The following is a 57671-nucleotide window of genomic DNA, read 5'->3' on the forward strand; positions in this document are numbered from 1 at the left end:
GTCCTCCACGCCCTCGGCGACGACGAGGAGGCCCAGCGAATGGGCGAGGTCGACGGTGCAGCGGACGATCTCCGCGTCCTCGTTGTCGACGGCCAGCCGGGCCACGAAGGAGCGGTCGATCTTCAGTTCGCTGACGGGCAGCCGCCGCAGATGGACCAGGGACGAATAGCCCGTGCCGAAGTCGTCGAGGGACATCTTCACGCCGTGCCCGGTGAGTCCGGCGAGGGTGTCGGCGGCCCGCTGGGGGTCCTCCAGCAGGACGTGTTCCGTTATCTCCAGCTGGAGCGCCCCGGCGGGCACCCCGTGCCGGGCGAGGCGCGCGGCGACCGAGCCGGCGAAACCGGGGGTGTGGACGTCGCGGGGGGAGACGTTGACGGCGACCGGGACCCGCAGCCCCTGGGCCCGCCAGCGGGCGACCTGGGCGAGCGCGGTGTCGAGGACGTACTCGGTCAGGTGGGGCATCAGCCCCGAGGACTCGGCGATCGCTATGAACTCGTCCGGCGGAACCTTCCCGCGCTCGGGATGCACCCACCGCACCAGCGCCTCCAGGCCGGCCACCTGTCCGTCGAAGCGGACCTTGGGCTGGTAGTGCAGCTGCACCTCGTGCGCGTCCAGGGCGCGGCGCAGATCGCCCAGCAGGCCGAGGCGGTCGGGGGTGTTGGAGTCACGCTTGGACTCGTACACCTCGACGCCCGTGCGGTCCCGCTTCGCCTGGTACATCGCCACGTCGGCCCGGCGCAGCAGGCCTTCGGCGTCCAGGGCGTGGTCGGGGTAGACGGCGACGCCGGCGCTGGCCTCCAGGACGAGGATGAGCCCGTCGAGGTCGAGCGGAGAGCTGAGGGCGCCGACGAGACCACGGGCGATCCGCGTGGCGGACGTCGTGGAGTCGGCGACGGGAAGTAAGACGGCGAACTCGTCACCGCCGAGCCGCGCGGCCTCCGCCCCGCGCGGCAGGGCGAGCCGCAGCCGGTCGGCGATCTGGAGCAGCAGCCGGTCCCCCGCCAGATGACCGAGGGTGTCGTTCACCGACCGGAACCGATCGAGGTCGATCAACATGAGGGCGGCGCGGGCGCCGATGCGCTCGGCGTCGTCGAGGGCGGTCCAGATCCGCTCCAGCAGCCACTGGCGGTTGGGCAGTCCGGTCAGCGGGTCGCGCAGCTGCTCCTCGGCACGGGCGCGGGCCATCCACAGGGTGGAGTCGAGGGCGATCAGCGGGATGGCGAACAGCGGGAGCAGGACCGGCTGGGCGTCGGCGACGACACACACCAGGGGTGCGATGCCGAGCAGCGCGACGGCGACCAGGCCCTGCCTGACCAGGGCGGTGCGCGCGACGGTGGGCACCCCGCCGCCGCGCGGGGCGTGCAGGTACCACAGCAGGCCGCGGCTGACGGCGAGATAGGCGACCGCGACGAGGACGACCTCGGGCACGGTGGTGGCGCTCCAGCCGGCGGGCCGCCAGGGCGTCTCGACACTCGGCACCCGGCCGAACGCGCCGAGCAGCAGGGCGCCGACGCCGATGCCGAGGATGTCCACCGCGCCGTGCAGTATGCCCTGGCGCCACCGGTGGCGCCGGGCGACGCCGACGAGGACGACGACCGTGAGGCTGACCATGCCGGCGGCCACCCAGCCGTAGAGCAGTAGTACGGCGAGGGTGAGGGCGGCGCCGGAGCCGGTGCCACCCCACCAGCGGGCGCGGCCCAGCATGACGAGGTGTCCGACGATGACGCCGGTGAGCAGGGCCAGCGACCAGCCGACGGTGCCGGACGGGAAGAGGGCGTGGTGGTCGGTGAAGGCGCGGTAGAAGCCGGCGCCGAGGGTGAGGGCGGCGGCGGCCACGACGGATGCGGGCAGCGCGGGCCAGGACGGGTGCCGTTCGGTGTCGGCGCCGGTCAGGCCGGGGGTGGGGTGGGCGGTCAGGGGTATGGGGGTGTGCGGCTCGGCGGCGGTGCGCGGTCCGGCCGGGCGCGGCTGTCCGCCCGTCCGTCCGTCGCCCCGCCCCGTCCACCGGTTTCCCCGCCACGCGACCGCACGGCGGCGCAGGCGCAGCCGTGAGTCCGGGGCGACGCTATCGGTCGGTTCCATTCCCGTCCCTCTCACAGCCGGCGGTGCCCACGCCACGCGGTCCGATGCCCGACGACCATCAGCGGCTCCGCGTCGAAGAGTCCTTCCCCGCCCTCGGCGGACAGGGGGATGCCCCGACCGCAGCTGGGCACGGCAGGCGCACCTCTCAACAGTAGGCCGCAGAAGGCTTTCTCGGGCACCGGTCGTCGACGGTTGCCCGAATGCGCCCGGGCCACCCGTATGCAACTGATATGCGCCGAACGGGTGGCCTTCAACCGCTACTCCCCGGTCGGAAGCGCGACTTCGGCCGCCGCTTCGGGCCCCTGCTCCAAAAGGACGCCGAAACCGTCCTCGTTCAGGACGGGGACCTTCAGTTGCATGGCCTTGTCGTACTTCGATCCGGGGTTGTCACCCACGACGACGAACGAGGTCTTCTTCGAGACCGATCCGGTCACCTTCGCGCCTCTGCTCTGGAGGGCGTCCTTGGCGCCGTCCCGGGTGAAGTTCTCCAGGGTGCCGGTCACGACGACGGTGAGCCCCTCCAGCGGGCGCGGGCCCTCGTCCTCGCCGGTCGACCGCTCCTCCAGCGGGACTCCGGCGGCCTTCCACTTGCGGACGATCTCGCGGTGCCAGTCCTCGGCGAACCATTCCTTGAGCGCGGCGGCGATGATCGGGCCGACACCGTCGGTGGCCGCCAGCTCCGCCTCGGTGGCCTGTTCGATGCGGTCGACGGAGCGGAACTCCCGGGCCAGGGCCTGCGCCGCGACCGGTCCCACGTGCCGGATGGACAGTCCGTTGAGGAATCGGGCCAACGGGCGCTGTTTGGCGGCCTCGATGTGCTCCAGCAGGGCGAGGGTGTTCTTCTTCGGCTCGCCCTTCTGGTTGGCGAAGACCGTGACGACCTTCTCCTCGCCCGTCTTGGGGTCGTGCTTGGGCAGACCGCTGTCCGGATCGAGGACATAGGCCTTGATGGGAAGCAGCTTGTCCACCGTCAGGTCGAACAGATCGCCCTCGTCGACCAGCGGCGGGTCGGCCGGCTCCAGCGGGCGGGTGAGCGCGGCGGCGGCCACCGCCCCGAAGTGCTCGATGTCCAGGCATTCGCGGCCCGCGAGGTAGGAGACGCGCTCCCGCAACTGGGCGGGGCAGGTGCGGGCGTTGGGGCAGCGGAGGTCGATGTCGCCCTCCTTCATGGGCCGCAGCGGTGTCCCGCACTCGGGGCACTTCGCCGGCATCACGAACTCCCGCTCGCCACCGTCGCGCAGGTCGACCACCGGGCCGAGGATCTCCGGGATGACGTCACCGGCCTTGCGGATCACCACGGTGTCCCCGATGAGCACGCCCTTGGCCTTGACGACCTCCTGGTTGTGCAGGGTGGCGAACTCGACCTCGCTGCCCGCGACCGTGACCGGCTCGACCTGGGCGTACGGCGTGACGCGGCCGGTGCGGCCGACGCCCACCTTGATGTCGATGAGTTTGGTGTTGACCTCTTCCGGCGCGTACTTGTAGGCGATCGCCCAGCGCGGCGCCCGCGCGGTGGACCCGAGGCGCCCCTGGAGACGGATCTCGTCCAGTTTGACGACGACACCGTCGATCTCGTGCTCCACGGAGTGCCGGTTCTCGCCGTAGTACGCGATGAACTCCCGGACGCCGTCGAGGTCGTCGACCACGCGGTTGTGCGGGGAGGTGGGCAGGCCCCAGGTCTTCAGCAGGTCGTACGCCTGGGAGAGGCGGGTCATGCCCGAGAAGCCCTCCAGGGCGCCGATGCCGTGGACGACCATGTGCAGCGGCCGGGTGGCGGTGACCCGCGGGTCCTTCTGGCGCAGCGAACCGGCCGCCGCGTTGCGCGGGTTGGCGAAGGGCTTGTCCCCGGCGGCGACCAGGCGCTCGTTGAGTTCGAGGAACCGCTCCATCGGGAAGTAGACCTCGCCGCGGATCTCCACCAGGTCGGGGACCTCGTCGCCGTGCAGGCGGTCCGGGATCTCCGTGATCGTGCGGACGTTCGGGGTGATGTCCTCGCCGGTGCGGCCGTCGCCGCGGGTCGCCGCCCGGGTGAGGCGGCCGTGCTCGTAGGTGAGGTTGACCGCGAGGCCGTCGACCTTCAGCTCGCACAGGAAGTGGTACTCCTGCTCGCCCAGTTCGCGCGCGATGCGGTCGACCCAGGCGGCGAGGTCGTCGTCGTTGAAGGTGTTGTCCAGGGAGAGCATCCGCTGGCGGTGCTCGACGGAGGTGAACTCCGTCTCGTAGGACCCCGCGACCTTCTGGGTCGGCGAGTCCGGGGTGCGCAGCTCCGGGTACTTCTCCTCCAGGGACTCCAGGGTCTTCAGGAGGCGGTCGAACTCCGCGTCGCTGACGACGGGGGCGTCCTTCACGTAGTACCGGAAGCGGTGCTCCTCGATCTGCTCCGCCAGCTGCGCGTGCTGCTCGCGGGCCTCCGCGGGCACCGCCGTGGTCTCCGCTTGCTTGTCGCCGGCCACCGTGTTGTCCTCCCGTTACTCTGGGTTGTCCGCGAGGGATCTCGCCGCCCGGACGCAGTGGGCCAGTGCCTGGCGCGCGTAGGCGGGTGAAGCTCCCGCCAGACCGCACGCCGGGGTGAGCGTGACCGCCTCCGCGAGCAGCTCCGGTCGCAGGCCCAGCCTGCGCCACAACGTCCTGACACCCATGACGCTACCGGCAGGGTCTGACAACGGGCCGTCCGTGCCGGGGACGACACCGGCGAACAGCCGCGTGCCGCCCTCGACCGCCTCCCCGATCACATCGTCGTCACGCTCGGTGAGCAGGGAGAAGTCGAAGGAGACACCGGCCGCGCCCGCCCGGCGCAGCAGGGCGAACGGGACGTCGGGGGCGCAGGAGTGGACCACGACGGGTCCGCCGTCGTTCACCCCGACCAGGTCGCGCAGGGTGGACTCGGCCACCTGCCGGTCCACGGCCCGGTGCGTGCGGTAGCCGCTGGCGCTGCGCACCTGTCCGCGCAGCACGGCGGTGAGGGAGGGCTCGTCCAGTTGCAGCACGAGCCGGGCGCCGGGTACGCGCCGGCGTACATCGGCGAGGTGCAGGCGCAGCCCCTCCCCCAGCGAGGCGGCGAGGTCACGGCAGGCGCCGGGGTCCGACAGGGCGACCTCGCCGTTCCTCAGCTCCAGGGTGGCGGCCAGCGTCCACGGGCCGACCGCCTGCACCTTCAGGTCGCCCTGGTAGCCCTGGGTGTACTCCTCCAGCGCGTCGAGGTCCTGTGTCAGCCAGGACCGGGCCCGGCGGGTGTCCCGGCCGGGCCGGTCCCCGATCCGCCAGCCGCTGGGCTCCACGCGCGCGTACAGCTCGACCAGCAGGCCGGTGGTGCGGCCGATCATGTCGGCGCCGGGGCCCCGGGCGGGCAGTTCGGCGAGGAAGGGGAAGTCCTCGAGGGATCCGGTGGCGGTCTTGGCGGCCTCGTGGGCATCACCGCCGGGCAGGGACCCGACCCCGGTGGCACCACCGAATCTGAACACGCTGTTTTCGCTCACCCGGGAAGCCTACGGAACCCGGGGGCCGAGGTCAGCGGCCCGGCCGTACCGTCAGGTCGTTGATCTCCGCGTCCCTCGGCAGATCCAGTGCCATCAGGATCGTCGTGGCGACCGACTCGGGGTCGATCCACCGGTCGGCGTCGTACTCCCTGCCCTCCTGCTGGTGGACCTTGGCCTGCATGGGGCTCGCCGTGCGGCCGGGGTAGACCGAGGTGACCCGGACGCCGCCGGCGTGCTCCTCCTGGCGCAGGGAGTCGGCGAGCGCCTTCAGACCGTGCTTGGAGGCCGCGTACGCGGACCAGCCGGCGGACGCGCTGAGTCCGGCACCGGAGTTGACGAAGATCACATGTCCGCGGGCCGCGCGCAGCTGCGGCAGGAAGTGCCGGGTCAGCTCGGCGGGGGCGATCAGGTTGACGTTGAGCTGGTGGCGCCAGGACTTCGGGGTCAGGTCGCCGACCGGGCCGAGGTCGACCACCCCGGCGATGTGCAGCAGGGAGTCCACCCGGTCCGGGAGCGTCTGGTGGGAGAACGCCCAGGACAGCTTGTCCGGGTCCGCGAGGTCGCCGACCAGGGTGCTCGCCCCGGGGAACCGCGCGGCCAGTTCCTTCGCCCGGCCGGCGTCGCGCGCGTGCAGCACGAGGTCGTCCCCGCGCGCGTGCAGCCGGCCGGCCACGGCGGCGCCGATGCCGGAACCGGCCCCGGTGATCAGATGAGTAGCCATGCCCGCCATGCTCGCATCAGTGGCGGCCGAGTCGCTCCTCCAGGTGGGCCAGGGCGGCGGCCGGCTTCGCGGCGAAGGTGACCAGCTCGGACAGCGGACGCGGCAGGAAGCCCTCGGCCTCCATGCGGCGGAACTGCTCCTCCAGGCCGTCGTAGAAGCCCGCGGTGTTGAGCAGCACGACCGGTTTGGTGGTGCGGCCGTGCTTCTTCAGCTCCAGGATCTCGGTCGCCTCGTCCAGCGTGCCGGTGCCGCCCACCATGATCACCACGGCGTCGGCCTTCTCCAGCAGCAGCTTCTTGCGCTCGCCGAGGTCGGCGGCGATGACCATCTCGTCCGCGCCGGGCCGGGCCTTGTTCGCGAGGAACTCCACGGAGACGCCCAGCAGTCGGCCGCCGGCCTCCTGCACACCGTCCGCGACGACCTTCATCAGGCCGCTGTCGGAGCCGCCCCAGACCAGGGTGTGGCCGGCCTTGCCGACGAGTTCGCCGAACTCGCGCGCGGGGCGCGTGTACCGCTCGTCGAGGTCGGCGGCGGACAGGAAGACGCAGATGTTCATGGCCTCCACGGTACGCGGGAAGAACCGCGGCCCTTGCGGTGCTGTGCTGGTATGGCCCAAGGACACACGATCATCATCGAAGACGGCGAGCGGCACGTGCGCGTGGTGCACGGCGACCAGGTGCTCGCCGAGAGCGACCGAGCCCTCGTGCTACGCGAGACGGGCTGTCCGGAGCGGTACTACATCCCCGCCGAGGACGTCCGCCTGGACTTGCTGACCCCGTCCGAGACCCACACCGTCTGCCCGTTCAAGGGCACCGCGTCCTACTGGTCGCTGCCGGACGCGCCCGACCTGGCCTGGGCGTACCCGGAACCGAAGGAGGACGTGGCCGCGATCAAGGATCACCTCTGCTTCTACCGGCCCGACGTGTCGTGACCGATGAGTCCCGTGCGGTAGGGCAGTCTGCACGGGCATGGACAAGAGGACGACTTCTCGCGACGGCACGTCCCTCGCGTACCAGGTGAGCGGCCAGGGGCCCACGGTGGTCCTGGTGAGCGGCGCGATGTCCACCGGTGGCACGGTGGCGCCCCTGGCCCAGCGGCTCGCGGAGCGCTGCACGGCCGTCGTGTACGACCGCCGGGGCCGTGGCGCGAGCGGTGACACACCGCCCTACGAGGTGGCCCGGGAGATCGAGGACCTGGCCGCGCTGATCGACGCGGTGGGCGGTGAGAGCGCGCTGTTCGGAGTGTCCTCCGGCGGCGCGCTGGTCCTGCGGGCGGCGGCGAGCGGTCTGCCGGTCGGCCGGGTCGCCGTCTACGAGGCGCCGTTCGCCGACTTCCTGCCGGGCGGCGCCGAGCGGGAGGCCGTGTACAAGGAGCGGTTGACCGAGGCGCTCGACGCGGGCCGGCGCGGGGACGCGGTGGCGCTGTTCCTGCGCCTGACCGGGCTGGGCGAGGAGATGATCGAGAGTGCCCGCCGGTCGCCGATGTGGGCCGGGATGGAGGCCGCCGCGCCGAGTCTCGCCTACGACGACGCCGTCATGGGCGACGGTCTGCTCCCCCGGGAGCGGCTCGCCGCGATCTCGGTGCCCGTGCTGTCCGTCGCGGGCGGGGCGAGCCCGGAGTGGATGCGCGAGGCGTCCCGCGCGGTCGCGCAGGCGGTTCCCCGGGGTCGGCACGAGGTCCTGGAGGGGCAGACCCACATGGTGGAACCGGACGTACTGGGACCGGTACTGGCAGACTTCGTCACCGGCTAGCCGGCACGGCCCGGGCCGCGCGGGGTCCGGGCCGGCGGCGTCCCCGGCGGCCCGCCTCGGACCGCGACCCGGCTCGGGCCGTCGGATCGGATCAGCCCGCGGCCCGGATCAGACGGCCGCCCGGATCAGACCGCCGCGGCCGTCGCGCGCGTGGTCGACGCGATCGTCGCCGCGGACTTCGCCGCCGGCTAGCCGGCACGGCCGGCACCGCGCGGGCCCCGGCCGGCGGCGTCCCCGGCGGCCCGCCTCGGACCGCCGCCCGGATCAGACGCGGCGGCCGTCGCACGCGTGGTCGATGCGATCGTCGCCGACCTCACCACGGCCGGCCCGGCCGCGGATGCCCCGGCCGGCGGCGTCCCCGGCGGCCCTCCTCGGACCCCGGCCCGCCTCGGACCGCGGCGGCCGTCGCGCGCGTGGTCAACCCCACCACGCGCGGCCCGGCCCGCGCGGGCCCCGGTCGGCGGCGTCCCTGGCGGCTCGCCTCGGACCCCGGCTCGCCTCGGACCCCGGCCCGCCTCGGACCGCGGCCCGGATCAGCCCGCGGCCCGGCTCGGACCGCCGCGGCCGTCGCGCGCGTGGTCGACGCGACCGTCGCCGCAGACTTCGCCGCCGGCTAGCCGGCACGGCCCACACCGCGCGGGCCCCGCCCGTCGGCGTCCCCGGCGACCCGCCTCGGACCGCGGCCCGGCTGGGACCGTCGCCCGGATCAGACCGCCGCCCGGATCAGACCGCCGCCCGGATCAGACCGCGGCGGCCGTCGCGCGCGTGGTCGATGCGATCGTCGCCGAGCCCACCACGCGCGTGCCGTCGTAGAGCACGATCGCCTGGCCGGGGGCGACTCCGCGGACCGGCTCGGTGAAGGTGACGCGCAGTTCGCCGTCGACCGTCTCGGCGGTCACCTCGGTCTCGCCGCCGTGCGCGCGCAGCTGGGCGGTGTAGGTGCCGGGTCCGGCCGGGGCGGTGCCGCACCAGCGGGGCTTGATCGCGGTGAGGGCGGTGACGTCCAGGGCGGCCGCGGGGCCGACGGTGACCGTGTTGGTGACCGGGGAGATGTCCAGGACGTAACGCGGCTTGCCGTCGGAGGCCGGGGTGCCGATGCGCAGGCCCTTGCGCTGGCCGATGGTGAAGCCGTACGCGCCCTCGTGCGTGCCCAGGCGGTTGCCGTCCTCGTCGACGATGTCGCCCTCGGCGCGGCCGAGCCGGTCGGCCAGGAAGCCCTGGGTGTCGCCGTCGGCGATGAAGCAGATGTCGTGCGAGTCCGGCTTCTTGGCCACCGCGAGGCCCCGGCGCTCGGCCTCGGCGCGGATCTCCTCCTTGGTGGTGACCGTGTCGCCGAGGGGGAACATCGCGTGGGCGAGCTGCCGGTCGTCCAGGACGCCGAGGACGTAGGACTGGTCCTTGGCCATGTCGGAGGCGCGGTGCAGCTCACGCGCGCCGTCCTCGCCGACGATCACCTTGGCGTAGTGGCCGGTGCAGACGGCGTCGAAGCCGAGGGCCAGCGCCTTGTCCAGCAGCGCGGCGAACTTGATCTTCTCGTTGCAGCGCAGGCACGGGTTCGGGGTGCGGCCGGCCTCGTACTCGGCGACGAAGTCCTCGACGACGTCCTCCCGGAAGCGGTCGGCGAGGTCCCAGACGTAGAACGGGATGCCGATGACGTCGGCCGCGCGGCGGGCGTCCCGCGAGTCCTCGATGGTGCAACAGCCCCGCGCGCCGGTGCGGAAGGACTGGGGGTTCGCGGAGAGCGCGAGGTGGACGCCGGTGACGTCATGGCCGGCTTCCGCCGCGCGCGCGGCGGCGACGGCGGAGTCGACCCCGCCGGACATGGCGGCGAGGACGCGGAGGGGACGGGTGCGCTGCGGGGTGTCAGTCATAGCCCTTCCAGGGTACGGGGGCGCGGGAACCGGGTCCGCCCGATATCCGTTGGGGGTGGCATGGGGGCGAGCGAGGACAGCGCGGGAGCGCCGGGAGGCGACACCGGCCGTCGGCTGGGGCGGCGCGCCCTGCTGGCCGGCGGGGCCGCGGCCGCCCTGGGCACGGCGGTGCTCGCCCGGGACGAGCTGTCCCGGCTGTGGTGGCGGCTGCCGGGGGTGGAGAGACCGCGCACGCCGGGCGCGGTGGACTTCCGGGGCGCGCGCTGGGTGGCGGCCTCGCCGGCGAACTACCGGCGCGCGGACCGGCCGGACGACTATCCGGTGGACCGGGTGGTCGTGCACGTCACGCAGGGCGGCTACGCGTCGGCGGTGAAGGTCTTCCAAGACCCGGCGCACGGCGCGGCCGCGCACTACATCGTGCGCGCGGACGGGCAGGTCACCCAGCTGATCCGGGAGCTGGACGTGGCGTTCCACGCGGGCAACCGGCAGTTCAACGAACGCAGCGTCGGCATCGAGCACGAGGGCTTCGTGGAGGACGCCTCCTCCTTCACGGACGCCCTGTACGCGGCGTCGGCGCGGCTGACGGCGGCGGTCTGCGAGCGGTATGGCATGCCCGTGGACCGCGAGCACGTCATCGGCCATGTGGAGGTGCCGGGCACGGACCACACGGATCCGGGGCCGCACTGGGACTGGGAGCGCTATCTGAGGCTGGTCAAACAGGCGCGGGCGGCCGGCGAAAAATCAAGAAGTTAGCCCTTTTTTGTCTGGTATGAGGGGTTTTATACTCAAGTCAGACCTGCGAGACGAGTGAGGGAGTCCAAGCGGAGTAGCCGACTTCAGCGACAGGCAGACGGTCTGCGCTGGTGCCGACGTCGACGCTCGGACTGAGAGGCCGACGGTTGCTGGTACAGAACCCGACGGCGACCCCCAGTCACCTGATCCGGACCATGCCGGCGAAGGGAACCCGCCTCGTAGGTCGTCGGCGTGGGGCGCGGCTTTCGCGTCCGCTTTCGCGTCTCAGCTGAGTCCGGCCGCGCGGGCCCGTTCCACCGCCGGGCCGATCGCCTTGGCGACCGCCTCGACGTCCGCCTCGGTGGAGGTGTGGCCGAGCGAGAAGCGCAGGGTGCCGCGGGCCAGTTCGGGATCCGTGCCGGTGGCGAGCAGCACATGGCTGGGCTGGGCGACGCCCGCGGTGCAGGCGGAGCCGGTGGAGCACTCGATGCCCTGGGCGTCCAGCAGGAGCAGCAGGGAGTCGCCCTCGCAGCCCGGGAAGGTGAAGTGCGCGTTGGCCGGGAGTCGGCCCTCGGGCGCGGGGTCGCCGCCGAGGATCGCGTCCGGTACGGCGCCGCGGACGGCGTCGACCAACCGGTCGCGCAGGGCACCGATCTCGCGCGCGAACCACGAACGCCGCTCGGCGGCGTGGCGCCCGGCGACGGCGAAGGACGCGATGGCCGGGACGTCCAGGGTGCCGGAGCGCACGTGCCGTTCCTGGCCGCCGCCGTGCAGGACCGGGACGGGGGTGTACTCGCGGCCCAGCAGCAGCGCGCCGATGCCGTACGGACCGCCGACCTTGTGGCCGGAGACGGTCATCGCGGCGAGGCCGGAGGCGGCGAAGTCGACCGGGAGCTGACCGAAGGCCTGGACCGCGTCGGAGTGCAACGGGACGCCGAACTCGGCGGCCACGTCGGCGAGTTCGCGGACCGCCATGACCGTGCCGATCTCGTTGTTGGCCCACATCACCGTGGCCAGGGCGACGTCCTTGGGGTTGCGGGCGATCGCCTCGCGCAGCGCTTCGGGGTGGACGCGGCCGTAGGAGTCGACGGGGAGGTACTCGACGGTGGCGCCCTCGTGTTCAGCGAGCCAGTGCACGGCGTCGAGGACCGCGTGGTGTTCGACGGGGCCGGACAGGACGCGGACGCGGGCCGGGTCGGCGGCCCGGCGGGACCAGAACAGGCCCTTCACGGCGAGGTTGTCGGCCTCGGTGCCGCCGGAGGTGAAGACGACCTCGCTGGGGCGCGCGCCCAGCGCTTCCGCGAGGGTTTCGCGGGACTCCTCGACCGTGCGGCGGGCCAGGCGGCCGGAGGCGTGCAGGGAGGACGCGTTGCCGGTGATGCTCAGCTGGGCGGTCAGTGCCTCCGCCGCCTCCGGGAGCATCGGGGTCGTGGCGGCGTGGTCGAGGTAAGCCATGGTGTGCCCGATTCTACGGGTCCCCCGCCCACCGGCTTCGGCCGCGTGGGGTGACGGGGGCGCGGGCCTCGCCGTTCCCCGGTGATCCGTGCGCGGCGGGCCCCGTCGTCCTCGGGGCTTCTCGCGCGCTCGGTGGTGGGTCACAGACTCCAGGACAGCGTGTGGGACGCCTGCATCACGGTCGCCAGGACCACCAGGTCGGCCACGCCCAGGGCCAGGCCGAGCCAGGCGCGCCCGCGGCGGACCGTCCCGCGCCTGAGGGCGACGGCGGCGAGCGCGATCGCGACGGGGCCGAGGAAGAGGTTGAGGACGAGCAGCCCGAGAAGGCCGAGAATGAAGGACGCGACGGCCATGCCGTCGGCGTCGCGGGTGCGCGGGCGAGTGCCGGTGCCCGTACGGGTGGTGTCGGTGCGGCTGGTCGCCGGTGCGGTGAGTTGCATGGTGCTCAGCTCCTTGAGGTCCTGTCCGACGGTCAGTTGGCCGGGGTGCGGCGGCGGGCGTGGCGCTCGCGGAGCGCGAAGACGCCGAGCCAGACGGCGATGACGGCGGCCATCACGGCGGTGACGGTCAGCGGCGCGTGGGCCACGGTGCCCATCACGACACCGAGCAGCATGAGTGCGGCGACGAGGAACAGCATGGGATGAGATCCCCCCTCCGGGATGCCTCGTGTTCAGCCGGTGTGAAGCTTGGGTGAACAGTTGTAGTAACAGTTGTTCACTGACTTCGAGTCTAGCGCGTCCGACGGCTTTTCAATTCCGGAGAACAGTTGTTAACTGGATGACATGAGTCACACCCTCGGTATCCGGCAGGCCCAGAAGCAGAAGACCCGGCAGGCGTTCCTCGACGCGGCACTCGCCCTGCTGGAGGAGCAGAGCCTGAGCAGCCTGGGACTGCGCGAGGTCACCCGGGCCGTCGGTGTCGCCCCCACCGCCTTCTATCGGCACTTCCGCTCGACCGCCGACCTCGGCGTCGCCCTGGTCGACGAGGCGCTGGGCAGTCTGCACCCGATGGTGCGGACAACGGTGTCCACCACCGGCGACAGCTCCGAACGCATCGTGGGCGCGGTGGAGTTGATCGCCCGTCATGTCGAGGCGTTCCCGGCGCACGTGCGGTTCATCGCCCGCGAGCGGCACGGCGGGGTGCAGCCGGTGCGCGAGGCCATCCGGGACCAACTGGCCCGGTTCGCCCAGGAGGTGAAGGCCGAGCTGGCCAAGGACCCCCAGGCGGCGGGCTGGAGCGACGACGACCTGCTGATGCTCGCACACCTCTACGTCGACCAGATGCTCATCACCGCCTCCCTGTTCCTGGAGACGCTGGAGGCTTCGCCGGAGGAGCGGGCGCGCGTGACGCGGCTCGCGACCAGGCAGCTGAGGCTCATCAGCATCGGCCGCGCCCACTGGCAGGACTGAGCCCGCCGACACGGCCGGGCCCGGGCCCGGCCGGCGGCCGGGCCCGGCGGGTTGCGCGCGCTCGGTGGAGGATCACCCGCGCGGGGCCGCCACGGCGCGACCCCGGACCGCGGCGCAGCTGTCGGTCAGCCGAGCCGGACGCGGGCCAGCTGGCGGGACTGGGCGACCAGGCGGTCGGCGCTGTCCCAGACCTCGGCGTCCTCCTCCAGGTAGCCGCCGGCCAGGTTGCGGGTGGTGATCGCCACCCGCAGCGGGCCGGGGGCCGGGCGGTGCCGGACATGGACGGTGAGTTCCACCGTGGGCACCCAGCCCATGATGCCGATCTCGAAGGCGGTGGGCGGCAGGGCGTCCACGGTGAGCAGCAGGGACAGCGGGTCGGCGTCACGGCCGTCGGCGAGGCCGAACCAGGCGCGCATCTCGCCCTTGCCCGAGGGGGCGCCCAGCGCCCAGCCGAGGGTGGCGGGGTCCAGCTTGAGCATCAGGCGGTCGGTGATCGCCGAGCTGCCCGGCACCGGGGCGGGGGCGTCGGCGGGGCCGAAGCACTGGTCCATGGGCGGGATCGCGGGCGGCGTCGCCGTCGTACGGACGTCGTCGGGCAGGGCCGACAGGTCGCCGTAGGAGGCGAGGACGCGGATCCGTTCGACCTCGTTGCCCTGGTCGTCGTACTGGAAGAGCGAGGCCTGGCCGGTGGAGAGGGTGCGACCGGTGCGGACCGTCTGGGTGCGGACGACCGCCGGGCCGGGCCGGGAGGCGGTGAGGTAGTGCGCGGAGACGGTGAAGGGGTCCGGGTGCGGCAGGGCGTCCGCGAGGGCCCGGCCGAGCACGGCCAGCAGATAGCCGCCGTTGACGGCGTTGATGATGGTCCAGCCGGCCGAGAGGTCGGTGTCGTAGACGTCGGCCTCGCGCCGGGTGACCGCGGTGTCGCGGTCGAACTCGCTGTCGCCGATCATGGCCCGCGGTGAGGAGGGGGCGGAAGCTGCTTCTGGCATGGATGAACGGTACAACAGGCAATTACTAAGCGGTAGCTTTCCCCGGCTCCGGACATGATCCGGCAATTTCTCGGTAAGTGTCCCGACACGTCCACAACCCGGAGCCGCGGATTCCCCTCTATGGGGGCATGAGCCTCACCGGGACTCCGTTCCTCTACACGATCGTCGTACTGGCGGTGGTCGCCCTCGTCCTGCCGCTCGTCCTGTGGTCGCGGATGCGCGGGCCCCGGCCCCTGCGGGCCGCGGCCCGGGTGCTGATGCTGCTGTTCGCCCAGGGCACGGCCGTCGCCCTGGTCTTCGTGCTGGTCAACAACCAGAACAATCTCTACGGCGACTGGGACGACCTGCTCGGTACCGGCAACCACGTCCAGCAGGCGGCGGACCTGGGGCGGGACGGCACCGGCGGGATAGCGGTCAGGCGCCTGCCCCGCGTCAAGCAGACCTTCTCCACGGCCGGCGGCCCCGGCATGCACGCGGCCGGCGGGGTGCGCGTCACCCAGCTCAAGGGCCGGGTCTCGGGCGTGAACGCCGAGGTCTACGTCTGGCTGCCGCCGCAGTACGGCGACCCGGCCCACCGGCACACCAGGTTCCCGGTGGTGGAGCTGCTGCCCGGCTACCCCGGTTCCGCGCAGGCCTGGTTCGGGGCGATGAGGGCGCACGAACAGCTGCTGCCGCTGATGCGGAGCGGGCGGGTGGCGCCGTTCATCCTGGTCGCCCCGCGCACCAATCTGCTGGCGGGCGTCGACACCGGCTGCGCCAACGTCCCCGGCCAGGTGAACGCCGACAGCTGGCTCAGCATCGACGTGCCGAAGATGGTCACGGACAACTTCCGGGCCCAGCCGGCGCCCCGCGGCTGGGCGGTGGCGGGCTACTCGGCGGGCGCGCACTGCGCGGCCAAGCTGGCCGTGGCCCACCCGGACCGCTACCGGGCCGCGGTGAGCATGTCCGGCTACAACGACCCGATCGGCGAACCCGGCTCGCTCACCGCCCAGAGCCCGGCCCTGCGCGCCGCGAACAACCCCTATCTGCTGCTGAAGAGGGCGCCCGTGCCGCCCCGGGTCGCGCTGTACCTCTCCGGCGAGTCCGGTGACGGCTACCAGGCGGGCGTGGCCCTGGAGTCGGTCGCCAAGGCGCCGACGACCGTACGCGTGGTGTTCCTGCCGCGCAGCGCGGGCGGCCACACCATGGAGCTGTGGCGTCCACAGGTCCCGGCCGCCTTCCGCTGGCTCACCCTTCAGCTGGGCCAGGGCCGTACCCCGGCGGGCCGGGACGGCGCCTCCACCGGGGCGAGCGGCGCCCTCACCGGGACGACCGCCTCCCTCACCGGGACGGCTGCCGGAGCCGGCGGTCCTACTCCTCCGTCACGGTCGAACGACGATTCCACGCGCGCGGCGCTCGCCAGTGGAACCGCATCGCGAGCAGCCGCAGCGCGAAGGCCGTGACGACCGCGAGCCCGCTGGTGAACGGGGTCAGCGCGCCGTAGTGGATGCACAGCGCGACCATCGTGGCGCCGACGATCGCCGGGACCGCGTACAGGTCGCGGTCCCAGCGCAGCAGGGACGGCACCTCGTTGGCGAGCACGTCCCGCAGCACGCCGCCGCCGACGGCGGTGGCCAGCCCCAGCGTCACCGACGCGGTCAGGCCGAGCCCGTAGCTGTACGCCTTCGTCGTACCGCTCACACAGAACAGGCCGAGGCCGGCCGCGTCGAAGACGAGCACCGCCGCCTGGATGCGCTCCACGTGCGGGTGCAGGAAGAAGACCACGAGCGTGGCGAGCAGCGGCGTGAGGAAGTACCCGAGGTCCGTGAACGCGGCCGGCGGCACGGCTCCGATGATCAGGTCACGGAAGAGCCCCCCGCCCAGCGCGGTGACCTCGGCGAGGACGGCGATGCCGAAGACGTCGAAGTTCTTGCGGACGGCCAGCAGCGCGCCGGAGATCGCGAACACGAAGATGCCGATGACATCGAGCGTGTGCTGGACGGAGGGACTGAAGAGTTGCTGGAGCTGCACCCTGACATTCTCACCCGCCGGAGCGCCTGAACCTTACAAAGCCAGGCCTACAGGGCGGGCTTCCCTGTCGAGAACAGCCAGGCGTCGAACAGGTCGTCCAGCTGACGGCCGCTGACGCGCTCGGCGAGCCGGATGAAGTCTGCGGTGCTCGCGTTGCCGTAGCGGTGCAGGCTGGTCCAGGCGGGCAGCAGCCGGAAGAAGGCAGTGTCGCCGATCCGCTCGCGCAGCGCCTGGAGCGTCATCGCGCCGCGCTGGTAGACGGCGGAGGCGAACATCGTGTCCCGCTGCGGGTCGGCCACCTCGGTCTGCCAGAAGGAGGAGTCGGCGGGCCGGGCGTCGTAGCCGGCGCGGAAGGAGTCGTGGGCGGAGCGGATGCCCTGGTGCTCGGCCCACAGCCACTGGGCGTAGGTGGCGAAGCCCTCGTTGAGCCAGACGTCCTTCCACCGGGCCACGCTCACCGAGTCGCCGAACCACTGGTGGGCCAGTTCGTGCACGATGGTCGTCTCATTGCGCACGGCCGAGTAGGCGGGCTTGCTCTGCACCTCCAGCGAGAACCCGGCCTCGGGCATGTCGTCGACGATCGCGCCGGTCTCCTCGAAGGGGTACGGCCCGAACACCCGCGACCAGTAGTCGGTGGCCGCGGCGGTGACCGCGTACACGTCCACGCTGTTGCCGTTCTTCAGCACGGGGTCGATGGCGACGTAGATCGGCGTGCCGCCGGGGGTGCGTCCGGTGCGCACGTCGAACTTCCCGATGGTGGCGGTGGCGAGGTACGTCGCCATCGGCCGGCTCTCGCGCCAGTGCGTGTACGTCGAGCCGTGCCGGTCGTACGTCGATATCAGCCGGCCGTTGGAGACCGCGGTCAGGCCCTTGGGCGCCTTGATCCGGATGTCGTAGGTGGCCTTGTCGGAGGGGTGGTCGCTCGACGGGAACCAGGTGGAGGCGGCGTTGGGTTCGCAGGCGACGAAGACGCCGTCGTTCGTCTTCATCCAGCCGTACTGGGAGCCGAACACGATGGGGCCGCTGAGGGGCTCGGGTACGCCGCCGTAGGTGACCGAGACGGTGAAGTCGCGTCCCTCGCCCAGGCTTTCGCGGGGCGTGACGGTGATCTCGTCGCCGTCGCGTGTGAACCGCGCCGTCCTGCCGTCGACCTCGATTCTCCGGATCGACAGCTGTTGCAGGTCGAGATCGAAAGTGGAGAGGTTCTGGGTGGCACGCGCGCGCAGGGTCGTACGGCCGTCCATACGGCCGGTGTCCGGGGCGTAGGCGATGTCCAGGTCGTAATGGCGGGCGTCGAAGCCGCCGTTGCCCAGCCGCGGGAAGTAGTCGTCGCCGATGCCGGGCGCGCCGGGGGTGGGGGCGGGGGCGGCGGCGATGACGAAGAAGGAGGCCGCCGCGGTGACGGCGGCCGCCAAACGTGCCGAACGGGAGAGTGCCATGGTCGTCCCTTTCGCGCGTGTACCGATCAGTGCTCGGACACGGACGACTCTGCACTCTCCCCTTCAGGCATGTACATGACTTTGCTCAGTCGTCATGTGGTGCCGCGGCGCTACTTGTCGGTCGGCTCCGGGGAGTCGGTCCCGGCCTCGCGCGCCGTCTCCTCGGCGATGGCCGCCGGCTCCTCGGAGGGAGCGTCGGTGGCGGCGCCGGTGGCGGAGGTGGGCTCCTCGGCAGCGCCGTCGGTGTCGGACACGGCCGGCTCCGGCGTGCTCTTCGCACCGGGACCGGTCTTCCCGGCGGAAGCCTTCGCCACGGAAGCCTTCTTGACGGCCTTCGCGGCGACCTCGCCCTCGGCCTTGTCGTCGGCCTCCACATCGGCCTTGTCGTCGGCCTTCGCGGCGTCCTTGTCGGCGGCCTTGGCCTCGTCGGTCGCGGCGGCCTTCTCCTCGGCCTTCGCGGCGACCTCGCCGTCGGCCTTGTCGTCGGCCTTTTCCTCGACCTTCACGTCGGCCTTCGCGGCGTCCTTGTCCTCGGCCTTCACGTCGACCTTCTCGGCAGCCTTCACGGCGTCCTTGGCGGCGTCCTTGTCGGCGACCTTGGCCTCGGCCTTCGCGGCGGCCTCGTCGGCGACGGCCTTATCCTCGGCCTTCGCGGGAGCCTCGGGCTCCGCGGCCTCGACCGTGCCCGAGACGAGCGCGTCCGGGACCAGCTCGGACGCCTCCTTCGCCGCCGAGAGCAGGACCGTGTCCTGCGGGGCCTGGTCGGCGAAGTTCTCCGGGTGGTGGCAGGCGACCCGCTGACCCGGCTTCAGCTCCACGAGCTGCGGCTCGGTGGTCTTGCAGATCTGCGTCGCCTTCCAGCACCGGGTGTGGAAGCGGCAGCCCGAGGGCGGCGCGATCGGCGAGGGGACGTCACCGCGGAGCAGGATGCGCTCGCTCTTCTGCCCCCGGCGCCGGGTGTCCGGCACCGGCACGGCCGACATCAGCGCCTTGGTGTACGGGTGCATCGGCGCCTCGTACAGCGCGTTGCGGTCCGCCAACTCGACGATCTTGCCCAGGTACATCACCGCGATCCGGTCCGAGACGTGCCGGACGACGGAGAGGTCGTGCGCGATGATGACGTAGGTCAGGCCCAGCTCCTGCTGGAGGTCGTCCATGAGGTTGACGACCTGCGCCTGGATCGAGACGTCCAGCGCCGACACCGGCTCGTCCGCCACGACCAGCTTCGGCTTCAGGGCGAGCGCGCGGGCGATGCCGATGCGCTGGCGCTGACCGCCGGAGAACTCGTGCGGATAGCGGTTGTAGTGCTCGGGGCTCAGACCGACCAGCTCCAGGAGCCGCTGGACCTCCTTCTTCACCCCGCCCTCGGGCTCGACGTTCTGCAGCCGGAAGGGCGCCGAGACGATCGAGCCGATGGTGTGGCGGGGGTTCAGGGAGCCGTAGGGGTCCTGGAAGATCATCTGAATGTCGCGGCGCAGCGGGCGCATCTGCCCGGTGCTGAGCCGCGTGATGTCCTGGCCCTCGAAGGTGATCTTGCCGCCGGTCGGGTCCTGCAACCGGGTGATGACCCGGCCCATGGTCGACTTGCCGCAGCCCGACTCGCCGACCACGCCAAGGGTCTCGCCCTTGCGCACCTCGAAGTCGATGCCGTCGACGGCCTTCACGGCGCCGACCTGGCGCTGCAGGATGCCCTTCTTGATCGGGAAGTGCTTGGTCAGGCCCTCGACCCGGAGCAGCACCTCGCGCTCCGCCGCGGCGTCGTCGGGAGCCGGCGCCTGCTGCGGGATCACGGCCTCGGCCTCGTCCGTCTTCTTGGTCTCACTCACAGCTTCGGCGCAATCTCTTCGGTCCAGATCCGCTGACGGTCCTCCGCCGGGAGGTGGCAGGCGGACCAGTGGCCGCCGTTCACCTGCTCCAGCTCGGGGCGCACCGTGCGGGTGACGTTCCCCTTGGGGATGTCCGCGTACGGGCAGCGCGGGTGGAAGGCGCAGCCCGAGGGGACGTTGATGAGGCTCGGCGGCTGGCCCTTGACCGGGATGAGCCGTTCGGAGGTCTCGCGGTCGATGCGGGGCATCGAGCCGAGCAGGCCCCAGGTGTAGGGGTGCTGCGGCTGCTCGAAGACCTCGTCGGCCGGACCACGCTCGATGCACCGGCCGCCGTACATCACGAGGACGTCGTCGGCGATCTCGGCCACCACACCCAGGTCGTGGGTGATCATGATGACCGCGGAGCCGAACTCCTTCTGCAGGTCCCGGATCAGGTCGAGGATCTGCGCCTGGACGGTCACGTCGAGGGCGGTGGTCGGCTCGTCCGCGATGAGCAGCTCGGGGTTGTTCACCAGCGCCATGGCGATCATGGCGCGCTGGCGCATACCGCCGGAGAACTCGTGCGGGTAGCCGTCGACACGCTTGGCGGGCTCGGGGATGCCGACCCGGTCGAGCATCTCGATGGCGCGCTTGCGGGCGACCTTCCTGCTGACGTCGTGGTGCACCCGGTAGGCCTCGACGATCTGGTCGCCGATCTTGTAGTAGGGGTGCATCGCGGACAGCGGGTCCTGGAAGATCATCGCCATCTCGCGGCCGCGGAGCTTGCGCACCTCGTCCGGGGCGGCGGAGACCAGTTCCTTGCCGTCCAGCCAGATCTCGCCGGTCATCCGCACGTTCTTGCCGCGGGTGCCGAGCCGGTGCAGGCCCATGATGGCCTGCGAGGTGACCGACTTGCCGGAGCCGGACTCACCGACGACGGCCAGGGTCCGGCCCTTCTCCAGCGAGAAGCTGAGCCCGTCGACGGACTTGACCACGCCGTCGTCGGTCGGGAAGTGCACCCTGAGGTCACGGACCTCGAGGAAGGCCTCGGGTGCCTTGCCGGGGGAGGCGGGCTCCCCCACGGCGGCACCGGTCTTGGAGAGTTCGGTCACGAGAGCCTCACCCGCGGGTCGGCGGCGGCGTAGAGCACGTCCACCAGGAGATTTGCTATGACGACGAAGAAGGCGGCGAGCAGGGTCACGCCGAGGATCTTGGGCAGGTCGTTGTCGGTGATGCCCTGCACCGCGTACTGGCCGATGCCGGGCAGCGAGAACACCGACTCGGTGATCACGGCACCGCCGAGCAGCAGGCCGATGTCCATGCCGAAGACGGTGATGATCGGCGTGAGCGCGGCGCGCAGTCCGTGCCGGGTGACGACGGTGCGCTCCCGCAGGCCCTTCGCCCGGGCCGTGCGGATGAAGTCCTCGTTCATCGTCTCCAGCATGCCCGAGCGGGTGAGCCGCGCGTAGATGGCGGAGTACAGCAGGGCGAGCGAACACCACGCAGGGAAGAGGGTGTTGGCCCACTGCGAGGGGTTGTCGGTGAACGGGACGTAGGTCTTGCCGAAGATCGGCCACTGGTATTCGAAGAGCAGGATCGCCAGGTTGCCCGTGAAGAACATGGGCAGCGAGACGCCGGTGAGCGCGATGCCCATGAAGCCCCGGTCGAGCACCGAGCGCGGCTTCAGTGCCGAGACGACACCGGCCACCACGCCCGAGAGCAGCCACAGCACGGCGGCACCCACGGCGAGCGAGAGGGTGATCGGAAGACGTGAGGTGAGCTCCGGCCAGACCGCCTGGTGGTTCTTGAAGGAGTAGCCGAAGCAGGGTGCGTCGCAGTGCACCGTGGTGGGGCCGAGGTCGTAGGTGGCGCCGGCCACGATCCCCTTGATGAAGTGCCAGTACTGGACGTAGACGGGCTGGTCCAGACCGAGGTTGTGCTTGACAGCGGCGATGTCCGCCGGTGACGGGCTCTTGCCGATGTACTGCTGCGCCAACTGGTCCGCTGTCTGGCCGACGAGCCGTGGCAGCAGGAAGAAGATGGCGAAGGTGACCGCGGAGACGACCAGCAGCAGGATCACTGCCGCGAACGTCCGGCGGAGGATGTACGAGATCACGGGGACCGGCGCTGGTGCCCGCGGGCCGCGAAGCCCGCGGGCACCAATGCCTTCACCTGCCTTCCGGGGCTGCTACTTCGACGCGACGCCGATGTTGAGGTAGTCGTACTGACCGCTGAAGGCCGCCGTGGAAACCAGGTTGGTGTAGTTCTGCGGGCGGGCAAGCAGGACCTTGAAGTAGGTCAGCGGGACGATGACGGCATCGTCCATGGTCTTCTTGTCGATCTGCGTGTAGAGGTTGTTGCGCTGGGTGTCGTCCTGGGTACCGATCGCCTTGCCCAGCAGGGCGTTGACGTCCTTGTTGTCGTACTGCGACAGGTTGGTGTTACCGGACTGGCTGATCGCCTTGCCGTTCAGGATCTGCTGCAGGAAGCCGTAGCCGGAGGGCCAGTCGGCACCCCACTGCATCATCTCCAGGCCGATGTTCTGCTTCTTGGTGAACTTCGGCACACCCGCGTAGTCGGTGAAGTACTTGCCGGACGGGTACTGCTTGAGGGTGGCGTTGACGCCGACCTTCTTCAGCGAGTTGATGATCGCCGTGGCGGCGTCGATCTCCTGCGGACGGTCCGAGCGGGCCGAGATGTTCGTCGAGATCGAGGACTTGCCACAGGCCTTCAGCTGGTCCTTGGCCTTGGCGACGTCACCCTTGCCACCGGCCGTGGCGTAGACGTCGGACTTGGCGTAGCCCGGGATGTCGGGCGGCAGGACGGTGGAGGCCACGTCACCGCGGATCGGGCCGCCCTCGGCGGTCTGCACCGAGACCTTGTCGATCGCGTACTGGACGGCCTTGCGGCACTCGACCTTGTCGAACGGCGCGACCTGGGTGTTGATCGCCACGTAGACCAGACGGCCACCGTAGGTGTTGTCCGTGTTGGCCTTCTTGGCGGTGTCGGTGAGCACCTTGGCCTGGGTGGAGGCCTGGACACCGGTACCGGCCAGGTCGATCGCGTCGCCGGCCAGGACGTCCTGGTCGATGGTGTCCGGGTTGACCTTCAGCTTGACGACGATCTTGTCCGGCAGCTGCTTGCGCAGCGGGTCCGTCTTGGCGTCCCAGTTCGGGTTGCGCACGAGGACGGCCTGCTTGCCGTCCTCGTAGCTCTGGAACTTGTACGAGCCCGAGGAGACGATGTGCTTGACGTAGTCGACGCCCGTGTCCTTCGCCTTGGGCACCGGAGCCGTCTGCGGGGCGGCGACCAGGTAGTCGAACTCCTGGAAGGCCTGCTTCAGGTGGAAGACGACCGTGGTGTCGTCCGGCGTCTCGATGGAGGACAGGCCCTTGGCGCTCTTGTCCTTGTAGGGGCCCTTGTACTTGTCGCCGCCGGCCATGAACTGCTGGAAGTAGTTCGGGCCGAGCGAGAGCACGTCACGCGCGAAGTTGGAGCGCTCGACGGCGTACTTGACGTCCTTCGAGGTGATCGGCGAGCCGTCCTCGTACTTCAGGCCCGAACGCAGCTTGTACGTCCAGGTCTTGCCGCCGTCGCTCGAGACACCCTTGCTCGCCGCGAGGTCCGGGACGAGGGTGTTGCCCTTCTGGCCCGCGCCGGGCTGGAAGGTCATCAGCGGGCGGGCCCACAGCCGGCTGAGGTTGTACATGTAGGCGTAGTACGTGTTGCCCGGGTCGAACGAGTCCGGGACGTCCGACAGCTCGTAGGTGAGCGTGCCGCCCTTCTTGTCCGACACGTTGACGACGCCCTTGGTCGCGGCGTTGGCCCCGGCCGACTTGGTGCCGTTCTCGTTCTTGTTGTCATCGGCCTTGCTGCAGCCTGCGAGAAGCAGACTGGCGGAGCCGATGGCCGCGATCGCGGCCAGCGCTGACCTTCGCATGATGGGCGCTTTCCCCTCCATTGTCGGAAACTTTTCGGACTCTCGGTGGCAGGCGTCAGCGACTGCGGGGGTCGAGAGCATCGCGGAGACCGTCGCCCAGCAGGTTGAAGGCCAGGACGGTCACGAAGATGGCGAGACCAGGGACGATCATGTACTGAGGGTCGACCTGGTAGTAGGTGACCGCTTCACGGAGCATGCCGCCCCAGGAGGCCTGCGGAGGCTGGATGCCGACGCCGAGGTAGCTCAGGGACGCCTCGAAGAGGATGTTGGTCGGGATGAGCAGCGTCGAGTAGACGATGATCGGGCCGACCAGGTTCGGCATCAGTTCCCGGAACAGGATGTAAGGGGCCTTGGCGCCCATGCCCCGGGAGGCGTCCACGAACTCGCGCTCGCGCAGGGCGAGGGTCTGGCCGCGGACGATCCGGCCCAGATAGGGCCAGTTGAAGAAGCCGATGACGAAGATCAGCACGCTCAGGTGCAGCGGCAGCCCGTTGAGGCCGAACGCGCCGCCCTGCAGCGTGGCGGAGATCGCGATGGCGAACAGCAGGAGGGGGAAGGCGAGGAACGTGTCCATCAGCCGGCTGATGATCGAGTCGACCCGTCCGCCGTAGTAGCCCGCGACGACGCCCATGATCGCGCCGATCACGTTCGACAGGATCGTCGCGCCGAAGGCGACCACCAGCGACACCCAGGAGCCCTCCAGGACACGGGTGGCGATGTCGCGGCCGAACTTCGGGTCCACACCGAGCGGGTGGTCGAGGCTCATGCCGCCCCAACTGCCCTTGGGCAGCGAGGTGTCAGGGGTGATCAGGTCCTGGTGGAACGCGTTCGGGTCCAGGCCGAGCAGAGCCTGGATCGGCCGCGAGAGGATCGCGAGGAGGATCAGCAGGATCACGATGACGCCACCGGCGACGGCGACCTTGTCCCTCTTGAAGCGGGTCCAGGCGATCCGGCCCAGGGAACGACCCTCGATCTGCCCCTTACCGGCACCCTCCAGCACAGCCTCCGGCTGTGTCTCGGCTGCCGCCCCGGTGGTCTCGATCGGTGCGGTCACGGTGAGCGACCCCTCTCGCCGGTGGTGACCGGCCTGCGCCTGCCGCGGATTGCGGCTTTGTCGACTTGCCATAGATCACGAGGTCTCGACCTCGTGTCTGAGTCGCGAGTCTTCAGCGTCGCTGTGATCACCCGCCAGATCTGACGGCGAAAGTATGCGCAACCGTGATGCAGTGCAGGGGATTCCGTTATCCGAACAGTGGGTAACGGCTCTCGGACACGGCCCAGTTGGGACAGAACGGGGATTTTGCGCGGTTTGGGACTTTCCGCCGCTGTCTACGCGCGCAGAAACGCGTGGTCCACGGAGATCACGCAGCGCGGTCCCGAACGGAGGGGGCCGCGGAGGAGTTGATCAGTAGCCGCCGTGCGCCGGGGGATAACCGTATCCGGCGGCCGGTGCCTGGGGGTGCGGCGGGGCCTGGAGCGGGGCGCGCTGCGCGCCCGCGTGGGCCTCGCGGTCGTAGAACGGACGGGCGTTGGCGCGCATCCACATCACCACCGGGTCGTAGCCGTCGGTCATCGCGACCGTCGACACCGGCAGCCCCTCCGGGACCGCCCCGACCGACTGCTGCATCATCGCGCGCACCGAGTCGACCGCGGCGGGCGAGGTCTCGTACACGTCCAGACCGATGGCGAGGTACGGCGTCCCGAGCGCCGGCTGCACCCAGGCGCGGCGCAGGGAGCGCAGCGCGGGGGTGCGGTGGGCGTTCTGCGCGAGCAGGGCGTAGAACTGCGGGACCTCGATGCCGGGTTCCGTGAGCGTGAGCGGGCCGGCGGGCTGGCGGTCCAGGCCGGTGGTGATGCGCCGCAGGTCCAGCCAGGGGATGCCGACACCGCCGCCGGGGGCGTGCGGGTTGAGCCAGAGGCCGTAGTGGTCCGGGTACAGGGTGCGGGCCGCGTCCAGGCCGTCGACGACCTGGTAGGAACGGTTCCAGCCACTGGCCGACAGTTCCTGGGCGGAGGTCACGCAGGGGGCGTAGTGGAAGCCTCCGACCTCCATGTCCCCGTACTGGGCGTCCGGGGAGCCGGCCTGGCCCTGCCACAGCAGCATCCAGATCTGGCCGGTGGACGGGGTGGCGAGGGCGCGCAGCAGGGCCTCGTAGGCGTCGTAGCGCCCGGGCGTGACCTGGCGCAGCGTGTGCTCGACGCTGCCGCTGTGGCTCGCGCTCACCTGTCGTACCGGCCCTTCTGGGAGTCGTCCCGCGTGTGGGGAACAGCTTATGCGCCTGCCCGTCCGGGCCCGGGTGTCCGTTCGCGAGTGCGGTGGGACCGTTACCGGCCGCGCCCTTCCGCGCGCCTTCCGGCGCGTTCTCAGTGGCCGTGCTGGTAGAAGGGGCGGACCTTCGCTTTCAGCCAGTGGGCGACCGGATCGTCCGTCACGTCCAGCAGGACCAGGTTGACCGGCCACTTGACCGGGACTTTGCCGAGGGCCTTGCCGAGGGCGTCCAGCGGGAGGGCGCGCAGGTCGCCTTCCCACTGGGCGAGTTCGACGCCGACGAACAGCACCGGGTCGGCCGTCTCGACGGCGGCGAGACAGCGGCGGGCCGTGACGACCACGCCGGTCCCGGCGAACTCGGCGGAGGCGGCGGCGAGGAAGTCGACCGGGTCGTCCTGCCAGTCGGGCTCGAAGAGCCGGACCCGGCCGCCGGTGCCGGGGCCGTCCAGCGGGGTGCGGCCGACGCGGCACAGCTCGGCCACCGCCTGGGGCGGCAGCGGCATGCCGACCACGCCGCCGGGGTTCACGGCCATGCCGACCTGCGGGGGCAGGCCCTGGGCGAACTCCACGGCGGGGGCGACGGTGTAGCCCATGTGGGAGCCGGCCGCCTGGCGGAGCTGCTCCTCGGAGCTGAACACCGGGACGTACACCTGGCCGTCGATGTCCAGCGTCGGCAGGTCCAGCGGGCCGCTGTGCGGGCCCCCGCCGTTGGGCAGCGGGATCCACAGCAGGCTCCGGCCGAGGACCTCGACGATCCGGCCGCCGGCGGAGGGTATGCCGAGGGAGACCGAGAGCACCTCCTCCAGTTCGTTGCCGGGCCAGCCGCCGTGCGGGTGGGGGTGTGCCTGTGCCGGGAAGTCAGCGGGAATGTCCGCCGGGAAGTCCATCTGCCTACCGCCTGCTGGGAACCACTGCTGGGAGCAAGAAGGCTAGCGGGTGGCGGTGACAGCGGCCGGGGCCGCGTGCCCGCCGGTGCGCTCAGCCGGAGAAGCCGATGCGCCGCACGGCGTCCGCCGCGGCCCGGTCCAGCAGGACCGCCGAGCCGCAGCCCGGGGGCAGCTCGCCGCGTCCGACCGCGCCGAGCAGCCGCGCGGCCGTACGGCGGTGACGGCGGAAGGCGTAGCGGGAGACGCGCCGGCCGCGCTCGCGCTGGCCGTCCCGGGCGGCCTCGGGCGCCACGTCGAGCAGCAGCAGATGCAGGGTGCCGCCGCGGCGGCGGACCTCCCGGGCGAGCCAGGCGCGCACCCAGGCCTGGGTGCCGCAGTCGTGCACGACGACGCCCTCCTCGGTACGCAGCGCGCGGCGCAGTCCCGCGTAGTGGGCGAGGCGGACCAGGGGGCGGTAGAGGGCGTAGGGCAGGGCCCGGGGCAGTCGGGCCGCGAAGCGGTCGCGGACGTCCTGGGAGTCGACACGCGGGCCGCCGACCGCGCGGTTCATCAGCGTGGACTTGCCGCTGCCGGGCAGGCCGGTGACGACCACGACGTCCCGGGGGCCGAAGAGCAGGGCGCGCGGGCCGCGGCCGCCCCGGTTGCGAAGGTCGCGCACGACCGGGGCGGGGCGCTCCGAGGGGTACTCGCGAGCGGGGGCGGACGGCTGCCCGGGCACCGCGCCGCCGGTCGTGGTGGCTGCTGCGGTGACGTACGCCGTGGTCCTGTTCACCGTGATCGTCCTCCCCCTGTGAACCCGGTCAATCTCATGCCCGCTTCATGTAAAGAGAAGGTAATGGGAGAGGTCGGCGGTTCGGTTCGCGTACAGCCACAGCCCGGTTACAGATGCGGGCCCTGACGTGCGGGGGTGCGGCGTGCAATGATGTGCCCGCCAACTGCATACCGGCCGTTTGAATCCGCGCGGGAGAGTCCCCAGGTCACTGGGGCGCCGAAGGAGCAAGTCCCTCCCTTGAATCTCTCAGGCCCCGTTACCGCGCGGGCGAGGCACATCTGAAAAGCGGACCGTCGCGACGGCGGTCCCACCCAAGGTGCAAGTCCTGATCGTCCCGGTGGCGGTCGTGGCGAACCTCTCAGGTTCCGATGACAGATGGGGAGGAACTTTCCTCGCCCGTCCTGTGTGCCCTTGGGAGACGACCGACCGATGAGCAGCACCGAACCCACCGAACCGCGTCATACCGCGCTGGACGCCCTGCATCGCTCGCTCGGCGCGACGATGACCGACTTCGCCGGCTGGGACATGCCCCTGCGCTACGGCTCCGAGCGCGACGAGCACCTCGCGGTGCGCACCAAGGCCGGCCTGTTCGACCTCTCGCACATGGGTGAGATCACCGTCACCGGTGCCGAGGCGGCCGCCCTGCTGAACTTCGCCCTGGTCGGCAACATCGCCTCCGTCGGCGTCGGCCGCGCCCGGTACACCATGATCGTCCAGGCCGACGGCGGCATCCTGGACGACCTGATCGTCTACCGGCTCGCCGAGACCGAGTACATGGTCGTGGCCAACGCCTCCAACGCCCAGGTGGTGCTGGACGCGCTGACCGAGCGCGCCGCCGGCTTCGACGCCGAGGTCCGCGACGACCGCGACGCCTACGCGCTGATCGCCGTCCAGGGCCCGCAGTCCCCCGGCATCCTGAAGTCGCTGACCGACGCCGACCTGGACGGGCTGAAGTACTACGCGGGCCTGCCCGGCACCGTCGCCGGTGTCCCGGCGCTGATCGCCCGCACCGGCTACACCGGCGAGGACGGCTTCGAGCTGTTCGTGCGGCCGGAGCACGCCGTGGCGCTGTGGCAGGCGCTGACCGAGGCGGGCGCGGGCGTCGGCCTGGTCCCGTGCGGCCTGTCCTGCCGGGACACCCTGCGCCTGGAGGCCGGCATGCCGCTGTACGGGCACGAGCTGAGCACCCGGCTGACCCCCTTCGACGCCGGGCTCGGCCGGGTGGTCAAGTTCGAGAAGGAGGGCGACTTCGTGGGACGCGAGGCGCTCGCCTCGGCCGCCGCCAAGGCCGAGCAGAACCCGCCGCGGGTGCTCGTCGGGCTGATCGCCGAGGGTCGCCGGGTGCCGCGCGCCGGATACCCCGTCGTCGCGGACGGCCAGGTGATCGGCGAGGTCACCTCCGGTGCCCCCTCCCCCACCCTGGGCAAGCCGATCGCCATGGCCTACGTCGACGCGGCGCACGCGGCGCCGGGCAGCGCGGGCGTCGGCGTGGACATCCGGGGCAGCCACGAACCGTACGAGGTCGTGGCACTGCCGTTCTACAAGCGCCAGAAGTAGACACTGGGCGCGCGGCGCCGCTTCGGCGTGGTCCCGCGCACGTGTCCCCTGCTCACGAGCAGTCTCATCCGTCCCCCCTTCATCAGCAGTCCCGCGCGTACAGGAGAATTCAGGCCATGAGCAACCCCCAGCAGCTGCGCTACAGCAAGGAGCACGAGTGGCTGTCGGCCGCCGAGGCCGACGTCGCGACGGTCGGCATCACCGAGTTCGCGGCCAACGCGCTCGGCGATGTCGTCTACGCCCAGCTCCCCGAGGTCGGTTCCACCGTCCAGGCCGGCGAGACCTGCGGTGAGCTGGAGTCGACCAAGTCGGTCTCCGACCTGTACTCCCCGGTCTCCGGTGAGATCGTCGAGATCAACCAGGACGTCGTCGACGACCCGTCGCTGGTGAACTCCGCCCCCTTCGAAGGCGGCTGGCTGTTCAAGGTACGCGTCGCGGACGAGCCCGCCGACCTGCTCTCCGCCGACGAGTACGACGCCCACACCGCCGCCTGAGGAGTCGTAGTCCCATGTCTGTCCTGAACACGCCCTTGCACGAGCTGGACCCCGAGGTCGCCGCCGCCGTCGACGCCGAGCTGGTCCGCCAGCAGTCCACCCTGGAGATGATCGCCTCCGAGAACTTCGCGCCGCTCGCGGTGATGGAGGCGCAGGGTTCGGTCCTCACCAACAAGTACGCCGAGGGCTACCCGGGCCGCCGCTACTACGGTGGCTGCGAGCACGTCGACGTCGCCGAGCAGATCGCCATCGACCGGATCAAGGAGCTGTTCGGCGCCGAGTACGCCAACGTGCAGCCCCACTCCGGCGCCTCCGCGAACCAGGCGGCCCTGTTCGCGCTGGCCCAGCCCGGGGACACCATCCTCGGCCTGGACCTGGCGCACGGCGGCCACCTGACCCACGGGATGCGGCTGAACTTCTCCGGCAAGCAGTTCGACGTGGTCGCCTACCACGTGGACGCCGCGACCGGCCTGGTCGACATGGCCGAGGTCGAGCGGCTCGCCAAGGAGCACCGCCCGAAGGTGATCATCGCCGGCTGGTCGGCGTACCCGCGCGAGCTGGACTTCGCCGAGTTCCGCCGGATCGCCGACGAGGTCGAGGCGTACCTGTGGGTCGACATGGCGCACTTCGCCGGCCTGGTCGCCGCCGGTCTCCACCCGAACCCGGTCGAGCACGCGCACGTGGTCACCTCGACCACCCACAAGACCCTCGGCGGTCCGCGCGGCGGCATCATCCTGGCGAAGAAGGAGTTCGCGAAGAAGCTGAACTCCTCGGTCTTCCCGGGCTTCCAGGGCGGCCCCCTGGAGCACGTGATCGCGGCCAAGGCGGTCTCCTTCAAGGTCGCCGCGAGCGAGGAGTTCAAGGAGCGCCAGCGCCGCACGGTGGAGGGCGCGCGGATCCTGGCCGAGCGCCTCACCGCGGCCGACGCCCGCGCGGCCGGTGTGAACGTCCTGTCCGGCGGCACCGACGTCCATCTGATCCTGGTGGACCTGCGCGAGTCCGAGCTGGACGGCCAGCAGGCCGAGGACCGCCTCCACGAGGTCGGCATCACGGTCAACCGCAACGCCGTCCCGAACGACCCGCGCCCGCCGATGGTCACCTCGGGTCTGCGCATCGGCACGCCCGCCCTCGCCACCCGCGGCTTCACGGCCGAGGACTTCGCCGAGGTCGCGGACGTGATCGCCGAGACGCTGAAGGCGCCCGCGTCGTTCGGCGCGGCCGAGGCCGAGGCCCTGAAGGCCCGCGTGACGGCACTCGCCGACAAGCACCCGCTGTACCCGGGTCTGAACAAGTAAGTCACCTTTCGCGGGGCACCGCGCACACTGGAGGAGACCGGTGGGCGTGGTGCCCGCGCCCCGTGTCAGCCCCGCACCACCCCCGCTTCACCGTATTGAGGAGTTCCCCCGTGGCCATCTCGGTCTTCGACCTGTTCTCGATCGGCATCGGCCCGTCCAGCTCCCACACGGTCGGCCCGATGCGCGCGGCCGGCCTGTTCGCCCGCCGGCTGCGCAACGAGGACCTGATCGGTTCCGTCGCGTCCCTGCGCTGCGAGCTGTACGGCTCGCTCGGCGCGACCGGCCACGGCCACGGCACGCCGAAGGCGGTCCTGCTCGGCCTGGAGGGCGCCTCGCCGCGCACGGTGGACGTCGAGACGGCCGACGAGCGGGTGGAGGAGATCAAGCGGGCCGGACGGCTGAACGTGCTGGGCGAGCACGAGATCGCCTTCTCCTTCGACGACGACCTGGTCCTGCACCGCCGCAAGGCCCTGCCCTACCACGCCAACGGCATGACCCTGTGGGCGTACGACTCCTCCGGCGCGGAGCTGCTCACCAAGACGTACTACTCGGTCGGCGGCGGCTTCGTGGTGGACGAGGACGCCGTCGGCGCGGACCGCATCGTGCTGGACGACACGGTCCTGAAGTACCCCTTCCGCACGGGCGACGAGCTGCTGCGCCTGGCGAAGGAGACGGGCCTGTCGATCTCCTCGCTGATGCTGGAGAACGAGCGGGCCTGGCGCACGGAGGAGGAGATCCGGGCGGGCCTGCTGGAGATATGGCGGGTGATGCGCGAGTGCGTCCAGCGCGGCATGTCCCGCGAGGGCATCCTGCCGGGCGGCCTGAAGGTCCGCCGTCGCGCGTCCGTCTCGGCGCGCCAGCTGCGCGCCGAGGGCGATCCGCTGGCGCACGCGATGGAGTGGATCACGCTCTACGCGATGGCGGTCAACGAGGAGAACGCGGCCGGCGGCCGGGTCGTCACCGCCCCCACCAACGGCGCGGCGGGCATCATCCCCGCGGTCCTGCACTACTACATCAACTTCGTGCCCGGCGCCGACGAGGACGGTGTCGTCCGCTTCCTGCTCGCCGCGGGCGCGATCGGCATGCTCTTCAAGGAGAACGCCTCCATCTCCGGCGCCGAGGTCGGCTGCCAGGGCGAGGTCGGCTCCGCCTGCTCGATGGCCGCGGGCGCGCTGGCCGAGGTGCTGGGCGGCTCCCCCGAGCAGGTGGAGAACGCCGCCGAGATCGGCATGGAGCACAATCTGGGCCTGACCTGCGACCCGGTCGGCGGCCTCGTCCAGATCCCGTGCATCGAGCGCAACGGCATGGCCGCGGTGAAGGCGGTCACGGCCGCGAAGATGGCGATGCGCGGAGACGGCTCCCACAAGGTGTCCCTGGACAAGGTCATCAAGACCATGAAGGACACGGGCGCGGACATGTCCGTGAAGTACAAGGAGACGGCCCGCGGTGGGCTGGCGGTGAACATCATCGAGTGCTGAGCCGGTTCGGCCGCCCCGCGCGCATCCCCCGTACCGCTGGACGAAGCGGGTGCCGGCCCCGGCGGTGACCTTGGCGGCCCCCGCCGAGGGGCCGGCGCAGGCGGGGGCGGCCGCCGGGGGTGCGAGCCCGGACGGTGCGCTCCCGGCCGCGAAGTCCTTCGGGGCCGGCGTGAGGCCACCTCGGTCCCGACCGTGTCGCGCGGCCGCGGTCCCGCCGGCGCCTGCCGCGGGGTCGCGGTGGCCGTCGGCGCCGTGCACGCAGAGCGTGTAGCGCCCGCGCGCCGTGGCGCGAACTCGTCCTTGTCGGGGTCGACGAAGAGCGACCGCCGGTCGGACGCCGGCGCGGGAGCGCACCCGCTCCGGCGAGGTCGCCTGTACAGCAACCCCACCTCGCCTCGCACCGGTTGGTTCGGCCCCGTCCGCCGGTGGAAGGCTGATGTTGCCCGCGGGGCTACCACTTGGTAACCGCATCCCCTTACGCTGCCGTCAACTCGGCTACGGAATAGGGGAGTTCAGGGATGCGAACGGTTCGTGTGGTGAGACGGGCGGCGGCACTCGCGGGCGCCGGCGCTCTGCTGATGGTGCTGCCGGGGAACGCGCACGCGGCGGCGCCGAAGTTCTCCGAGACCACGGCGATCGGCACGCACAACGCCTACGACAAGGGCAAGTACGCATACTTCGCGCAGGCGTTGGACTCCGGCGCCTCGCTGCTGGAGCTGGACGTCTACGTCGACAGCATCACCCACCGCTGGCGGGTCAGCCACAGCAACCCCCTGGGCAACGACAACAACTGCGAGGCGGCCAAGACCCCGGGCGAGCTCTACAGCAAGAGCCGGAACCAGGACTTCGGCAGCTGCCTGGACAACATCGCCGCCTGGAACCAGTTGCACCCCGACCACCCGCCGATCGTCTTCAAGGTGGAGATGAAGGTGGGCTTCAACGGCCGGGCGAACATGGGTGCCGACGCGTTCGACACGCTCGTCTCGCAGAAGCTGGGCAACAGCGTGTACAAGCCGGCCGACCTGCTGGGCGGGACGTACTCCTCCCTCGACGCCGCCGCGAAGGCGAACGCCTGGCCCACGCGCGACTCCCTGAAGGGCAAGTTCCTCTTCGAGTTGATCCCGGGCACGGTGGAGCAGTCCAACCCCTTCGACCACTACTGGACGGACCAGGAGTACGGCGACCACCTGCGCGACCTGTACGCGGCCGGGCACATCTCGGCGGCCCAGGCCTTCCCGGCCGTGCTCGGCGCCGCGAACGGCGATCCGCGCGCCAGTCGCTACGACGCCTCGATCCGGCCCTGGTTCGTGTTCTTCGACGGAGACGCGGCGACGTACGTCAACAACGGCTACGACACCTCGTTCTACTCCGCCAACCACTACATCTCGATCATGACCGGCGCCGACGGGGTCTCCCCCGCGATCTCCTCGACCAACCCGACGGAGGCCGAAGTCGCCGCGCGGCTGGCCCTGCTGGCCAAGGACCACGCGAGCCTGATCACCTCGGACTGGTCGGCCGAGCCGGCGAGCGTGCTGGGTTCGGTGACCTCCCGAAGCTGAGGTTCCGGACGGAGCTCAGGGGGCACAACCCTCTTATGCTCCACGGTATCGACGTCAGCGCCTTCCAGCCCTCCGCGTATGACACGGACGGCCTCTCCTTCGCCTTCATCAAGGCGACGGAGGGCCGTTCGTACGTCAACTCCCGGCTCGGCGCCCAGACCAAGACCGCCCGCGACGCCGGACTGGTCGTCGGCTTCTACCACTTCCTGTGGCCGGGCAACCTCACCGAGCAGGCCGAGTACTTCCTCCAGCACGCCCCGGACCGCCCGGGCGACCTCCTCGCGGTCGACTGGGAGACGACGGGGGACGGCACGCACGCGAGCAACGCGGAGAAGGACAGCTTCATCCGCAAACTCAGATCGCTCCGGCCGCACAACCGGGTCGTCCTCTACTGCAACCGCAGCTTCTGGCTCTCCATCGACACCACCGGCTACGCCGGGGACGGCCTGTGGATCGCCGACTACGTGACGGCGGGCAAGCCGCGCATCAAGGCCTCGTGGCGGTTCCACCAGTACGCCAGCGAACCCCACGACAAGGACGTGGCCCACTTCTCGACCAAGGCCGACCTGCGCAAGTGGGCCACGCGCTGAGACCGAGCGGACCCGCTCAGCCCCGGAAGTCCGCCGGCCGCTCCGGGGACGCCTCGGCCAGGGCCTTGCGCACGCCCTCGGTGCCTTCCCGCAGGCCGTAGACCGGGGTGCCGGGCTGCTGGCGCCAGGAGTCGTCGATGCCGCCCGCGTCGACGGTGTCGAAGCCCAGCTGGTCGATCAGTTCCCGGACGATCCGCTTGGCCGCCTCGTCGTCGCCGGCGACCGGGAGGGCGATGCGCTCCGGGTCGCCCGCGGGGCGGTGGCGGTCCAGGATGTCCTGGGCGTAGGTGCCGTTGAAGGCCTTGATCACCGGGTGCCCGAGGTGCCGTTCGGTCCAGCGGCTCTCGGTGACGCCCTCGTCCTCGATGGCCGCGATCCGGCCGTCGCGCTGCTGCGGGTAGTAGTTGCCGGTGTCGATCACGGCGGCGCCCTCGGCCGCGCCGTCCAGCAGGCCGCCGGGAAGGTCCGGGACCGCCTTCAGGGGGACGGTGACGACCACTACCTGGGCGCCCTTGGCCGCGTCCGTGGCGCGGACCGCGGTCGCGCCGGTCTCCTCGGCCAGTTCCTTCAGCGTCTCGGGGCCGCGCGAGTTGGCCACGGCGACGTCGTGGCCGAGGGCGGTGAGCCGCCGGGTGAGGTTGCCGCCGATGTTGCCCGCGCCGATGATGCCGATCTGCATGCCACGCCTCCGGGTATCGATACATGCGCGGTGCATGCGCATGCATACGTCTGTACGGTGAGCGTCAACCCCCGTCGGCGGGTGGGTATTCCGGCTTCGCGGCAATCGGGTGAAGGGGGTGCCCTCCCGCGGCGTCCGCGCACGGGAGGGCACCCCCTTCGGGCCCGTCACTTGTCCAGGTAGGCCCAGAACTCGTCGAACGACAGGACCTTGTCGCCGTTCAGGTCGCGGGTCTTGATGAGGCTCTCCGCCACCGTGTCGGTGACGTTCCAGTCACCCCCCTGGGCGAGGGCGGACTTGAACTCGGCCGCGGTGATGAATCCGTCACCGTCCGCGTCGATCCGCTGGAACTGCTTGCGTGCTTCCTCGATGTCCGCCACCGATCCGCCCCTTTTGGTCGTTTCTTCATGCCGTACCGGCGTACTGTCGCTGGTCAGATTAACGGCCCTGCCAGGTGCGCAGCGCCACGACCACCTCCGTACGCCCGCCCGGCAGGCCGAAGGGACCGTCAGCGGAAGATGCCGGTGTGCCCCAGGGAGTAGCGGCCGGGCTGCGGATAGACGGCCAGTCCGTGCGGCCCGCTGCCGACCTTGATGCGGGCCAACTGAGCGCCGGTGCGGGTGTCGATGGCGTACACCTCGGCGTTGTAGCGGCCGGACAGCCACAGCACCTTGCCGTCGGCCGAGACGCCGCCCATGTCGGGGCTGCCGCCGCCGGGCAGATGCCACTTCTTGGTGAGCCGGTTCCGGGTGAAGTCGAAGATGGAGATCGAGCCCTCGCCCCGGTTGGAGACGTACATCTCGCGGGAGTCGCGGCTGACGTAGAGGCCGTGGGCACCCTTGCCGGTGGCGAGGAACCGGGGCCGGGTGAACTTGTCCCCGTCCAGGATCCACAGGCCGTTGGCCATCATGTCGGCGATGTAGAACAGCTTGCCGTCCGGGGAGATCTTGACGTCCTGCGGCATGGCACCCTTGAACGGCAGTTTCTCCTGCTCGACGACCTTCATCCGCGCGGTGTCGACCTTGAGGACCTCACCGCTGAACTCACAGGAGACGATGAAGTAGCGGCCGTCGACGGAGAAGTCGGCGTGGTTGACGCCGTAGCAGCTGACCGGGACCGTCTTGACGACCTTCATGGTGTGCGCGTCGCGGAAGACGAGCTGGCGGTCCATGGAGGCCATGACGACGGCGTACTTGCCGTCGGGCGTGAAGTACAGGTTGTAGGGGTCGTGCACGTCGACCGGCGCCCCGGCCTTGCCGGTCCGCGGGTCGATCGGGGTCAGGCTGTTGCCGAGGTCGTTGTTGACCCAGAGGGTCTTCAGGTCCCAGGACGGCACCACGTGCTGGGGTTGGCGGCCGACCGGGATGGTCTTCAGGATCCGGTAGGTCGCGGGGTCGATCACGGTGACCGTGTTCGAGTTGGTGTTGGGGACGTACACCCGGGACGGGAAGTCCTTGACGACCGGGGAGAGCCGGCCGGGGCGGTCGGCGGAGTAGAGGTCCCCGGGGTCCTCCACGGCCGGCATCCCGGGCAGCACGTCCACCCGGGCCTTCTGCACCGGCTGCGGGACCGGTGCCTTGCTGCCGAGGGCCTCGTCCTCGTGGGCGTGGGTGCCGCCGCCGCACGCGGTCAGCAGGGTCAGGGCGGTGACCGCGGCACCGGCGGCCAGCAGGCGGGCGGCTTTCGTGGTTCGCATCAGCTCAGCAGCTCCGTGGTGGTGACCGCGCGCAGACCGCGACGGTCGAGTTCGTGGAGGAGGTCGGGCAGGGCGGCGACCGTGTCCTGGTATCCGAAGTGCAGGCTCACCACCGAGCCCGCCGTGACGCCGGCCAGGACGTTGCGGGTGACGGCGGCGGCGCCGGGGCTGGTGTAGTCGAGCGAGTCGACGTCGTACGACAGCACGTGCGGGTAGCCGGCGGCGCGGGCCAGCCGGACGACGAGCGGGGAGGCGGTGGGGGCGCGGGAGGGCCGGAACCAGGTGCCGATGGAACCGGTGAGGCGCTCCAGCCGGTCGGCGCAGCCGGTGATCTCCCTGGCCGCTTCGGCCTCCGGCAGGTCGTTGACGGAGATGTGCCGCTGGGTGTGGTTGCCGAGGTCGTGGCCGCCGTCGAGGACGCGCCGGGCGACGTCCGGGTGTTCGTCCAGCCAGGTGCCCACGGCGAGCACCGTGAGGCGTGCGCCCCGCTTCTCGGCCTCGGTGAGCAGGGAGTGGGCGATGGCGGGGTCGCCCTGACCGTGGAAGGTGAGGGCGACCCGGGGGCGGGTGCGCGGGCCGTGGGTGATCTGGGTGGGCTGTCCGGGGTAGGCGCGGGGGGTGGGGGCGGCCTGGACGGTGGCCGCGGCATGGCCGGCGGACGGGGAGACCGCGCCGGGGGGCGCGGTGGTCCGGCCGGAGCCGCAACCGGCGCCGAACGCACCGCCGGCGGCGAGCCCGGCGCCCGCGCGCAGCACCTCACGTCGGTTGGTCGTGGTCACCCGCACCATTTAAGGGGTGATAGGTAAGAAAATGCCCGATTAGCCCAAATGGGGGGCGATTCCGGGTCGCTGCGGAGGGGGGCCCGAGGGGGGCCGGCCGCCGGGGCTCAGCGGTCGGTGACCCGCATCTCGAACCAGGTGGTCTTGCCGCGCGGGAGGAGGTCCACGCCCCACCGGTCGGAGAGCTTGTCCACGAGGAAGAGGCCGCGGCCGCTGACGTCCATCTCCTGGACCGGCATCAGGCAGGGCAGTCCGCGTGAGGGGTCGCGGACCTCTACGCGGATCCAGCCGGGCCGGCGGCGCATCCGGAGGCCGAAGACCCGGGCGCCGGTGTGGCGCACGGCGTTGCCGACGAGTTCCGACACGAGTAAGACCGCGTCCTCGGTGAGCCTGGGGGTCAGCCGCCACGTGCGCAGGACGACGACCTGGGCGAGCCGGCGCGCGGTGGCCGCGGACTCGGGGCGGGACGGCAGCGGCACCTCCGCCTCCGTCGGGTTGCCGAACAGTTCGAGCGCCTTGAGCGCCTGTTCGTCCTCGACCGCAGGCGACCAGCGCGCCGCGGTCGCACGGCCGTGTCCCCGCGGCTGTTCGATGCCCTCCAGCCCCGCCATGCCCCCATGATGGCGGCCCGCCGCCGACTTGGGGGCCGTTCCGGAGGAATACGCCCCTCGCACACCCCCGGTCCGCACCGGTCGATCGTCATATGCCCAGGGCATACCGACGTCCGGTACGGGCCGGTTGACCTGCGAGGACGCCTCGCTCTCCGGCAACCGTCAGACTCCCTCACCGCACGGGACTTAAGGCTGCCTTAAGGCTCCCATAAACCGCCCCAACGAGCGACGCGAATGAGACGGCACGTCAACTGTGCTTGATCACAAAGGAGTTACGGCGAAGTTCACCTCACCTGCGATCAGCCGAACTTGGCCTTGCCCGGGCCGTCCTCGACGAAGCTGCGCATGCCCCGCTCGCGGTCCTCGGTGGCGAACAGACCGGCGAACCAGTTGCGTTCGACGGCGAGCCCGGTGTCGATGTCGGTCTCCAGGCCCGTGTCGACCGACTCCTTCGCCGCACGCAGGGCGATCGCGGGGCCCCGGGCCAGCCGGGCCGCCCAGGCGTGCGCCTGCTCGTACACCTCGGCGGCCGGCACGACCCGGTCCACCAGCCCGATGGCGAGGGCCTCGTCGGCCTTGACCTGCCGGCCGGTGAAGATCAGGTCCTTGGCCTTGGCGGGGCCGACCAGCCGGGGCAGCCGCTGGGTGCCGCCGGCGCCCGGGATCAGGCCGAGCAGGATCTCGGGCTGGCCGAGCTTGGCGTTGTCGGCGGCGATCCGGTAGTCGGCGCACAGGGCGAGTTCGCAGCCACCGCCGAGCGCGTAGCCGGTGATCGCCGCGACGACCGGCTTGGGGATGCGGGCCACCGCGGTGAAGGCGTCCTGCAGGGCGCGGGACCGCAGGATCATCCCCGCGTGGTCCATGTCCTGCATCTCCTTGATGTCCGCGCCGGCCGCGAACACCCGCTCGCCGCCGTAGATGACCACGGCGCGCACGTCGTCGCGGCGCGTGGCCTCCTCGGCGAGCTCCTTCAGCCGGTCCTGCGTGGCGATGTCCAGCGCGTTCATCGGCGGCCGGTCCAGACGCAGCGTTGCGACGCCTTCGGCGACTTCGAGAGTGACGGTCATGCAGGCAGGTTAACGGGGACTAACGACGAGGGGCCCGGTGCCGTCCGTCACAGCACCGGGCCCGCACGTCAGGGGTGGCTCACTTCTTCCACTCGGCCCAGGACATGTTCCAGCCGTTGAGGCCGTTGTCCGGGTTGACCGTGCGGTCGTGGGCGTTCTTGACGACGACCACGTCGCCGATCATCGAGTGGTCGAAGAACCAGGCCGCCGGGACGCTTTTGCTGTACCCGCCGCGCACGTCCCGCAGGCCGACGCAGCCGTGGCTGGCGTTGTAGTTGCCGAAGGCGTCGCCGCCCCAGTAGTTGCCGTGGATGAAGGTGCCGGAGTCGGTGAGGCGGATGGCGTGCGGGACGTCCTTGATGTCGTACTCGCCGCCGTAGCCGACGGTCTCGCCGTTCATCCGGGTCACGGCCAGCTTCTCGCTCATGACCATCTGGCCGTTCCAGGTGTCGTAACCGGGCTTGCCGGTGGTGACCGGGATGGTCCGCACGACCTTGCCGTCCTGGGTGACCTTCATCGTGTGCTTCCTGGCGTCCACGACGGAGACCTGGTTGCGCCCGATGGTGAACTTCAAAGTCTTGTGCTGCTTGCCGTAGACGCCGTCACGGCCCTCGACGCCGTCCAGGTCGAGGTCGACGGTGACCTTCGTGCCCGCCTTCCAGTACTGCCGCGGGCGGAAGTCCAGGCGGTCGTTGCCGAACCAGTGGCCCTCGACGTCGACGGCCGGCTCGGTCTTGACGGTGATGGCCTTCTCGACGTCCTCCGGGTGGGTGATGCCCCGGGTGAAGCGGACGGAGAACGGCATGCCGACCCCGACGGTGGAGCCGTCCTCGGGGGTGAAGTAACCGACGAAGGTGTTCTTCGGGGTCAGCGTGGTGAAGCTGGAGTCCTCGGCGGCCTTGCGGCCCTCGGAGTCCTTGGCGACCGCGTGCACCGTGTACTTGGTGCCGGCGGCCAGATGGGTCGACGGCGTCCACGAGACGCCGCCGCCGGATATCGCCCCGTCGATCCTCGCGCCCTTGGCGTCCACGACGGTGACCTCGGACAGCTTGCCGCCCGAGACGTTCACCTTGAGGGCGTCGCTGGTGTCGACGCCCGTGGCACCGGACTTGGGGGTGATGGTGACGGCGGCGGACGACTGCTTGCCCTGCCGGGCACCGCTCACGCCCTTGCCGTCACCATGGCCCGGGTCATCGCCCCCGCCGCACGCGGTGAGCGCCAGCAGCAGTGTGCCGGCCACCAACGCCAGGCCCTTGCGGCCCGTGCCCCGCCCCCCAACCGATGCCCCCGATATCGGCCGCACGTTCAAGTCGTTCTCCCCTCACAGGCCCAGGTCAGGCCCACGCCCCGGCGCTTCCCGCGCGCATTGGGGCATGGTAACCGCCGGGTTTTGAGCGTGGTGTCAGGCGAATGTCACCGTTGCGTCGCAACTTCCGCCGCCCACCGCCGCCCTCGACCCCCTCCCCCACCTGCCACTTGCCACGTGCGCCCGTCGGTCGGCGCAAGCGGACGGGCTCACCTCACCGCGCCGCCCGCCTTCCACTGTGCCCAGTCCATGTTCCAGCCGCCGAGGCCGTTGTCGGGGGCGACGGTCTTGTCCTTGCTGTGCACGATCTCGATGACGTCCCCGACGAGGCTGCGGTCGAAGAACCAGCCCGCGGGGGTGTCCGAGCTGCCGCCCTTGACGTCCATGAGGCCCACGCAGCCGTGGCTGATGTTCTCCCGGCCGGGGGCGTCCGGGGCCCAGTAGTTGCCGTGCAGGAAGGTGCCGGAGTCGGTGAGCTTCATGGCGTGCGGGACGTCGGTGATGTCGTACTCGCCGCCGAAACCGACGGTTCGGCTGTTCATGCGGGTGACCTCCAGCATGTCCATCACCACCATCTTCCCGTTGTAGCTGGGGTGCTTGGGGGCGCCCGCCGTGATGGGGACGGTGGCGAGGAGCTGTCCGTCGCGCCGGACGTCCATGGTGTGCTTGGCCACGTCGACCAGGGAGACCTGGCTGCGGCCGACGGTGAAGGAGAAGCTCTTGTGCTGCAGGCCGTAGGCCCCGCGCGCGCCCTCGACGTCCCTCAGGCGCAGGTCCACGGTCACCTCGGTGCCGGGTTTCCAGTAGTGCTCCGGGCGGAAGTCCAGGCGGCCCTTGCCGAACCAGTGCGGGCGGATCTCGACGGGGGGCCGCGCACGGACGCTGACGGCGCGTTCGACGGCCGCGCGGTCGGTGATCTCGCGGCTGAAGGACAGGGAGACGATCATTCCGGTGCCGACGGTGGCACGGTTCTCGGGGCTGACGTAGGCGATGAACCGTTCGCCCGGGATATACGTGGTGAAGGTGGCGTGCCGGGCGGAGCGGCGGCCCTGGGAGTCCAGCGCGACCGCGTCGACGGTGTACTTCGCGGCGAGCGACAGCCGGTCCCGGTAGGGCTGCCAGCTCAGTCCGTCCTCGCTGATGTGCCCGGCGACCGGGGTGTCCTGCGCGTCCTGCGACTTGACGACGGTCACCTTCTCCAGCCGCCCGCCGGGCACCCGTACCCGCAGCCGTTCACCGGCGCGTACGGCCTTGGCGCCGTCGTCGGGGGTGACGCGGATGACGTCCTCGGGGGCCGGGGCTCTGCCCGGCCCTCCTCCCATGCCCAGCGGTCCTGAGCCGTCCTGGGAGCAGCCGGCCAGCAGCCCTGCCCCCATCACTACGGCCGCCAGCGCGGCCCACGCGCGCCGCGCGCGTCCTTGTAGGTGCCTCACGCGGGGCTCAACGACGGGCCCGCCCCGGGGAAACGTGAGTGCGACGCACGCGCTGGGCAGAACAGAGGGAAGGACGACACGTTGGGAACCTCCCCGGAGGGGGCCCAGCCCGCGCCGGAGCCGTCGGGGCGCGGCCGGGCCGGGTGGCCGAGGGTGCCGACAGGCATGCCCGGCCGTCGGGCGCGGCCTACTGCGCCACTCCGGGGCGAGCCACTGGAAGAGGGGCCGACAGGTGACGAGCGCAGCCGAGCAGCGGGCACCGGCCGGGGAGCCGGCCGGGAGCGGGCAACCGGCGGCGGTGAACGGCGCCCGGCGCGCCGTACCCCCCGCCCCGACGGTGTGGCCGGGCGCGGCGACCCCGCTGGGGGCCCGGTTCCGGGTCGGCCCGGACGGGATCGCGGGCACCAACTTCGCGCTGTGGGCGGCCGGGGCGGAGGGGGTCCGGCTGTGCCTGTTCGACGAGCGGGGCCGCGAGACGCAGGTTCCCCTGACCGAGCTGACGCACGAGATATGGCACGGTTTCGTGCCCGGTGTGATGCCGGGGCAGCGGTACGGCTACCGGGTGGCCGGCCGCTGGGACCCGTGGACCGGCGCCCGCTGGAATCCGGCCAAGCTGCTGCTGGACCCGTACGCGCGGGCGGTGGACGGCGAGTTCCGGCTCCCGCCGGAGGTGTACGGGCATGTGCGGGACTGGCCGGAGCAGCAGGTCGCGGACACCGTGCGCGACGAGCGGGACTCGGCGCCGTACGTGCCGAAGGGTGTCGTCGTCCACGATGACGACGACTGGTCCGACGACCGGCGCCCCAAGACGCCGTGGGCGGACTCGGTGATCTACGAGCTGCACGTCCGTGGCTTCACCAAGCTGCACCCCGGCATCCCGGAGGAACTGCGCGGCACCTACGCCGGTCTCGCGCACCCGGCCGCGATCGAGCACCTGGTGCGCCTCGGTGTCACGGCCGTCGAGCTGCTGCCCGTGCACCAGTTCGCGCACGAGGACCATCTGCTGCGCCGGGGCCTGAAGAACTACTGGGGGTACAACTCCATCGGCTACTTCGCGCCGCACGCCGCCTACGCGGCCTCCGGTACGTCCGGCGGGCAGGTCGGCGAGTTCAAGCGGATGGTGCGGGCCCTGCACGCGGCCGGCATCGAGGTCATCCTCGACGTGGTCTACAACCACACCGCCGAGGCCGGCGAGCTGGGACCGACCCTGTCCCTGAAGGGCATCGACAACCGGGGCTACTACCGCCTCCAGGACGACGCCCGCCGCTACGCCGACTACACCGGCTGCGGCAACACCCTGCACGTCGTGCAGCCCCAGGTGCTGCGTCTGATCACCGACTCGCTGCGCTACTGGGTGACCGAGATGGGCGTCGACGGCTTCCGCTTCGACCTCGCGGCGGCGCTGGCCCGCTCGATGCACGACGTCGACATGCTCTCCCCCTTTCTCGCCGTCATCGCCCAGGACCCGGTGCTGCGCCGGGTGAAGCTGATCGCCGAGCCGTGGGACATCGGTTCGGGCGGCTACCAGGTCGGCGCGTTCCCGCCGTTGTGGACGGAGTGGAACGACCGCTACCGCGACGCGGTCCGGGACTTCTGGCGGCACGCCCTGCCGGACGTGCGCGAGATGGGCTACCGCCTCTCCGGCTCCAGCGACCTGTACGCCTGGGGCGGCCGGCGCCCCTACGCCTCGGTCAACTTCGTCACCGCGCACGACGGTTTCACCCTGCGCGACCTGGTCACCTACGAGCGCAAGCACAACGAGGCCAACGGGGAGAGCAACCGGGACGGCACCGACGACAACCGTGCCTTCCACTGCGGGACCGAGGGCGAGACCGAGGACGAGCGGGTGCGCGCGCTGCGGCGCAGGCAGCTCAGGAACCTGCTGACCACCCTGCTGCTCTCCACGGGCGTGCCCATGCTGGTGGCCGGTGACGAGCTGGGCCGCACCCAGCGCGGCAACAACAACGCCTACTGCCAGGACAACGAGATCAGCTGGCTGGACTGGTCGCTGCTGGCGGAGCCGGGCTGGCGGGCGCTGTGCGATCTGACCTCCCGGCTGATCGCGCTGCGCCACCGGCACCCGGTACTGCGCCGGCGGGCCTTCTTCTCCGGCCGTGCCCACTCGGCGGACGGGCTGCGGGACCTGGCCTGGTTCACCTCGCGGGGCGCGGAGATGACCGAGCGCGACTGGTACGCGCCGGCGGCGACGCTCGGCATGTACCTCTCCGGGCGGGACATCCCGGGCCGGGACGAGCGGGGGGCGGCGATCGTGGACGACAGCTTCCTCGCGGTGCTGCACGCGGGCGACCGGCCGACCGGCTTCGTACTGCCCGGGCCGCCGTGGGCCGAGCGGTACGAGGTGGTCGTGGACACCTCCCGGGAGGAGCAGGCCGAGGCGCCGGACGCGGTCCACCGGGCGGGCGCGGAGATCTGGGTGCCGGCCCGGGCGGTGCTGCTGCTGAAGGTCGCCTGAATACGCCCGAGGGCCGTGCGGGAGACTACGCCAGGCTGTCCCGCCAGGCCTTGTGGAGGCCGGCGAACCTGCCCGTGCCGGCGATGAGTTCGGACGGGGGGCCGTCCTCGACGATCCGGCCGTGCTCCATCACGAGCACGCGGTCCGCGACCTCCACGGTGGACAGCCGGTGCGCGATGACGACGGCCGTACGGCCCCGCAGCACCGTCGCCATCGCCCGCTGCACGGCCCGTTCACCGGGGATGTCCAGGGAACTGGTCGCCTCGTCCAGGATCAGCACCGCCGGGTCGGCGAGCAACGCCCGGGCGAACGCGACCAGTTGGCGCTGACCAGCCGAAATGCGGCCGCCTCGCTTGCGGACGTCGGTGTCGTAGCCGTCGGGCAGCGCGCTGACGAACTCGTGCGCGCCGATCGCCTTCGCGGCCCGCTCGATCTCCTCCCGGGTGGCGTCGGGCCGGCCGAGGGCGATGTTGTCGGCGACCGTGCCGGAGAAGAGGAACGCCTCCTGGGTCACCATCACCACCCCGCGCCGCAGTTCGGCCACCGGCAGGTCGCGCAGATCGACCCCGTCCAGCAGCACCCGGCCGGCGGAGGGGTCGTAGAACCGGGCGAGCAGCTTGGCCAGGGTGGACTTGCCCGCTCCGGTGGTGCCGACGACGGCGACGGTCCGACCGGCCGACAGGGTCAGGTCGAAGCGGGGCAGCACCTCACCGCCCGTACGGTAGGCGAAGCCAACGCCGTCGAAGACCACCTCACGGCCCGGGAACCCGTCCTTCGCGGGCGGCAGCGCGCGAGGGGCGGCCGGCTCGGGCACGGACGGGGTCTGCGCCAGCAGCCCGGCGATCTTCTCCAGGGACGCGGCGGCCGACTGGTAGGAGTTCAGGAACATGCCGAGCCGGTCGATGGGGTCGTACAGCCGGCGCAGGTACAGCACCGCCGCCGCGAGGACGCCCAGTTCCAGCGCGCCCGACGCCACCCGCCAGGCGCCCCACAGCACGATCCCGGCGACCGCCGCGTTGGCGACCAGCCGGGAACCCACCACATAGCGGGCCATCTCCAGCAGCGCGTCTCCGTTGGTGCGTTCGTGCCGCTGGTTGAGGACGGCGAACTCGCACTCGTTGGCCGCCTCCCGGCGGAAGGCACGCACCGGGCGGATGCCGTTCATCGTCTCCACGAACTTCACGATCACCGCGGCGATCGCCGTGGACCGCGCCCGGAACACCCGCCCGGCGCGCCGCTGGTAGCGCCGGACCAGCAGGTACAGCGGCACGAAGGAGGCCACCGCGACCGCGCCGAGGGAGAGGTCCAGCCAGAGCAGCAGGGCCGAGATGTAGACGAAGGACAGCACGACGGTCACCAGCTCCTGGAGCCCCTCCTCCAGCAGCTCCCGCAGCGACTCGACGTCCGTGGTGGAGCGGGAGATCAGCCGGCCGGAGGTGTACCGCTCGTGGAAGTCGACGCTGAGCGCCTGCGCGTGCCGGAAGATCCGGCCGCGCAGGTCCAGCAGTACGTCCTGGCTGACCCGGGCGGTGGTCTCGATGAACGCGAACTGCAGCCCGCCGGAGGCGAGGGCGCACAGCAGATAGCCGACGGCGACCGCGATCAGCGGGCCGTGCCGGTGGTCCCGGAAGGCCGGCACCGCCCGGTCGATGGCGTACGCCACCAGCAGCGGGCCCGCCTGCACGGCCGCCTGCTGCAACAGCAGCAGCAGTGCGGTGAACACGGCGCGGCCCTTGAGGGGGGCGAGCAGCGAGCGCAGCAGGGCGGCGGTGGCGCCGGGCGGGGTGGGCAGGACGTCCCGGTCGAAGGGGTCGCCGTCGTCGGGCGGGCGGACGTGTTCGTCGTCCTCGGCCGTGGGGGTGGAGGCGGTCGTGGTGGTCAACGGGATTCCTCCTGGTCCCCGGACATCAGATGGGCGTACTCGGCGTTCTCGCGCAGCAGTTCGTGGTGGGTGCCGACGGCGGCGATCCGGCCGCCGGACAGCAGGGCGACCCGGTCGGCGAGGAGCACCGTGGACGGGCGGTGGGCCACGATCAGGGCGGTGGTGTCGGCGAGGACCCGGCGCAGCGCCGCCTCGACGGCGGCCTCGGTGTGCACGTCCAGCGCGGACAGCGGGTCGTCCAGCACCAGGAACCGCGGCCGGCCGACCACCGCGCGGGCCAGGGCGAGGCGTTGGCGCTGACCCCCGGAGAGGCTGAGGCCCTGCTCGCCGACGCGGGTGTCGGTGCCCTGCGGGAGCGCGTGCGCGAACTCGGCCTGCGCCACGGCCAGGGCGCGGTCGAGGTCCGCCTTTGCGGTGCCGTCCGGGGCTCCCATGAGGACGTTCTCGCCGACGGAGGCCGAGAAGAGCGTGGGTTCCTCGAAGGCCATGGCGACCTTCGCGCGGAGTTCGGCGCGGGGCATCGACGTGATGTCCACGCCGTCCAGGGTGACGCGGCCGGAGGTGACCTCGTGCAGCCGCGGGACCAGCGCGGTCAGCGTCGTCTTGCCGCTGCCGGTGGCACCCACCAGGGCCAGGGACTCTCCGGGGCGGATGTGGAGATCGATGTGGTTGAGGAGGGGCGGGGAGTCCGGGGGCGCGTCGGGGTAACGGAATCGGACCCCTTCGAAACGGAGCCCGGCGCCGGTGTCGGCGGTGCGGGCGCCCGTACCGGTGTCCGTGCCCGGTGCCGTGGCCGAGGCATGGGCCTTCGTGGCCTGGGCGTCCTCCGGTTGTTGGTCCATCACCTCGAAGTAGCGTTCCGTGGCCGTCGCCGCCTCCTGGCTCATCGCCAGCAGGAATCCGATCGAGTCGACCGGCCACCGCAGCGCGAGCGCGGTGCTGAGGAAGGCGACCAGCGTGCCCGCCGTCAGGGGTCCGTCGGCCACCCGGACGGCCCCCACCACCAGCGCCGCGCCGATCGCCAGCTCGGGCAGCGTCACGATGACGCTCCAGATGGTGGCCAGCAGCCGCGCCTTGCGCAGCTCGGTGCCGCGCAGCGCTCCCGACAGCTCACGGAAGGCCAGCGCCTGGCTGCGGTGGCGGCCGAAGCCCTTGATGACGCGGATGCCGAGCACGCTCTCCTCGACGACCGTCGCCAGGTCGCCGATCTGGTCCTGCGCCCGCCGCGCCACGTGCGCGTACCGCCGCTCGAAGACCACACACGTCCACAGCACCGGGATGGCCGGCACGAGGACGACCAGGCCCAGCACCCAGTCCTGCACCAGCATGATCACCACACCGACGACGATGGTCACCACGTTGACCAGCAGGAACGTCAGCGGGAAGGCGAGGAACTGGCGCAGCAGCATCAGGTCGGTCGTGCCCCGGGACAGCAGTTGACCGGACGCCCAGCGGTCGTGGAAGGCCATGGGCAGCCGCTGCAGACGGCTGTACAGGGCAGCCCGCATGTCCGCCTCGACCCGCGACAGCGGCCGGGCCACGAGCCAGCGCCTTATGCCGAACAGGATCGCCTCGGCGATCCCGAGCAGGAGCAGGTACAGCGCGCCGAGCCAGACGCCCGCCGGATCCCGGTCGGCGACGGGGCCGTCGACCATCCACTTCAGGACGAGCGGGATCACCAGCCCGGTACAGGACGCGACGACCGCGACGACCGCGGCGAGGGACAGCCGGACCCGGACGGGGCGGACGAACGGCCACAGCCGCAGCAGGGTGCGCACGGCTGAGCGGTCCTCGGGGGTGGCAGGTGTCGTGGACATCAAGGGCGAGCCTACGGACCCGCACGGACATCGCCCAGCGAGTTTCGGCCCGGCACGGCTCCGACGTCGGACCTACGACCTGCGGCTTTCGCGGGGTCGTAGGCCGGTGTCAACCGATCGGCCGATGCCGTTCCGAGCGGGCCGGCCGATGTGCGGGGACCCGCGCTCCCGGGATCCTCGACGCATGCCATCCGTCATCGAAGTCACCGATCTACGCAAGACCTACGGCGGCCGGGCCGTCGTCGACGGTGTGTCCTTCGCCGTCGAGGAGGGCGAGATCTTCGGGATCCTCGGCCCGAACGGCGCCGGCAAGACCACCACCGTCGAGTGCGTCGGAGGGCTGCGGGTCCCCGACGCCGGCCGGGTCCGGGTCACCGGGCTCGACCCCGTCGCCGACCACGAGCGGGTCGCGAAGGTCCTCGGCGCCCAGCTCCAGCAGAGCGAGTTGCAGGCCAAGCTGACCGTGCGTGAGGCGCTGGAGCTGTACGCCGCGCTCTACCCGCGTCCCGCCGACTGGCGGACCCTCGCCGAACGCCTGGGTCTGACGCCGAAGCTGGACACCAGGTTCGCCAAGCTGTCGGGTGGGCAGCGGCAGCGGCTGTTCATCGCGCTGGCCCTCGTCGGCGGCCCGCGTGTCGTGGTGCTGGACGAGCTGACCACCGGCCTCGACCCCCGCGCCCGCCGGGACACCTGGCAGCTCATCGAGGACGTCCGGGCGAGCGGGGTGACCGTGCTGCTCGTCACCCACTTCATGGAGGAGGCCCAGCGGCTGTGCGACCGCGTCGCGGTGATCGACCGGGGGCGGGTGGCCGCGCTGGACACCCCTTCCGGGCTGATCCGCCGCTCGGCGGGCGCGACCGTCATCGGCTTCACGCCCTCCGCCCCGCTGGACGAGCGTGAACTGTCCGCGCTGCCCGGCCTGGCCTCGATCGAGCGGCGGGACGGCCGGATCACCCTCTCCGGCACCGACGAGACCGTGAACGCGGTCATCACCCTGCTCGCCCGCCACCATGTCACCGCCCATCAGCTGCGCGTGCTGGACGCCACGCTCGACGACGCGTTCCTGGACCTGACCGAGGAGGCCGCGGCATGAACACCGCCGTCCTGCGCACCGAGTTCCGCCTGTTCCGCCGGGAGCCCGCGGCCGTCTTCTGGATCTTCCTGTTCCCCACGCTGCTGCTGGTGGTCCTCGGCTCCATCCCGTCCTTCCGGGAGGCCGACACCTCGATGGGCGGGCTGCGGCCGGTCGAGGCCTACGTCCCGGTGGCCGTGCTGATCGCCCTGATCATGTCGGGGGTGCAGGCGCTGCCGCAGACCCTGACCGGCTACCGGGAGCGTGGTGTCCTGCGCCGGATGTCCGTCACTCCCGTACGGCCCGCCGCGCTGCTGTCCGCGCAGATGACGGTGCAGGGAGTGGTCGCGCTGGCCTCGGCCCTGCTCGTGGTGACGGTCGGTCGCGTCGGCTTCGGCGTAGGGCTGCCCGGGCAGCCGGCGGGCTATCTGCTGGCCCTCCTCCTCGCGGCCGCCGCGGCCCTGGCGCTGGGTTCGGTGGTCTCGGCGCTGTCCCGGACCACGAAGATCGCGGGGGCGATCGGCTCGGCGGTGTTCTTCCCGATGATGTTCTGCGCGGGTGTGTGGCTGCCGGTGCAGGCCATGCCGCACACGCTGGCTCGCGTGGTCGGTCTCACCCCGTTCGGCGCGGCGGCGCGCGCCCTGGGCGAGGCTGCAGCGGGCCACTGGCCCGGCTGGGACCACCTGGGCGTGCTCGCGCTGTGGGCGGCCCTGCTGACGGCCGGCGCGGCCCGCTGGTTCCGCTGGGAATGACCCGGCTTCGGCGCCGGGACGAGTGCGGACCACAGGGAGTGAGAGCCGGTGCGAGTGAGGGCCGGGGTGCGGTGCGTGCGGGCCGGGGTGCGTGAGGAGGAGCGGGGTCGTGGAGACTGGGGTCATGCCGGGCATGGAGGTCGTGGAGCGGCGGTGGGCCGCGTTCCACCGCTGGGGGCCGTACGGCCTGCTGCTGGTGGGCACGCTGGTCGCGGCCGCCGTGGCCGACGCGATCGGGATGACGGCCGGCGAGAAGCGCACCGCCGGTGCCCTCGTCGCCGCCGCCGTCGCCGTGGAGCTGGTGTGGGGCCGGGTGTCGCGCAGCCGGCCCGCCCCCGGTGCCGCGAGCGCCTGCTACTACGGCGCCCGCTGGGCCATCGCCTTCGTCCTGACCTGGCTCAACCCGCTGTTCGCCTTCTACGCCGTCATCGGCTACTTCGGCGCCGACCGGCTGCTGCCTCGGCGGGTGCGCAAGGCCGGTCTGTTCGGCACCGCCGTCACGGTGGCCGGCTCCCAGTCGGGCGGGCTGCCGCCGCACGGCGGGATGGGCTGGGTGGTGTTCGGCGCGATCCTCTGCGTCAACGTCATGCTGCTGGTGCTCTTCGCGCACCTCGCCGGGCTGGAGGAGGCCCGCGCCCGCACCCAGGACGAGACGATCGCCGAACTGGAGCGCACGAACACCGCGTTGCAGCAGGCGCTGGACGAGAACGCGGCCCTGCACTCCCAGCTCCTCATCCAGGCCCGGGAGGCGGGGGTGGCGGACGAACGGCGCCGGCTGGCCGCGGAGATCCACGACACCATCGCACAGGGCCTGACCGGCATCATCGCCCAGCTCCAGGTCGTCGCCAACGCCCCGGACCTGGACACGGCCCGCACCCACCTGGAGCGCGCCTCGAACCTCGCCCGCGACAGCCTGGGCGAGGCCCGCCGCTCGGTGCACAATCTGGCCCCGGTCGCGCTCGCCGTCGACGGACTGCCCGAGGCGCTGCAGAAGACGGTCGGCGAGTGGGGCGAACGCACCGGGGTCCGGGCAGGCTTCACGGTCACCGGCACCGCCGAGCAGCTGCACGACGAGGTCTCGGCGACCTTGCTGCGGGTCGCCCAGGAGGCGCTGTCCAACGCGTTTCGGCACGCCCGGGCGACCCGGGTCGGGGTGACCCTGTCCTTCATGGGCGACGAGGTCACCCTGGACGTCCGCGACGACGGCACCGGTTTCGACCCGGCCGCCGCGCGGGCGCGCACCCGGACCGGCGGCTTCGGCCTGGACGGCATGCGGGCCCGCGCCGAACGGATCGCGGGCGCGCTCAGCGTGGAGTCCGAACCGGGGCACGGTACGGCGGTGTCGGTTCGCGTACCGTTGGTGCGCGATGAACGCTGAGACCGCCGTGGTGCGCGCATGACCGCCGATCCCGCCATCTCCCTGCTGATCGTCGACGACCATCCGGTGGTCCGCGACGGTCTGCGCGGCATGTTCGAGTCGGCGCCCGGCTTCCGGGTGCTCGGGGAGGCGGCGGACGGTGTGGAGGCGGTCGAAAGGGCGGCCGGCCTCGACCCGGACGTGATCCTGATGGACCTGCGCATGCCCGGCGGTTCCGGGGTGGACGCCATCCGTGAGCTGTCCCGGCGCGGCGCCCGCGCGAAGGTCCTCGTCCTCACCACGTACGACACCGACTCCGACACCCTCCCGGCGATCGAGGCGGGCGCGACCGGCTACCTCCTGAAGGACGCCCCGCGCGACGAGCTGTTCACCGCCGTGCGGGCCGCCGCCGAGGGCCGTACGGTGCTCTCCCCGGCCGTCGCCTCCCGGCTGGTCCACGCCGTCCGCGCCCCCGGCAAGGAGCCCCTGTCCGCGCGGGAGCGCGAGGTGCTGGCACTGGTGGCCAAGGGCACCTCCAACCGCGAGATCGCCCGCGAGCTGTTCATCAGCGAGGCCACGGTGAAGACCCATCTGACCCACCTGTACGCCAAGTTGGGCGTCAAGGACCGGGCGGCGGCGGTGGCGGTGGCCTACGACCGGAAGATCCTCGGCTAGTTGCCCCGCGCCCCCTCGACCGGCCGTTATTGCATGGAACCCCCGTCCGCGCCTCGATAGGTTCGACGTTCGCCGTCGGACCGCACCGCCGACGGGGCCGAGCGGAGCGGGGGACGGATGATCGACGCCTATGCGGACCCGGGCAGGCCCGACACCCGTGGCGGGTGGCACTACCTGTGGTGGCTGGTGGTCCGCCAGCCGGGACGGTCCCTGCTCGGGGCGCTGCTGGCCAGCGTGTGGATGGTGCTGCTGGCCGCACAGCCGTACATGCTGGCGCGGGCGGTGGACGAGGGGCTGGTGCCGGGGCGGTTCGGGGTGCTCGCGTGGTGGAGCGTGGCGATGTTCGTGGCCGGGTCGGCGAACGCCTGGCTGAGCATCATGCGGCACCGCACGATGACCCGGGTCCGGATGGACGCCCACTTCCGCACGGTCAAGGTGGTCGTGGGGCACGTGGTGCGCCTCGGGGCCGCGCTGTCGCGCCGGGCGCAGGCCGGTGAGGTGATGACGATCGGGGTCGGCGACGTGCAGACCCTCGCCCAGGCACTCACCGTGGTCGGGCCCGGCGTGGGCTCGATCGTGGTCTATCTGGTCGTGGCCGGGGTCCTGCTGTCGGTCTCGGCGCCGCTGGCCGCGGTGGTGCTGCTGGGCATGCCGGTGATCGCGCTGCTGACCGGGCCGCTGACGCTGCGTCTGCAGGGCGCCGAGAGCGAGTACCGGGAACGGCAGGGGGTGCTCACGGCGCGGATCGGTGATCTGGCGGGCGGGCTGCGGGTCCTGGGCGGACTCGGCGGCAAGGGGCTGTTCGCGGACGCCTTCCGCGAGGACTCGCGCCGGCTGCGGGAGCAGGGCTACCGGGTGGGCGCGGCGGCCAGCTGGGTGCAGGCGCTCGGCGTGGGCCTGCCCACCCTGTTCCTGGCGGTGGTGACCTGGCTCGCGGCACGGCTGGCGGCCCAGGGGCGGATCAGCGTCGGCGAGCTGGTGTCGGTGTACGGCTATGTCGCGGTGCTGATCGGGCCGGTGGCGTTCTTCGTGCTGATGGCCTACGACCTGAACCGTGGCGTGGTGGCCGCGCGCCGGGTGGTACGGCTGCTGTGCCTGGAGCCGGAACCGGACGAGGGCACCGAGCCCGCACCGGACGGGCCGGCCGAGCTGTACGACCCGGCGTCGGGGGTGCGGGTGGCGCCGGGACGACTGACCGCGCTGGTCGCCGCCCGGCCCGCCGAGGCCGTCGCGGTGGTCGACCGGCTGGGCCGGTACGGGCCGACCGAGGTGACCTGGGGCGGGGTACGGCTGGACGCGGTGCCGCTGGACGCCGTACGGGCGCGGGTGCTGGTCGCGGACAACGAGGCGGACCTGTTCGCCGGGCCGCTGCGCGAGGTGGTGGCCGCCGACCGCCCGGCCGACGAGGCCGCGCTGCGCCGCGCGGTGTACGCGGCCGCCGCCGAGGACGTCGTGCGCGGGCTGCCGGACGGGCTGGACTCGGCCGTCGCCGGGCAGGGCCGCAGCCTGTCCGGCGGACAGCGGCAGCGGATCCGGCTGGCGCGGGCCCTGCTGGCCGACCCCGAGGTGCTGCTCGCCGTCGAGCCGACCTCGGCGCTGGACGCGCACACGGAGTCGACGGTCGCCGAGCGGCTGCGGGAGGCGCGGCAGGGCCGTACGACCGTGCTGGCGACCGCCTCGCCGCTGGTGCTCGACCGGGCGGATGTCGTGTGGTTCCTGATCGACGGCAAGGTGGCCGCGCACGGCCCGCACCGCCGCCTGCTGGCGACCGAGCCCGCCTACCGGGCACTGGTGGCCCGCGACGCCGACGACACCGCCGGGGAGGCCGTGCGATGACGACCGAGGGGAGTCTGCTGCCGGTCGCCGACCGGGCCGGGGTGCGGCGCGCCGGTGCCCGGCTGGTGCGGAGCGACGGGCGGGCGTTCGGCGCCGCGCTGGCGCTGAACGCGCTGGCGGCCGGGGCGGGGCTCGTCGGACCGTGGCTGGTCGGGCGGATCGTCGACGCGGTGCGGGCCGGGCGGGGGGTCGCGGCGGTGGACCGGCTGGCCCTGTGGATCCTGCTCGCCTCGCTGGCGCAGTTGCTGCTGGCGCGCTGGGCGCGGTACGTGGGGCACCGGTTCGGCGAGCGGACGCTGGCCCGGGTGCGGGAGGAGTACGTCGACCGGGTACTGGCGCTGCCCGCCTCCGTGGTGGAGCGGGCCGGCACCGGTGATCTGACGGCGCGGGGCACGGCGGACGTGGCGACCGTGGGGACCACGCTGCGGGATGTCGGCCCGGATCTGCTGGTCAACGGCGTGCAGGCGGTGTTCGTGCTCGGCGCGGTGTTCGCGCTGGACCCTCTGCTCGGCGCGTTCGGGCTGCTCGGGCTGGCCCCGATCGGGCCGGCGCTGCGCTGGTACCTGCGGCGCGCCCGGGACGGGTACCTCGCCGAGGGCGCGGCCACCTCGCGTGTCGCGGAGATCGTGGCGGCGACGGCGGAGGGGGCGCGGACGGTCGAGGCCTTCCGGCTGCGGCGGCCGCGGATCGCGGCGGGCCGGGAGGCGCTGGAGAGGTCCCGCCGGGCCCGCCTGCACACCCTGTTCCTGCGGACGGTGTTCTTCCCGGCGGTCGAGGTGACGTACTCGGTGCCCGTGGTGGGGGTGCTGCTGGTCGGCGGGTGGCTGCACGCGCGGGGCACGGTCGGGGTCGGCGCGGTGGTGGCCGCGGCGCTGTATCTGCGCCAGTTCACCGAGCCGCTGGACCAGATCCTGATGCGGGTGGAGCAACTGCAGAGCAGCGGCGCCTCGTTCGCGCGCGTGGAGGGCCTGGCGGCGGCACCGCGCTCGGACGCCGGGAGCCCGTCGGCGATGCCTGCGGACGACCGGATCGAGGTGCGCGGGGTGCGTTACGCCTACGAGCGGGGCGGTGAGGTGCTGCGCGGAGTGGACCTGACGGTACGGCCCGGGGAACGGCTGGCGGTGGTGGGTCCCTCCGGTGCCGGCAAGACGACCCTCAGCAGGCTGCTGGCGGGCATCGACCGGCCCACCGCCGGCACGGTGACGGTGGGCGGGGTACCGGTCGCCGAACTGGGACCGGAGCTGCTGCGCCGTCAGGTGGTCCTGGTCACCCAGGAACACCACGTCTTCCTGGGCACGGTCCGCGACAACCTGCGGATCGCCGAACCGGAGGCGACGGACGACCAGTTGTGGGCCGCGCTCACGGCGGTGGGCGCCGACGGCTGGGTCCGCGCGCTGCCGGACGGCCTCGGCACCCGGCTCGGGCCGGGCGGCCGGGCGACGGACGGCTCCCAGGCCCAGCAACTGGCTCTCGCCCGGGTGGTGCTGGCCGATCCGCACACGCTGATCCTGGACGAGGCGACGGCCCTGCTGGATCCCACCACCGCCCGGGACGCCGAACGGGCCCTGGCCGCGGTCCTGCGGGGCCGCACGGTCATCGCCATCGCCCACCGACTGCACACCGCCCACGACGCGGACCGGGTGGCGGTCATGGAGGACGGCCGCCTCACCGAACTGGGCTCCCACGAGGACCTCGTGACGGCCGACGGGGCGTACGCGGCCCTGTGGCGCACATGGCACGGCGAGGTCGCGGAGAACTGAGCACCCCGCCTGCCACCGGACGGCGTCCGGGCGCCGCCCACCGTCGGTCCCGGGCGGGCGCCGGTGCGGGCGCGGGGCGCCGGAGCCAGGCAGGGCCACAGCAGAAGAGTCGTCGCGGGGTCTTCGCGCCCCCCCTGGCGTGGCCGCCGCGACGACCACCGGCTCGGCGGCGAAGACCAGCCCCGCCGACCGCGACGGCGAGTCCCCCGGGGCGGATGGAGGCGCGGGCGGCGAGGGCCGGTCCAGGGGACACCGGGTACGCCGTCACCTGTGCCGTACCGGGCGCTGTCGGCGGGTGGCAGCCGGCTCGGCGGCGCGCTGTCCGGACTCGTCCTGGCCGGCACGGCCCGGGGCAGCGCGGGCACTGCCGTCGTCCGCATATCGAACTCGACTATCCGGTCAACGGCGCAATTCCGGCCAAGTTCATGACGCGGTCCTGACAGGTACGCCGATCCCCTGTCACTCTTCCCTGGCCGACTCACAGCGACCCCACAGCTCCGCACGCTCCACGTGAGCCGGTTTCGCACCCGCACCTGGTTCCGCGTACCGCCCTGTTCTGCCCGGACGTCTCAACCCACCGTCCGGTCTCCCCTGGCCGCGCGTGGCGCGGTCACGCAGAAGGAGTCAGTGTTGAGAAGCATTTCCTCTCGCGGACGCACCTCCCACACTCCGCACCGCCGTACCGCCGCCGTCGCCCTAGTCGGCGCGGCCGCCCTGATCGCGGCCGCCGTCCAGTCGGGCGCGGCCAGCGCCGCACCGGCGAAGCCGCAGGCCGGCAAGGCCAATCCGGCCCATGTGGCCGTCAGGCTCAGCCCCTCCCAGCGCGCCGAGCTGATACGCGACGCCGACGCCGCGAAGACGGCGACCGCCCGCTCGATCGGCCTCGGCGCCCGGGAGAAACTCGTCGTCCGGGACGTCGTCAAGGACGCCGACGGCACGGTCCACACCCGCTACGAGCGCACCTACGCCGGTCTGCCGGTGCTGGGCGGCGACCTGGTGGTGGAGTCCAGGTCGGGCAAGACCATGGACGTCATCAGGGCCACGAACGCCACGCTGAAGGTCCCCTCGCTCACCCCGGCCGCCTCGAAGGCCGCCGCCGAGAAGCTGGCCGTGGGGCGCGCCAGGGCCCTCGGCGGCACCAAGTCGGCGGCCGAGTCGGTGCGCAAGGTGATCTGGGCGGGCTCCGGCAAGCCCGTCCTCGCCTACGAGACGGTCGTCGGCGGCCTCCAGGACGACGGCACCCCCAACCAGCTGCACGTCATCACCGACGCCGCCACCGGCAAGAAGCTCTTCGAGTACCAGGGCATCGAGACCGGCGTCGGCAACACGCAGTACAGCGGGCAGGTCACGCTGACCACGACCCAGTCGGGCTCGAACTACACGCTCACCGACGGGGCGCGCGGCGGTCACAAGACGTACAACCTGAACCACGGCACCTCGGGCACCGGCACGCTGTTCTCGCAGACCAACGACACCTGGGGCAACGGCACCAACTCCAACGCCGCCACCGCCGGCGCGGACGCCCACTACGGCGCCGCGGTCACCTGGGACTTCTACAAGAACACCTTCGGGCGCAGCGGCATCAAGAACAACGGGGTCGGGGCCTACAGCCGCGTCCACTACGGCAACTCGTACGTGAACGCGTTCTGGGACGACGGCTGCTTCTGCATGACCTACGGCGACGGCTCCGGCAACGCCAAGCCGCTGACCGCCATCGACGTGGCCGGCCACGAGATGAGCCACGGCGTCACCTCCAACACCGCGGGCCTGAACTACTCGGGCGAGTCCGGCGGCCTGAACGAGGCGACCAGCGACATCTTCGGCACCGGCGTGGAGTTCTACGCCAACAACGCCACCGACGTCGGCGACTACCTCATCGGCGAGAAGATCGACAT

General features: G+C 71.9%; 48 protein-coding genes, 1 pseudogene and 2 riboswitches (2 of these 51 running past the window's edge). Of the genes and pseudogenes, 19 read left to right on the top strand and 30 right to left on the bottom strand.

What is annotated here, in order from left to right:
• From ACIBA9_RS35440 to ACIBA9_RS35460, 5 genes are all read right to left on the bottom strand, one after another.
• Positions 1-2082: the 5' portion of a putative bifunctional diguanylate cyclase/phosphodiesterase gene (locus tag ACIBA9_RS35440; RefSeq protein WP_399369534.1), read on the bottom strand. Its footprint begins 159 nt before the window's first position; the window shows 2082 of its 2241 coding nt (coding positions 1-2082); the start codon lies at positions 2080-2082; its stop codon lies beyond the left edge, outside the window.
• A 257-nt stretch (positions 2083-2339) separates the two neighbouring features.
• Complete coding sequence (gene ligA, locus ACIBA9_RS35445; protein ID WP_399369536.1) at positions 2340-4535, bottom strand: NAD-dependent DNA ligase LigA; 2196 nt, start codon at positions 4533-4535, stop codon at positions 2340-2342.
• A gap of 15 nt (positions 4536-4550) precedes the next feature.
• Positions 4551-5558, bottom strand: coding sequence for a methionine synthase (locus ACIBA9_RS35450; protein ID WP_399369538.1), 1008 nt, complete (start codon positions 5556-5558; stop codon positions 4551-4553).
• Between the two features lie 31 nt (positions 5559-5589).
• Complete coding sequence (locus ACIBA9_RS35455) at positions 5590-6279, bottom strand: SDR family oxidoreductase (RefSeq protein WP_399369540.1); 690 nt, start codon at positions 6277-6279, stop codon at positions 5590-5592.
• Between the two features lie 16 nt (positions 6280-6295).
• Positions 6296-6835 carry a TIGR00730 family Rossman fold protein gene (locus ACIBA9_RS35460; protein ID WP_399369542.1) on the bottom strand — a complete coding sequence of 180 codons (540 nt, stop codon included), beginning with the start codon at positions 6833-6835 and terminating at the stop codon, positions 6296-6298.
• 51 nt (positions 6836-6886) lie between these two features.
• On the opposite strand from ACIBA9_RS35460, the gene ACIBA9_RS35465 reads away from it, so the two are divergent.
• Positions 6887-7210: a DUF427 domain-containing protein gene (locus tag ACIBA9_RS35465; RefSeq protein WP_362161816.1), complete on the top strand. Its 324-nt coding sequence runs from the start codon at positions 6887-6889 to the stop codon at positions 7208-7210.
• Between the two features lie 37 nt (positions 7211-7247).
• Positions 7248-8030, top strand: a complete 783-nt coding sequence (locus tag ACIBA9_RS35470) for an alpha/beta fold hydrolase (RefSeq protein WP_399369544.1) — start codon at positions 7248-7250, stop codon at positions 8028-8030.
• 740 nt (positions 8031-8770) lie between these two features.
• Here the strand turns inward: ACIBA9_RS35470 and mnmA are convergent.
• Positions 8771-9901 carry a tRNA 2-thiouridine(34) synthase MnmA gene (gene mnmA / locus ACIBA9_RS35475; RefSeq protein ID WP_399369546.1) on the bottom strand — a complete coding sequence of 377 codons (1131 nt, stop codon included), beginning with the start codon at positions 9899-9901 and terminating at the stop codon, positions 8771-8773.
• A 60-nt stretch (positions 9902-9961) separates the two neighbouring features.
• Here mnmA and ACIBA9_RS35480 point away from each other — a divergent pair, with 60 nt between their 5' ends.
• On the top strand, positions 9962-10654 hold the full coding sequence (locus ACIBA9_RS35480) for an N-acetylmuramoyl-L-alanine amidase (RefSeq protein ID WP_399369548.1): 693 nt from the start codon (positions 9962-9964) through the stop codon (positions 10652-10654).
• Positions 10655-10700: 46 nt separating this feature from the next.
• Positions 10701-10880: riboswitch (TPP riboswitch) on the top strand.
• A 38-nt stretch (positions 10881-10918) separates the two neighbouring features.
• Here the strand turns inward: ACIBA9_RS35480 and ACIBA9_RS35485 are convergent.
• From ACIBA9_RS35485 to ACIBA9_RS35495, 3 genes are all read right to left on the bottom strand, one after another.
• Entirely contained in the window at positions 10919-12088 is a 1170-nt protein-coding gene (locus ACIBA9_RS35485; RefSeq protein WP_399369550.1) for a cysteine desulfurase family protein, read from the bottom strand.
• Positions 12089-12228: 140 nt separating this feature from the next.
• Positions 12229-12528: a DUF4190 domain-containing protein gene (locus tag ACIBA9_RS35490; protein ID WP_399369553.1), complete on the bottom strand. Its 300-nt coding sequence runs from the start codon at positions 12526-12528 to the stop codon at positions 12229-12231.
• 32 nt (positions 12529-12560) lie between these two features.
• Positions 12561-12725 carry a hypothetical protein gene (locus ACIBA9_RS35495; protein WP_362161833.1) on the bottom strand — a complete coding sequence of 55 codons (165 nt, stop codon included), beginning with the start codon at positions 12723-12725 and terminating at the stop codon, positions 12561-12563.
• Between the two features lie 145 nt (positions 12726-12870).
• Between ACIBA9_RS35495 and ACIBA9_RS35500 the strand changes: the two genes are divergently transcribed.
• Positions 12871-13497, top strand: coding sequence for a TetR family transcriptional regulator (locus ACIBA9_RS35500; protein ID WP_399369555.1), 627 nt, complete (start codon positions 12871-12873; stop codon positions 13495-13497).
• A 125-nt stretch (positions 13498-13622) separates the two neighbouring features.
• Here the strand turns inward: ACIBA9_RS35500 and ACIBA9_RS35505 are convergent, their stop codons facing one another.
• Positions 13623-14486, bottom strand: a complete 864-nt coding sequence (locus tag ACIBA9_RS35505; protein WP_362161838.1) for a thioesterase family protein — start codon at positions 14484-14486, stop codon at positions 13623-13625.
• Between the two features lie 128 nt (positions 14487-14614).
• Here ACIBA9_RS35505 and ACIBA9_RS35510 point away from each other — a divergent pair, with 128 nt between their 5' ends.
• Entirely contained in the window at positions 14615-15928 is a 1314-nt protein-coding gene (locus ACIBA9_RS35510) for an alpha/beta hydrolase (RefSeq protein WP_399369557.1), read from the top strand.
• Here the strand turns inward: ACIBA9_RS35510 and ACIBA9_RS35515 are convergent.
• The 10 genes and pseudogenes from ACIBA9_RS35515 to ACIBA9_RS35560 all read right to left on the bottom strand — a co-directional run bounded on the left by ACIBA9_RS35515 (position 15837) and on the right by ACIBA9_RS35560 (position 27614).
• Positions 15837-16496, bottom strand: a complete 660-nt coding sequence (locus tag ACIBA9_RS35515) for a trimeric intracellular cation channel family protein (RefSeq protein WP_362161844.1) — start codon at positions 16494-16496, stop codon at positions 15837-15839. The two genes, ACIBA9_RS35510 and ACIBA9_RS35515, sit on opposite strands and share 92 nt — an antisense overlap.
• Positions 16497-16543: 47 nt before the next feature.
• Positions 16544-17935 carry a M1 family metallopeptidase gene (locus tag ACIBA9_RS35520; protein WP_399369559.1) on the bottom strand — a complete coding sequence of 464 codons (1392 nt, stop codon included), beginning with the start codon at positions 17933-17935 and terminating at the stop codon, positions 16544-16546.
• A gap of 602 nt (positions 17936-18537) precedes the next feature.
• A pseudogene (locus tag ACIBA9_RS35525) lies at positions 18538-19725 on the bottom strand (ABC transporter ATP-binding protein); the annotation flags it as partial.
• Between the two features lie 32 nt (positions 19726-19757).
• Positions 19758-20852, bottom strand: coding sequence for an ABC transporter ATP-binding protein (locus tag ACIBA9_RS35530; RefSeq protein ID WP_362161850.1), 1095 nt, complete (start codon positions 20850-20852; stop codon positions 19758-19760).
• On the bottom strand, positions 20849-21856 hold the full coding sequence (locus tag ACIBA9_RS35535; RefSeq protein ID WP_362161853.1) for an ABC transporter permease: 1008 nt from the start codon (positions 21854-21856) through the stop codon (positions 20849-20851). Before ACIBA9_RS35535 ends, ACIBA9_RS35530 begins: the two co-directional genes overlap by 4 nt.
• Before the next feature lie 72 nt (positions 21857-21928).
• Positions 21929-23701: an ABC transporter substrate-binding protein gene (locus ACIBA9_RS35540; protein ID WP_399369562.1), complete on the bottom strand. Its 1773-nt coding sequence runs from the start codon at positions 23699-23701 to the stop codon at positions 21929-21931.
• A 34-nt stretch (positions 23702-23735) separates the two neighbouring features.
• On the bottom strand, positions 23736-24734 hold the full coding sequence (locus ACIBA9_RS35545; protein ID WP_362161858.1) for an ABC transporter permease: 999 nt from the start codon (positions 24732-24734) through the stop codon (positions 23736-23738).
• Between the two features lie 351 nt (positions 24735-25085).
• A complete protein-coding gene (locus ACIBA9_RS35550) occupies positions 25086-25904 on the bottom strand; it encodes an enhanced serine sensitivity protein SseB C-terminal domain-containing protein (RefSeq protein ID WP_399369564.1) in 819 nt (272 codons plus the stop codon).
• Positions 25905-26044: 140 nt separating this feature from the next.
• Positions 26045-26836, bottom strand: a complete 792-nt coding sequence (locus tag ACIBA9_RS35555) for an enhanced serine sensitivity protein SseB (protein WP_399369566.1) — start codon at positions 26834-26836, stop codon at positions 26045-26047.
• A 91-nt stretch (positions 26837-26927) separates the two neighbouring features.
• Positions 26928-27614 (bottom strand): AAA family ATPase, encoded by a 687-nt coding sequence (locus ACIBA9_RS35560; RefSeq protein WP_399369613.1) that lies wholly within the window; start codon positions 27612-27614, stop codon positions 26928-26930.
• A 173-nt stretch (positions 27615-27787) separates the two neighbouring features.
• A riboswitch (glycine riboswitch) is annotated at positions 27788-27880 on the top strand.
• A gap of 157 nt (positions 27881-28037) precedes the next feature.
• On the opposite strand from ACIBA9_RS35560, the gene gcvT reads away from it, so the two are divergent.
• From gcvT to ACIBA9_RS35590, 6 genes are all read left to right on the top strand, one after another.
• Complete coding sequence (gene gcvT, locus ACIBA9_RS35565) at positions 28038-29165, top strand: glycine cleavage system aminomethyltransferase GcvT (RefSeq protein ID WP_399369568.1); 1128 nt, start codon at positions 28038-28040, stop codon at positions 29163-29165.
• Between the two features lie 116 nt (positions 29166-29281).
• Positions 29282-29659 carry a glycine cleavage system protein GcvH gene (gcvH, locus tag ACIBA9_RS35570; protein ID WP_399369570.1) on the top strand — a complete coding sequence of 126 codons (378 nt, stop codon included), beginning with the start codon at positions 29282-29284 and terminating at the stop codon, positions 29657-29659.
• Positions 29660-29673: 14 nt separating this feature from the next.
• Positions 29674-30954, top strand: coding sequence for a serine hydroxymethyltransferase (glyA, locus tag ACIBA9_RS35575; protein ID WP_362161876.1), 1281 nt, complete (start codon positions 29674-29676; stop codon positions 30952-30954).
• A gap of 110 nt (positions 30955-31064) precedes the next feature.
• Positions 31065-32432 (top strand): L-serine ammonia-lyase, encoded by a 1368-nt coding sequence (locus tag ACIBA9_RS35580; RefSeq protein ID WP_399369573.1) that lies wholly within the window; start codon positions 31065-31067, stop codon positions 32430-32432.
• Between the two features lie 518 nt (positions 32433-32950).
• Complete coding sequence (locus tag ACIBA9_RS35585) at positions 32951-33991, top strand: phosphatidylinositol-specific phospholipase C domain-containing protein (RefSeq protein WP_399369575.1); 1041 nt, start codon at positions 32951-32953, stop codon at positions 33989-33991.
• Positions 33992-34026: 35 nt separating this feature from the next.
• Positions 34027-34581, top strand: a complete 555-nt coding sequence (locus tag ACIBA9_RS35590) for a GH25 family lysozyme (RefSeq protein ID WP_362161882.1) — start codon at positions 34027-34029, stop codon at positions 34579-34581.
• A gap of 16 nt (positions 34582-34597) precedes the next feature.
• Here ACIBA9_RS35590 and ACIBA9_RS35595 read toward each other — a convergent pair whose 3' ends face one another.
• From ACIBA9_RS35595 to ACIBA9_RS35630, 8 genes are all read right to left on the bottom strand, one after another.
• Complete coding sequence (locus ACIBA9_RS35595) at positions 34598-35296, bottom strand: NADPH-dependent F420 reductase (protein WP_399369615.1); 699 nt, start codon at positions 35294-35296, stop codon at positions 34598-34600.
• Positions 35297-35427: 131 nt separating this feature from the next.
• Positions 35428-35640 (bottom strand): EF-hand domain-containing protein, encoded by a 213-nt coding sequence (locus ACIBA9_RS35600; protein ID WP_362161888.1) that lies wholly within the window; start codon positions 35638-35640, stop codon positions 35428-35430.
• Positions 35641-35768: 128 nt separating this feature from the next.
• The gene (locus tag ACIBA9_RS35605) at positions 35769-36956 is read right to left on the bottom strand and encodes a hypothetical protein (protein WP_399369578.1); all 1188 of its coding nucleotides are present in this window, start codon (positions 36954-36956) and stop codon (positions 35769-35771) included.
• The gene (locus ACIBA9_RS35610) at positions 36956-37744 is read right to left on the bottom strand and encodes a polysaccharide deacetylase family protein (RefSeq protein WP_399369580.1); all 789 of its coding nucleotides are present in this window, start codon (positions 37742-37744) and stop codon (positions 36956-36958) included. The genes ACIBA9_RS35605 and ACIBA9_RS35610 overlap by 1 nt, the downstream gene beginning before the upstream one ends.
• 98 nt (positions 37745-37842) lie before the next feature.
• The gene (locus ACIBA9_RS35615) at positions 37843-38346 is read right to left on the bottom strand and encodes an ATP-binding protein (RefSeq protein ID WP_399369582.1); all 504 of its coding nucleotides are present in this window, start codon (positions 38344-38346) and stop codon (positions 37843-37845) included.
• 299 nt (positions 38347-38645) lie between these two features.
• The gene (locus ACIBA9_RS35620; RefSeq protein WP_362161898.1) at positions 38646-39413 is read right to left on the bottom strand and encodes an enoyl-CoA hydratase-related protein; all 768 of its coding nucleotides are present in this window, start codon (positions 39411-39413) and stop codon (positions 38646-38648) included.
• Positions 39414-39492: 79 nt separating this feature from the next.
• On the bottom strand, positions 39493-40722 hold the full coding sequence (locus ACIBA9_RS35625; RefSeq protein ID WP_399369584.1) for an Ig-like domain-containing protein: 1230 nt from the start codon (positions 40720-40722) through the stop codon (positions 39493-39495).
• Positions 40723-40928: 206 nt separating this feature from the next.
• Positions 40929-42152: an Ig-like domain-containing protein gene (locus ACIBA9_RS35630; RefSeq protein WP_399369586.1), complete on the bottom strand. Its 1224-nt coding sequence runs from the start codon at positions 42150-42152 to the stop codon at positions 40929-40931.
• Positions 42153-42384: 232 nt separating this feature from the next.
• Between ACIBA9_RS35630 and glgX the strand changes: the two genes are divergently transcribed.
• The gene (gene glgX / locus ACIBA9_RS35635; protein WP_399369588.1) at positions 42385-44625 is read left to right on the top strand and encodes a glycogen debranching protein GlgX; all 2241 of its coding nucleotides are present in this window, start codon (positions 42385-42387) and stop codon (positions 44623-44625) included.
• A 25-nt stretch (positions 44626-44650) separates the two neighbouring features.
• Here the strand turns inward: glgX and ACIBA9_RS35640 are convergent, their stop codons facing one another.
• Positions 44651-46507, bottom strand: a complete 1857-nt coding sequence (locus ACIBA9_RS35640; protein ID WP_399369590.1) for an ABC transporter ATP-binding protein — start codon at positions 46505-46507, stop codon at positions 44651-44653.
• The gene (locus ACIBA9_RS35645; protein ID WP_399369592.1) at positions 46504-48324 is read right to left on the bottom strand and encodes an ABC transporter ATP-binding protein; all 1821 of its coding nucleotides are present in this window, start codon (positions 48322-48324) and stop codon (positions 46504-46506) included. Before ACIBA9_RS35645 ends, ACIBA9_RS35640 begins: the two co-directional genes overlap by 4 nt.
• A gap of 184 nt (positions 48325-48508) precedes the next feature.
• On the opposite strand from ACIBA9_RS35645, the gene ACIBA9_RS35650 reads away from it, so the two are divergent.
• The 7 genes from ACIBA9_RS35650 to ACIBA9_RS35680 all read left to right on the top strand — a co-directional run.
• A complete protein-coding gene (locus ACIBA9_RS35650; RefSeq protein WP_399369594.1) occupies positions 48509-49417 on the top strand; it encodes an ABC transporter ATP-binding protein in 909 nt (302 codons plus the stop codon).
• On the top strand, positions 49414-50148 hold the full coding sequence (locus tag ACIBA9_RS35655; RefSeq protein ID WP_399369596.1) for an ABC transporter permease: 735 nt from the start codon (positions 49414-49416) through the stop codon (positions 50146-50148). Before ACIBA9_RS35650 ends, ACIBA9_RS35655 begins: the two co-directional genes overlap by 4 nt.
• 124 nt (positions 50149-50272) lie before the next feature.
• Positions 50273-51526 carry a sensor histidine kinase gene (locus ACIBA9_RS35660; protein WP_393901009.1) on the top strand — a complete coding sequence of 418 codons (1254 nt, stop codon included), beginning with the start codon at positions 50273-50275 and terminating at the stop codon, positions 51524-51526.
• Positions 51527-51544: 18 nt separating this feature from the next.
• On the top strand, positions 51545-52180 hold the full coding sequence (locus ACIBA9_RS35665) for a response regulator (protein WP_393900973.1): 636 nt from the start codon (positions 51545-51547) through the stop codon (positions 52178-52180).
• A gap of 117 nt (positions 52181-52297) precedes the next feature.
• Positions 52298-54016 (top strand): ABC transporter ATP-binding protein, encoded by a 1719-nt coding sequence (locus tag ACIBA9_RS35670; protein ID WP_399369599.1) that lies wholly within the window; start codon positions 52298-52300, stop codon positions 54014-54016.
• Positions 54013-55776, top strand: coding sequence for an ABC transporter ATP-binding protein (locus tag ACIBA9_RS35675; protein ID WP_399369601.1), 1764 nt, complete (start codon positions 54013-54015; stop codon positions 55774-55776). Before ACIBA9_RS35670 ends, ACIBA9_RS35675 begins: the two co-directional genes overlap by 4 nt.
• Positions 55777-56406: 630 nt before the next feature.
• Positions 56407-57671 carry the 5' portion of a M4 family metallopeptidase gene (locus ACIBA9_RS35680; protein ID WP_399369603.1) on the top strand. 772 nt of this gene lie beyond the right edge of the window, so only the first 1265 of its 2037 coding nucleotides appear in the window; it begins with the start codon at positions 56407-56409; its stop codon lies off the right edge, out of view.

The sequence above is a fragment of the Streptomyces sp. NPDC051452 genome (assembly GCF_044454765.1).
GTDB lineage: Bacteria > Actinomycetota > Actinomycetes > Streptomycetales > Streptomycetaceae > Streptomyces.

Bases quoted from the DNA above. Each gene is read 5' to 3' on its own strand.
- ACIBA9_RS35670 (WP_399369599.1), top strand. From the start codon at position 52,298: ATGATCGACGCCTATGCGGACCCGGGCAGGCCCGACACCCGTGGCGGG.
- ACIBA9_RS35595 (WP_399369615.1), bottom strand. From the start codon at position 35,296: ATGCACCGCGCATGTATCGATACCCGGAGGCGTGGCATGCAGATCGGC.
- ACIBA9_RS35645 (WP_399369592.1), bottom strand. From the start codon at position 48,324: ATGTCCACGACACCTGCCACCCCCGAGGACCGCTCAGCCGTGCGCACC.
- ACIBA9_RS35610 (WP_399369580.1), bottom strand. From the start codon at position 37,744: ATGGTGCGGGTGACCACGACCAACCGACGTGAGGTGCTGCGCGCGGGC.
- ACIBA9_RS35590 (WP_362161882.1), top strand. From the start codon at position 34,027: ATGCTCCACGGTATCGACGTCAGCGCCTTCCAGCCCTCCGCGTATGAC.
- ACIBA9_RS35485 (WP_399369550.1), bottom strand. From the start codon at position 12,088: ATGGCTTACCTCGACCACGCCGCCACGACCCCGATGCTCCCGGAGGCG.
- ACIBA9_RS35460 (WP_399369542.1), bottom strand. From the start codon at position 6,835: ATGAACATCTGCGTCTTCCTGTCCGCCGCCGACCTCGACGAGCGGTAC.
- ACIBA9_RS35585 (WP_399369575.1), top strand. From the start codon at position 32,951: ATGCGAACGGTTCGTGTGGTGAGACGGGCGGCGGCACTCGCGGGCGCC.
- mnmA (WP_399369546.1), bottom strand. From the start codon at position 9,901: ATGACTGACACCCCGCAGCGCACCCGTCCCCTCCGCGTCCTCGCCGCC.
- gcvT (WP_399369568.1), top strand. From the start codon at position 28,038: ATGAGCAGCACCGAACCCACCGAACCGCGTCATACCGCGCTGGACGCC.
- ACIBA9_RS35505 (WP_362161838.1), bottom strand. From the start codon at position 14,486: ATGCCAGAAGCAGCTTCCGCCCCCTCCTCACCGCGGGCCATGATCGGC.
- ACIBA9_RS35665 (WP_393900973.1), top strand. From the start codon at position 51,545: ATGACCGCCGATCCCGCCATCTCCCTGCTGATCGTCGACGACCATCCG.
- ACIBA9_RS35500 (WP_399369555.1), top strand. From the start codon at position 12,871: ATGAGTCACACCCTCGGTATCCGGCAGGCCCAGAAGCAGAAGACCCGG.
- ACIBA9_RS35520 (WP_399369559.1), bottom strand. From the start codon at position 17,935: ATGGCACTCTCCCGTTCGGCACGTTTGGCGGCCGCCGTCACCGCGGCG.
- ACIBA9_RS35455 (WP_399369540.1), bottom strand. From the start codon at position 6,279: ATGGCTACTCATCTGATCACCGGGGCCGGTTCCGGCATCGGCGCCGCC.
- ACIBA9_RS35490 (WP_399369553.1), bottom strand. From the start codon at position 12,528: ATGCAACTCACCGCACCGGCGACCAGCCGCACCGACACCACCCGTACG.
- ACIBA9_RS35650 (WP_399369594.1), top strand. From the start codon at position 48,509: ATGCCATCCGTCATCGAAGTCACCGATCTACGCAAGACCTACGGCGGC.
- ACIBA9_RS35465 (WP_362161816.1), top strand. From the start codon at position 6,887: ATGGCCCAAGGACACACGATCATCATCGAAGACGGCGAGCGGCACGTG.
- ACIBA9_RS35660 (WP_393901009.1), top strand. From the start codon at position 50,273: ATGCCGGGCATGGAGGTCGTGGAGCGGCGGTGGGCCGCGTTCCACCGC.
- gcvH (WP_399369570.1), top strand. From the start codon at position 29,282: ATGAGCAACCCCCAGCAGCTGCGCTACAGCAAGGAGCACGAGTGGCTG.
- ACIBA9_RS35470 (WP_399369544.1), top strand. From the start codon at position 7,248: ATGGACAAGAGGACGACTTCTCGCGACGGCACGTCCCTCGCGTACCAG.
- ACIBA9_RS35615 (WP_399369582.1), bottom strand. From the start codon at position 38,346: ATGGCGGGGCTGGAGGGCATCGAACAGCCGCGGGGACACGGCCGTGCG.
- ACIBA9_RS35510 (WP_399369557.1), top strand. From the start codon at position 14,615: ATGAGCCTCACCGGGACTCCGTTCCTCTACACGATCGTCGTACTGGCG.
- ACIBA9_RS35480 (WP_399369548.1), top strand. From the start codon at position 9,962: ATGGGGGCGAGCGAGGACAGCGCGGGAGCGCCGGGAGGCGACACCGGC.
- ACIBA9_RS35655 (WP_399369596.1), top strand. From the start codon at position 49,414: ATGAACACCGCCGTCCTGCGCACCGAGTTCCGCCTGTTCCGCCGGGAG.
- ACIBA9_RS35540 (WP_399369562.1), bottom strand. From the start codon at position 23,701: ATGGAGGGGAAAGCGCCCATCATGCGAAGGTCAGCGCTGGCCGCGATC.
- ACIBA9_RS35605 (WP_399369578.1), bottom strand. From the start codon at position 36,956: ATGCGAACCACGAAAGCCGCCCGCCTGCTGGCCGCCGGTGCCGCGGTC.
- ACIBA9_RS35675 (WP_399369601.1), top strand. From the start codon at position 54,013: ATGACGACCGAGGGGAGTCTGCTGCCGGTCGCCGACCGGGCCGGGGTG.
- glyA (WP_362161876.1), top strand. From the start codon at position 29,674: ATGTCTGTCCTGAACACGCCCTTGCACGAGCTGGACCCCGAGGTCGCC.
- ACIBA9_RS35495 (WP_362161833.1), bottom strand. From the start codon at position 12,725: ATGCTGTTCCTCGTCGCCGCACTCATGCTGCTCGGTGTCGTGATGGGC.
- ACIBA9_RS35620 (WP_362161898.1), bottom strand. From the start codon at position 39,413: ATGACCGTCACTCTCGAAGTCGCCGAAGGCGTCGCAACGCTGCGTCTG.
- ACIBA9_RS35555 (WP_399369566.1), bottom strand. From the start codon at position 26,836: ATGGACTTCCCGGCGGACATTCCCGCTGACTTCCCGGCACAGGCACAC.